This is a genomic window from Streptomyces sp. NPDC079020 (genome assembly GCF_044542225.1).
Taxonomy (GTDB): domain Bacteria; phylum Actinomycetota; class Actinomycetes; order Streptomycetales; family Streptomycetaceae; genus Streptomyces.
The window spans coordinates 57,672-115,342 of the sequence record NZ_JBITUB010000018.1; the positions used below are offsets into that span (position 1 = coordinate 57,672).

The 57,671-nt window shown below is 70.6% G+C and carries 47 protein-coding genes and 1 pseudogene (2 of these 48 cut by a window edge); 26 read left to right on the plus strand and 22 right to left on the minus strand.

What is annotated here, in order from left to right; translation table 11 throughout:
- The 6 genes and pseudogenes from ACIGJO_RS30120 to ACIGJO_RS30145 all read left to right on the plus strand — a co-directional run.
- Positions 1–219, plus strand: the end of a protein-coding gene (locus tag ACIGJO_RS30120) for a radical SAM protein (RefSeq protein ID WP_399963517.1). Its footprint begins 1,038 nt before the window's first position; 219 of the gene's 1,257 nt are visible here — the last part of the coding sequence; its start codon lies off the left edge, out of view; the stop codon is at positions 217–219.
- A gap of 5 nt (positions 220–224) precedes the next feature.
- Positions 225–830 carry a hypothetical protein gene (locus ACIGJO_RS30125; RefSeq protein WP_399963519.1) on the plus strand — a complete coding sequence of 202 codons (606 nt, stop codon included), beginning with the start codon at positions 225–227 and terminating at the stop codon, positions 828–830.
- A gap of 129 nt (positions 831–959) precedes the next feature.
- Positions 960–1,772: a phytanoyl-CoA dioxygenase family protein gene (locus tag ACIGJO_RS30130; protein WP_399963521.1), complete on the plus strand. Its 813-nt coding sequence runs from the start codon at positions 960–962 to the stop codon at positions 1,770–1,772.
- A 252-nt stretch (positions 1,773–2,024) separates the two neighbouring features.
- Positions 2,025–2,669 carry a helix-turn-helix domain-containing protein gene (locus ACIGJO_RS30135; protein ID WP_399963523.1) on the plus strand — a complete coding sequence of 215 codons (645 nt, stop codon included), beginning with the start codon at positions 2,025–2,027 and terminating at the stop codon, positions 2,667–2,669.
- Positions 2,612–3,055 carry a hypothetical protein gene (locus ACIGJO_RS30140; RefSeq protein ID WP_399963526.1) on the plus strand — a complete coding sequence of 148 codons (444 nt, stop codon included), beginning with the start codon at positions 2,612–2,614 and terminating at the stop codon, positions 3,053–3,055. The genes ACIGJO_RS30135 and ACIGJO_RS30140 overlap by 58 nt, the downstream gene beginning before the upstream one ends.
- Before the next feature lie 137 nt (positions 3,056–3,192).
- Positions 3,193–6,532 (plus strand): annotated as a pseudogene (locus ACIGJO_RS30145) (S8 family peptidase).
- Between the two features lie 277 nt (positions 6,533–6,809).
- Here ACIGJO_RS30145 and ACIGJO_RS30150 read toward each other — a convergent pair.
- Genes ACIGJO_RS30150 through ACIGJO_RS30170 form a run of 5 tightly spaced genes read right to left on the minus strand, consistent with a single transcriptional unit; the run spans position 6,810 to position 12,673 of the window.
- On the minus strand, positions 6,810–7,880 hold the full coding sequence (locus ACIGJO_RS30150; protein WP_399963528.1) for an ABC transporter ATP-binding protein: 1,071 nt from the start codon (positions 7,878–7,880) through the stop codon (positions 6,810–6,812).
- Positions 7,877–8,953, minus strand: coding sequence for an ABC transporter ATP-binding protein (locus tag ACIGJO_RS30155; RefSeq protein ID WP_399963531.1), 1,077 nt, complete (start codon positions 8,951–8,953; stop codon positions 7,877–7,879). Before ACIGJO_RS30155 ends, ACIGJO_RS30150 begins: the two co-directional genes overlap by 4 nt.
- Before the next feature lie 2 nt (positions 8,954–8,955).
- Positions 8,956–9,942, minus strand: a complete 987-nt coding sequence (locus tag ACIGJO_RS30160; protein WP_399963533.1) for an ABC transporter permease — start codon at positions 9,940–9,942, stop codon at positions 8,956–8,958.
- Positions 9,939–10,907, minus strand: coding sequence for an ABC transporter permease (locus ACIGJO_RS30165; protein ID WP_399963536.1), 969 nt, complete (start codon positions 10,905–10,907; stop codon positions 9,939–9,941). Before ACIGJO_RS30165 ends, ACIGJO_RS30160 begins: the two co-directional genes overlap by 4 nt.
- A 20-nt stretch (positions 10,908–10,927) precedes the next feature.
- Entirely contained in the window at positions 10,928–12,673 is a 1,746-nt protein-coding gene (locus tag ACIGJO_RS30170) for an ABC transporter substrate-binding protein (protein ID WP_399963539.1), read from the minus strand.
- 378 nt (positions 12,674–13,051) lie between these two features.
- Between ACIGJO_RS30170 and ACIGJO_RS30175 the strand changes: the two genes are divergently transcribed.
- The gene (locus ACIGJO_RS30175; RefSeq protein WP_399963541.1) at positions 13,052–13,762 is read left to right on the plus strand and encodes a GntR family transcriptional regulator; all 711 of its coding nucleotides are present in this window, start codon (positions 13,052–13,054) and stop codon (positions 13,760–13,762) included.
- Between the two features lie 87 nt (positions 13,763–13,849).
- On the opposite strand, the gene ACIGJO_RS30180 is transcribed toward ACIGJO_RS30175, so the two are convergent.
- The 7 genes from ACIGJO_RS30180 to ACIGJO_RS30210 all read right to left on the minus strand — a co-directional run bounded on the left by ACIGJO_RS30180 (position 13,850) and on the right by ACIGJO_RS30210 (position 20,785).
- Complete coding sequence (locus ACIGJO_RS30180) at positions 13,850–14,770, minus strand: ornithine cyclodeaminase family protein (protein ID WP_399963543.1); 921 nt, start codon at positions 14,768–14,770, stop codon at positions 13,850–13,852.
- Positions 14,767–15,831 carry a proline racemase family protein gene (locus tag ACIGJO_RS30185; RefSeq protein ID WP_399963545.1) on the minus strand — a complete coding sequence of 355 codons (1,065 nt, stop codon included), beginning with the start codon at positions 15,829–15,831 and terminating at the stop codon, positions 14,767–14,769. The genes ACIGJO_RS30180 and ACIGJO_RS30185 overlap by 4 nt, the downstream gene beginning before the upstream one ends.
- 204 nt (positions 15,832–16,035) lie before the next feature.
- Positions 16,036–17,037 carry a proline racemase family protein gene (locus ACIGJO_RS30190; RefSeq protein WP_266926945.1) on the minus strand — a complete coding sequence of 334 codons (1,002 nt, stop codon included), beginning with the start codon at positions 17,035–17,037 and terminating at the stop codon, positions 16,036–16,038.
- A gap of 1 nt (position 17,038) precedes the next feature.
- The gene (locus tag ACIGJO_RS30195; RefSeq protein ID WP_399963549.1) at positions 17,039–17,935 is read right to left on the minus strand and encodes a dihydrodipicolinate synthase family protein; all 897 of its coding nucleotides are present in this window, start codon (positions 17,933–17,935) and stop codon (positions 17,039–17,041) included.
- 9 nt (positions 17,936–17,944) lie between these two features.
- Positions 17,945–19,381, minus strand: a complete 1,437-nt coding sequence (locus ACIGJO_RS30200; protein WP_399963551.1) for an NAD(P)/FAD-dependent oxidoreductase — start codon at positions 19,379–19,381, stop codon at positions 17,945–17,947.
- Positions 19,374–19,628 (minus strand): (2Fe-2S)-binding protein, encoded by a 255-nt coding sequence (locus ACIGJO_RS30205; protein WP_399963553.1) that lies wholly within the window; start codon positions 19,626–19,628, stop codon positions 19,374–19,376. The genes ACIGJO_RS30200 and ACIGJO_RS30205 overlap by 8 nt, the downstream gene beginning before the upstream one ends.
- Complete coding sequence (locus ACIGJO_RS30210) at positions 19,625–20,785, minus strand: NAD(P)/FAD-dependent oxidoreductase (RefSeq protein ID WP_399963555.1); 1,161 nt, start codon at positions 20,783–20,785, stop codon at positions 19,625–19,627. The genes ACIGJO_RS30205 and ACIGJO_RS30210 overlap by 4 nt, the downstream gene beginning before the upstream one ends.
- A 144-nt stretch (positions 20,786–20,929) precedes the next feature.
- Between ACIGJO_RS30210 and ACIGJO_RS30215 the strand changes: the two genes are divergently transcribed.
- Positions 20,930–22,501 carry an aldehyde dehydrogenase (NADP(+)) gene (locus ACIGJO_RS30215; protein ID WP_399963557.1) on the plus strand — a complete coding sequence of 524 codons (1,572 nt, stop codon included), beginning with the start codon at positions 20,930–20,932 and terminating at the stop codon, positions 22,499–22,501.
- Here the strand turns inward: ACIGJO_RS30215 and ACIGJO_RS30220 are convergent.
- Positions 22,464–23,678: an MFS transporter gene (locus tag ACIGJO_RS30220; protein ID WP_399963559.1), complete on the minus strand. Its 1,215-nt coding sequence runs from the start codon at positions 23,676–23,678 to the stop codon at positions 22,464–22,466. The two genes, ACIGJO_RS30215 and ACIGJO_RS30220, sit on opposite strands and share 38 nt — an antisense overlap.
- Before the next feature lie 440 nt (positions 23,679–24,118).
- Between ACIGJO_RS30220 and ACIGJO_RS30225 the strand changes: the two genes are divergently transcribed.
- Together ACIGJO_RS30225 and ACIGJO_RS30230 are read left to right on the plus strand one after the other, a co-directional pair.
- Complete coding sequence (locus ACIGJO_RS30225) at positions 24,119–24,631, plus strand: GNAT family N-acetyltransferase (RefSeq protein ID WP_399963561.1); 513 nt, start codon at positions 24,119–24,121, stop codon at positions 24,629–24,631.
- A 251-nt stretch (positions 24,632–24,882) separates the two neighbouring features.
- Positions 24,883–25,671 carry an IclR family transcriptional regulator gene (locus ACIGJO_RS30230; protein ID WP_399963564.1) on the plus strand — a complete coding sequence of 263 codons (789 nt, stop codon included), beginning with the start codon at positions 24,883–24,885 and terminating at the stop codon, positions 25,669–25,671.
- Positions 25,672–25,733: 62 nt separating this feature from the next.
- On the opposite strand, the gene ACIGJO_RS30235 is transcribed toward ACIGJO_RS30230, so the two are convergent.
- Complete coding sequence (locus tag ACIGJO_RS30235; protein ID WP_399963566.1) at positions 25,734–28,022, minus strand: FAD-dependent oxidoreductase; 2,289 nt, start codon at positions 28,020–28,022, stop codon at positions 25,734–25,736.
- A gap of 344 nt (positions 28,023–28,366) precedes the next feature.
- Here ACIGJO_RS30235 and ACIGJO_RS30240 point away from each other — a divergent pair, with 344 nt between their 5' ends.
- The 4 genes from ACIGJO_RS30240 (at position 28,367) to ACIGJO_RS30255 (ending at position 33,039) form a co-directional block, all read left to right on the plus strand.
- Positions 28,367–29,293, plus strand: coding sequence for a carbohydrate ABC transporter permease (locus ACIGJO_RS30240; protein WP_399963568.1), 927 nt, complete (start codon positions 28,367–28,369; stop codon positions 29,291–29,293).
- Entirely contained in the window at positions 29,293–30,213 is a 921-nt protein-coding gene (locus tag ACIGJO_RS30245) for a carbohydrate ABC transporter permease (RefSeq protein ID WP_399963570.1), read from the plus strand. Before ACIGJO_RS30240 ends, ACIGJO_RS30245 begins: the two co-directional genes overlap by 1 nt.
- A gap of 68 nt (positions 30,214–30,281) precedes the next feature.
- Positions 30,282–31,583, plus strand: a complete 1,302-nt coding sequence (locus ACIGJO_RS30250) for an ABC transporter substrate-binding protein (RefSeq protein ID WP_399963572.1) — start codon at positions 30,282–30,284, stop codon at positions 31,581–31,583.
- A 151-nt stretch (positions 31,584–31,734) separates the two neighbouring features.
- Positions 31,735–33,039 carry a BNR-4 repeat-containing protein gene (locus ACIGJO_RS30255; protein ID WP_399963574.1) on the plus strand — a complete coding sequence of 435 codons (1,305 nt, stop codon included), beginning with the start codon at positions 31,735–31,737 and terminating at the stop codon, positions 33,037–33,039.
- 67 nt (positions 33,040–33,106) lie between these two features.
- On the opposite strand, the gene ACIGJO_RS30260 is transcribed toward ACIGJO_RS30255, so the two are convergent.
- Positions 33,107–33,916, minus strand: coding sequence for a ribonuclease activity regulator RraA (locus ACIGJO_RS30260; RefSeq protein ID WP_399963576.1), 810 nt, complete (start codon positions 33,914–33,916; stop codon positions 33,107–33,109).
- A gap of 540 nt (positions 33,917–34,456) precedes the next feature.
- On the opposite strand from ACIGJO_RS30260, the gene ACIGJO_RS30265 reads away from it, so the two are divergent.
- The 4 genes from ACIGJO_RS30265 (at position 34,457) to ACIGJO_RS30280 (ending at position 39,575) form a co-directional block, all read left to right on the plus strand.
- Complete coding sequence (locus tag ACIGJO_RS30265) at positions 34,457–35,695, plus strand: ABC transporter substrate-binding protein (RefSeq protein WP_399963578.1); 1,239 nt, start codon at positions 34,457–34,459, stop codon at positions 35,693–35,695.
- Positions 35,674–36,627, plus strand: a complete 954-nt coding sequence (locus ACIGJO_RS30270; protein ID WP_399963580.1) for a carbohydrate ABC transporter permease — start codon at positions 35,674–35,676, stop codon at positions 36,625–36,627. Before ACIGJO_RS30265 ends, ACIGJO_RS30270 begins: the two co-directional genes overlap by 22 nt.
- An 81-nt stretch (positions 36,628–36,708) precedes the next feature.
- A complete protein-coding gene (locus ACIGJO_RS30275) occupies positions 36,709–37,548 on the plus strand; it encodes a carbohydrate ABC transporter permease (protein WP_399963582.1) in 840 nt (279 codons plus the stop codon).
- A gap of 41 nt (positions 37,549–37,589) precedes the next feature.
- On the plus strand, positions 37,590–39,575 hold the full coding sequence (locus tag ACIGJO_RS30280; RefSeq protein WP_399963585.1) for a right-handed parallel beta-helix repeat-containing protein: 1,986 nt from the start codon (positions 37,590–37,592) through the stop codon (positions 39,573–39,575).
- A 234-nt stretch (positions 39,576–39,809) separates the two neighbouring features.
- On the opposite strand, the gene ACIGJO_RS30285 is transcribed toward ACIGJO_RS30280, so the two are convergent.
- Positions 39,810–40,541: a GntR family transcriptional regulator gene (locus ACIGJO_RS30285; protein ID WP_399963587.1), complete on the minus strand. Its 732-nt coding sequence runs from the start codon at positions 40,539–40,541 to the stop codon at positions 39,810–39,812.
- 206 nt (positions 40,542–40,747) lie between these two features.
- Positions 40,748–41,569, minus strand: a complete 822-nt coding sequence (locus ACIGJO_RS30290) for an amidohydrolase family protein (protein ID WP_399963589.1) — start codon at positions 41,567–41,569, stop codon at positions 40,748–40,750.
- Positions 41,570–41,730: 161 nt separating this feature from the next.
- On the opposite strand from ACIGJO_RS30290, the gene ACIGJO_RS30295 reads away from it, so the two are divergent.
- Positions 41,731–43,629 (plus strand): hypothetical protein, encoded by a 1,899-nt coding sequence (locus tag ACIGJO_RS30295; protein WP_399963591.1) that lies wholly within the window; start codon positions 41,731–41,733, stop codon positions 43,627–43,629.
- Positions 43,626–44,576 carry an aldo/keto reductase gene (locus ACIGJO_RS30300; protein WP_399963593.1) on the plus strand — a complete coding sequence of 317 codons (951 nt, stop codon included), beginning with the start codon at positions 43,626–43,628 and terminating at the stop codon, positions 44,574–44,576. Before ACIGJO_RS30295 ends, ACIGJO_RS30300 begins: the two co-directional genes overlap by 4 nt.
- Positions 44,577–44,776: 200 nt before the next feature.
- Here ACIGJO_RS30300 and ACIGJO_RS30305 read toward each other — a convergent pair whose 3' ends face one another.
- From ACIGJO_RS30305 to ACIGJO_RS30315, 3 genes are read right to left on the minus strand one after another with little or no spacing between them, the layout of a single operon-like run.
- Complete coding sequence (locus ACIGJO_RS30305; RefSeq protein ID WP_399963595.1) at positions 44,777–45,796, minus strand: DUF6801 domain-containing protein; 1,020 nt, start codon at positions 45,794–45,796, stop codon at positions 44,777–44,779.
- 56 nt (positions 45,797–45,852) lie between these two features.
- Complete coding sequence (locus ACIGJO_RS30310) at positions 45,853–48,003, minus strand: NACHT domain-containing protein (RefSeq protein ID WP_399963597.1); 2,151 nt, start codon at positions 48,001–48,003, stop codon at positions 45,853–45,855.
- A complete protein-coding gene (locus ACIGJO_RS30315) occupies positions 48,000–48,425 on the minus strand; it encodes a hypothetical protein (RefSeq protein ID WP_399963599.1) in 426 nt (141 codons plus the stop codon). Before ACIGJO_RS30315 ends, ACIGJO_RS30310 begins: the two co-directional genes overlap by 4 nt.
- A gap of 619 nt (positions 48,426–49,044) precedes the next feature.
- Here ACIGJO_RS30315 and yidD point away from each other — a divergent pair.
- Both yidD and ACIGJO_RS30325 read left to right on the plus strand, forming a co-directional pair.
- Entirely contained in the window at positions 49,045–49,467 is a 423-nt protein-coding gene (gene yidD / locus ACIGJO_RS30320; RefSeq protein ID WP_399963602.1) for a membrane protein insertion efficiency factor YidD, read from the plus strand.
- A gap of 153 nt (positions 49,468–49,620) precedes the next feature.
- Positions 49,621–50,226 (plus strand): hypothetical protein, encoded by a 606-nt coding sequence (locus ACIGJO_RS30325; RefSeq protein WP_399963604.1) that lies wholly within the window; start codon positions 49,621–49,623, stop codon positions 50,224–50,226.
- Positions 50,227–50,264: 38 nt separating this feature from the next.
- Here the strand turns inward: ACIGJO_RS30325 and ACIGJO_RS30330 are convergent, their stop codons facing one another.
- The gene (locus ACIGJO_RS30330) at positions 50,265–51,212 is read right to left on the minus strand and encodes an isopenicillin N synthase family dioxygenase (RefSeq protein WP_399963606.1); all 948 of its coding nucleotides are present in this window, start codon (positions 51,210–51,212) and stop codon (positions 50,265–50,267) included.
- Between the two features lie 204 nt (positions 51,213–51,416).
- The gene (locus ACIGJO_RS30335) at positions 51,417–52,961 is read right to left on the minus strand and encodes an MFS transporter (RefSeq protein ID WP_399963608.1); all 1,545 of its coding nucleotides are present in this window, start codon (positions 52,959–52,961) and stop codon (positions 51,417–51,419) included.
- Positions 52,962–53,081: 120 nt separating this feature from the next.
- Here ACIGJO_RS30335 and ACIGJO_RS30340 point away from each other — a divergent pair, with 120 nt between their 5' ends.
- The 4 genes from ACIGJO_RS30340 to ACIGJO_RS30355 all read left to right on the plus strand — a co-directional run.
- Complete coding sequence (locus ACIGJO_RS30340; RefSeq protein WP_399963610.1) at positions 53,082–54,035, plus strand: Lrp/AsnC family transcriptional regulator; 954 nt, start codon at positions 53,082–53,084, stop codon at positions 54,033–54,035.
- 743 nt (positions 54,036–54,778) lie between these two features.
- Positions 54,779–55,360: a snapalysin family zinc-dependent metalloprotease gene (locus tag ACIGJO_RS30345; protein WP_399963612.1), complete on the plus strand. Its 582-nt coding sequence runs from the start codon at positions 54,779–54,781 to the stop codon at positions 55,358–55,360.
- Positions 55,361–55,878: 518 nt separating this feature from the next.
- Positions 55,879–57,090 (plus strand): NADH:flavin oxidoreductase, encoded by a 1,212-nt coding sequence (locus tag ACIGJO_RS30350; protein WP_399963615.1) that lies wholly within the window; start codon positions 55,879–55,881, stop codon positions 57,088–57,090.
- A 330-nt stretch (positions 57,091–57,420) separates the two neighbouring features.
- On the plus strand, positions 57,421–57,671 hold the 5' portion of the coding sequence (locus tag ACIGJO_RS30355) for a spore-associated protein A (protein WP_399963617.1). 214 nt of this gene lie beyond the right edge of the window; 251 of the gene's 465 nt are visible here — the first part of the coding sequence; its start codon is at positions 57,421–57,423; its stop codon lies off the right edge, out of view.

Here is a 57,671-nt window from a genome sequence, read left to right on the forward strand (position 1 = left end):
GCGAACTGCCTGAACTGCAAGTATTTCGGAGCCTGTTCGGGCGCCCCCATCGCGAGCAATCGGGACAACGTGCACACGGTCGTCGAGGGAATCGCCGTCTGTGACGTCGAGCGGACCGTACTGGAGCACATCGAGAACCGGTTGAGGAGCAGCGATGTGCTGGACCACGACGGGCGGATCAGGGCTGCCGCGGCGCCCGCCGTCGATCCCGTCTCCTGACCCCGGTGGACGCCGGCACGGGGGACGCGCTCCGTCGGCCCCACGCGGGCTTCGAGGTGACGGTCACCGCCGCGGACGGCCCCCGCTCGCCCGTGCCCGACCCCCCGTTCCGCGATGCCGCACCGCTGCTCGGGGTGACTCTGGAGGCCATGCCGGGCGGTGACGGGCAGGTGCGCCTGCCGTTCCTGTACGTCGATCTGGACGGCCTGCCGGGGGCCGCGGCCGTCGTCCGGGGCGACCGCGGGCCGGTAACAGCCCTGAACACGACACTGACGCTCTTCGTTCACAGCTCCGGCAACGGCTACGTCGGTCTCACCGCCACGGAGAAGGACGTGTCGCCCGCCGTAGGCCCGGGCCCCGGCTCCGTACCGCGCGTCCTTCGGGTGGCCGTCGATCCGGTCCGGCACGCGGCGGGACTCGCGGCGGCTGTCCGCGGCGGACGGCTCGTGATGGCGCATCGCTGGACGTCCGCGGTGGGCGACCGCCACCGGTCGCTGCTGCCGGTCGACGTGGACCGCGGGATGCTCGAACGCATCGTGCGGGCGGCACTCACCCATCCGCGCCGCGTCCGCGTCGGTCTCGGGGGCGGGCCGGGGCGGCGCGGAACCTGACCCGGTCGATCGCGGTGACGCGGTGGGGGCCGCTGCTGAGCCACCGCCCGGCCGGGGACCGCTGCACCCGACAAAGGCGGTGCGGAGAATGTCGGGTGACCGGGACGGGTGCCGCCGCACGATGGGGGCATGGATGACACGACCTTGGTTTCCCGCTTCCTCCGCGACGGCTTCGTGAAGCTGGAGGGCGCCGTCGCGCCGCGCGTGGCAGCGGACTGCGCGCGGCTGCTGTGGCGGGAGACGGGCTGCGATCCGGAGGATCCAGCGACATGGACCCAGCCCGTGCACTGGGTGGCCGGAATGGCGCAGGGGCCGTTCGCCGCCGCGCCCAACTCCCCCTCCCTGCACTGCGCGTACGACCTTCTCGTCGGCGCGGGACGCTGGGAGCCGCGCTACTCGCTGGGTACGTTCCCGTTGCGCTTCCCGCACGAGGAGGAGCCGGACGACGCGGGCTGGCACATCGAGGGGAGCTATCTGCCCCAGGACGAGACCTGGTACTTCACGAATCTGCGCTCCCGGGGCCGGGCGCTGCTGATGCTGTTCCTGTTCAGCGAGGTCGGTGAGGAGGACGCCCCGACCCGGATCCGGGTCGGCTCACATCTCGACGTGCCGAAGGTGCTGGAGAAGTACGGGGAGGACGGGGCGAGCGGGCTGACCCTCGCGCCCGATCTGGTGGCGGCGTCCGACCACCGGCCGCTCGCCCTCGCCACCGGGTCCCCGGGCGACGTCTTCCTGTGTCATCCGTTCCTGGTGCACGCGGCGCAACCGCACCATGGGGTGCGGCCGCGCTTCATGGCCCAGCCGCCGCTGATGCCGGCCGCACCGTACGAACTGGAGCGGTCCGACGGCGCGTACTCACCCGTGGAGACCGCGATCCGCCGGGGCCTGGGACAGGACGCCCCCGGGCCGGACGGGGGCAGCACCGACCGCAGCGCCGGGTAGACATACGTCATCCATACCTGGAACGGGGCCGGAGGGCCGGTGCCCGGCGGCGGCAGCCGCGGCTGCCGCCGCTTCAACGTCCCTCACCGCCCGACGCACCATCAGCCGCACGTCGGGGCTGATGGTGCGTCCTCGCCCGGTGAGCGGGGCCCGCACCTCGCCGAACGGCCACGCCTCCGGTGGGAGGGCTGGGAGACGGCGCCTCGTACACCGGGCGGCCGGGATAGGGTCTCCCCCCGAGGGGGGAGCAAGATGTTGCAGGCATTGGGACTGGGCCGGGCCGAAGAGGCCGTCTACACCGCTCTGCTGCCCCGGTCCTCCGCCTCCGCGCAGGACCTTGTCCGGCAGACCGGACTGGAGCAGGCCGAGATCGCCCGCGTGCTGCGTGACCTGGCGGCACGCGGTCTGGTCGCGGTGGTGTCCGATGCGGTCGGCGAGACGCCCGGTTCGGCCGACCGGGTCTCCGACGACGGACCCGCCACCAGGTACCGGCTCACTCCACCGTCCGTGGCTCTCGCCCCGCTCCTGGTCGACCAGCGCAACGCGCTGCAGCGGGCCGAGACCGCCTTCTCGATGCTCACCGAGCAGTACCGGAGTGCCGCCGCGCACCCTGCGGGCAGTGTCGTGGAGGTGGTCGTCGGCGTGGAACAGGTCGCCCACCGGTTCCACCAGCTGCAGCTCGGCGCGCAGCGGGAACTGCTCGTGTTCCTTGTGGGCGCGCCGACCGCGTGCCTCGCGAGGACACCGACCTGGCGGAGAGTTCCGCACTCGACCGCGGGGTCGAATTCCGGGTCGTGGCCACCAGGGACTACCTCGACGGGGATGAGGTGGCGCGGGACATGCGCGCGGCCATCACCGCGGGACTGGAACTCCGTCTCGTCGAGAACCTGCCGCTGAAGATGGTCGTGTCGGACCGGGAGCGCGCCATGGTGCCACTCGATGTGACCGGTCCCTGTGGCGAGCCGAGTGCCATCGTGGTGCACCGCAGTGGTCTGCTCACCGCTCTGGTGCACCTGTTCGAGAAGGAATGGGACCACGCCCGGCCGCTGCACCCCACTCCCACGGGTGTACGGGTGCAGGCGGCAACGGAGCAGCAACCCACCGAGGGCGAACTTGAGCTCCTGGCACTGCTGTTGGCGGGGTTTTCCGACCGGCGAGCGGCTTCGCAGCTCGGCGTTTCCCTGCGGACCGTGGAGCGGCGGACGCGCCGCCTGATGGATCTTGCGGGCGCGGAATCGCGCCTGCAGCTCGGCTGGCACGCCGCCCGTGCCGGCTGGCTGTGATCTGCGCTCCGCCGTGACCACCTGACGGAAACCCGACATGCGGGAAACCCGCCACGCACGGGCACCCCTATGCCATCCGTACCTCTGCCAGGCTGCAGCCGCACCACGGCATCCGATGGCGTCAAGCAGGGAGATTCATGCGCCCCATCACACGTATAGCCATGGCCGCGGCCTCCGCCGCGGCCATGGCTTTCACTGCGGTCACACCGTCCGGAGCAGCGGATACGCCGCATGACGCAGGCTCGGGGAAGAAGCCCCTCGTCGGCAGGCGACAAGGTCCTCGTGACCACGGACAGGTCGGGCCGCAGCTCGGCGGCTGTGCTGCCCCACGAGGACGGCACACGGCCGATGTTCCAGACCTTTCAGTCGGGCAAGGACCTCTACGTCTATCCCGATGGTGTCCCCGCGGCCATCAGCGCGGGCAAGGTCGACGAGCAGCTGTTCAACGTCACCGGGCTCATCCGCCAGGGATACGACGACGGGCACACCGACACGCTCCCGCTGATCGCCGTCTACCGCGACAGCGTCGACGTCGCCAGGAGCGCCCCGAAGGCACCTCGCGGCTCCGAACGCGGCCTGCCGCTTCCCGCCGTGGGCGGCGTAGCGCTCACGGCGGACAAGGACGCCTCCGCCACGTTCTGGCAGGACGTCACCGACCCTCGCTCGCGTACCGGCTCCACGCTGAAGAAGCTGTGGCTGGACGGCAAGGTCGAGGCCACACTGGACCGGTCGACCCGGCAGGTGCACGCACCCGAGGCATGGGCGGCCGGCTACGACGGCAAGAACACCACAGTGGCCGTGCTGGACACCGGCGTGGACGCCGAGCATCCGGACCTCGTGGACCGGGTCACCGGCTCCGAGAACTTCACGGACTCCACCACCACCGGCGACCGGGTGGGCCACGGCACCCACACCGCCTCCACGGTCGGCGGGTCCGGGGTCGCCGGTGCGGGCCGCAAGAAGGGCGTGGCTCCTGGTACCTCCCTGCTCATCGGGAAGGTCCTCAACGACGCGGGGTACGGTCAGGACTCCTGGGTCATCGCAGGTATGCAGTGGGCTGTCGGCCAGAAGGCCGACGTCGTCTCCATGAGCCTGGGCAGCCCGTCGGCCGGGGACTGCACCGACCCGGTGGCACAGGCCGCGAAGCAGCTCGCGCAGAATTCGCGCACCCTGTTCGTCGTCGCCGCGGGCAATGCCGGCTCCGGCACGGAAACCGTTTCCTCGCCCGGGTGCGTACCCGATGTACTGACCGTCGGTGCCGTGGACCGGGACGACAGCACCGCCTGGTTCTCCAGCCGCGGCCCCGTGGCCGTCACGCACACGCTCAAGCCCGAGATCGCTGCCCCGGGTGTCGACATCTCGGCCGCCAACGCGGGCGGGCGCGGCGTCTACGCGTACCAGTCGATGTCCGGCACGTCGATGGCGACACCGCATGTCGCAGGCGCGGCGGCGATCCTTCGCCAGGCCCACCCGGAATGGACCGCACAGCAGATGAAGGCCGGCCTGGTCTCATCCGCCCGCACGGGCGGCAACGTCGCCGGCGCCGACCAGACCGGTGGCGGCGTTCTCGACGTGTTCGCCGCGGTGAACCAGAAGGTGCTCGCCGCACCCGCCGTCCAGGCCGGCAGCTACAACTGGCCTCAGGACGCCTCGGACCGCACCACCGTGAAGGTGCCCTTCACCAACACCGGCCCCAAGGACCTCACCCTTGACCTGAAGGTCAGCGGCGTTCACGGCAACGACGGCAGCACCGTCCGCTCCGGCATCATCAAGACCGGGCAGCGCAAGGTGACGGTCCCCGCGGGAGCCACCGCCCAGGTGCCGGTGCGGATCGACCCCACCGCCCGTCTCAAGGACTCCCAGTACGGTGCGGTCACCGGCCGGATCCTGGCCACCGGCGGTGACGTGCACGTCACCGTGCCGGTCACCCTCTACGTCCAGCCGGAGACGGTCACGCTCCGGGTCAGCGTGCTGGACCGCAACGGCAAGCCCGCGGCCGGGCCCTCCTCCGTGGACCTCATGAGCCTGGACATCGACAAGGGAGAGCGCCGCAGCAACGGCGGAGCGGCCGACCAGACCTACAGCGTCCGCCCCGGCAACTACTCCCTCAGCGGCTTCGTAGCGACACATGGCCTCGACGGCGCGCCCGAATCGATCAGCTACCTCGCGAAGCCGCAGCTCCGGATCACCCGGGACACGACTGTTGTCCTGGACGCCCGCCGTGCCCATCGGCTGAGCGTGCGCACCGACCGGCCCGCGCAGGTGAACAGCACCACGTTCAGCTACACCCGCACCTGGGATGACACCTGGCAGATCTCCGGCTCGCTCACAGCCGACGGAACCGTCCAGAACTACTACGCGGACGTCGACGGACGTGCCGGGAACGGCACCTTCGAGTTCCGGCCCACCTGGCGTGCGACAGGCTCGCAGGACGGAGCGCCCTACGCCTACAACCTGACGTTCCCGACCCCGGGACCGCTGCACAGCGACCAGGTCTACCGGCCCAAGGACTCCCGGCTGGCCAGGGTCACCGAAACGTGGAACGCGATGGGCAAGGAAGGGGACTACCTCGACGCCCTGTTCGTCCGCCCCGCCGGGGGCAGCGGCGGCTATGTGCCGGTGAGCTCCTTCGGCCCGGTGCATGTGCCCGCCATCCGCACCGCTTACTACACGACCGGCGACGACATCTGGTACCACGGCGCGATGACCAGCTTCCCGTTCGCGGCGTTCATGGGCGACCAGGAGCGCACCTACCGGACCGGACAGCGGAGTGCCGAGGAGTGGTATCGCGGCCCTCTGCGGCCGGCGGCCGCGCGTGACCTCGATGGCAAGCCGGTGCTGGCCGCCGAGCGGCAGGGCAGCATGATCGGAATTCAGACCGCGCTCTGGCTCGACGGATCCGGCGACCACTGGTACCCCGGCGGGTCGTTCGGCGACCTCGGCAAGCTCGCGCTGAAGCGCAACGGTGAGCGGATCGCGACCAGCGCCTATCCCTACGGCGCGTTCCCGGTTCCGGACGAGGACTCCGCCTACGAACTCACCCAGATTCTGGAGAAGATCCCGAGCTCGGACCGGAACTGGCTGCGCTCCACCGCGGTCACCACCACCTGGAACTTCCGCTCCCACAGGGAGCCGGATGTCTTCTCGCGCGGCCTGCCGATCCTCTTCCCGGCATACGACCTGTCGGTGGACGGCCTGAATACCCTGCCCGCGCAGAGCGGCACCAGGATCGGTCTGTCGGTCGAGGGACACGCCGGATACGCCCCGGGCGCGATCACCGCGGCCGCGCTGTCCTATTCCTACGACGGCGGCACCACGTGGACCGAGGCGCCGACCGAGCGGCACGACGGCCGCTGGACGGCTGTCGTCGACCACGCCGGTGCCTCCGGCAAGCAGGTCACCCTGAAGGCGTCCTTCACCGACGCCAACGGCAACGCGGTCACCCAGACCGTCACCCGCGCCTACGACGTGCGGTAGCCACCTGGTCCGGGCCGTGGCCTGCGGCTGAAAGGGTGGAACAGCTCGGCAAGAGGGACCCTGGGCATCGCCCGGGGTCCCTCTGTCGGCACCGTCTCCGCCCGCGTACCCTCCCTGTGTTCTCCACGCCGAGGCGCTCAGCTGCCGACTCCCCTCCGTGGCAGAGGACCGGCCACATGCGCCGCCGCACCGGCACCGGAGTGAGGCACCATCACGGCGGCGGAGGTGGTGGCCGGCCCGGGGACTGTCCCGGATGTTCCGGGAAGGCCCGAGCCCGTCAGGCTGTCTCGGGAAAGTGGCAGGCGGCCTTGCGGGCGCCGGGCCCAACTATGTCGAGCAGTGGCCGCTCGGTACGGCAGACGTCCCGCGCCTTCGGGCAGCGCGGATGGAAGCTGCAGCCACTGGGGGGCGCGGCGGGGCTCGGCGGGTCGCCGAGCAGAAGAATCCGTTCCCGGTGCCGCTCCGCCGCCGGGTCCGGCAAGGGGACGGCCGAGAGCAGCGCCCGGGTGTAGGGGTGGGCGGGCGCACCGTACACCTCGCGCTTGTCGCCGATCTCGACGATGCGGCCCAGGTACATCACCGCCACGCGGTCGCACACCCGTTTCACGACGGACAGGTCGTGGGCGATGAAGAGGAAGGAGAGGCCCAGTTCGTGGCGCAGGCGCTCCATCAGGTTGACGACCTGGGCCTGGACGGATACGTCGAGCGCGGAGACCGGTTCGTCGGCGACGATCAGGCGGGGGCCGGTCGCGAGGGCGCGGGCGATACCGATGCGCTGGGCCTGGCCGCCGGAGAACTGGTGCGGATGCCTGTCGAGGTGCTGGGCACCCAGGCCCACCAGTTCCAGCAGTTCGGCGGCCTTGTCCCGGGCGGCGCCGGCTGTGCTTCCCTGCACCAGCAGCGGTTCGGCGATGATCCGGGCGACGGTCTGCCGGGGGTTCAGTGAGGCATAGGGGTCCTGGAAGATGATCTGGAGGTGGCGGCGGGTGGGCCGCAGCCGGCGCGGGGAAAGATGGGTGATGTCCTGGCCGTCGAACTCGACGGTGCCGGCGGTGGGTTCCAGCAGCCGGACCAGCATCCGGCCGGTGGTGGACTTGCCGCAGCCGGACTCTCCGACCAGGCCGAGGGTTTCCCCCGCGGCGAGCTCGAAATCGACGCCGTCCACCGCGCGGACCGGTGCGGCGGGGCGTCCCAGCACCCGGCGGCCGGGAAAGGTCTTCACCAGGTCACGTACGGACAGGAGCGGCGCCGTCCCACCTGCTGCGGCTACCGGGTCCACGACCGGCGCGGTTCCCGCCTCCCGTGAACGTGCCGACGGGTGGGCGGACTTCGGGAGCGTGGGTTTCATCGGGCCTCCTCGGCCGGTACGGGGGCCCCGCCGGGCGAACCGGAACTCGACGGGCCCGGTACGGCCGTCAGGGGCAGATGGCAGGCGACCAGCCGGCCGCCGTCGCCGGGAATCACCCTCGGCAGGGGCCTTTCCTCCGCGCAGCGGGTCCGCTCCGGCTCGGTGGCACCGGCCGCCTGTGGGCAGCGGGGCGCGAAGGGGCAGCCGGGTATCGGATCCGAGGGCGACGGCGGGCTGCCGGGAATGGCGCGCAGCGGCACGTCGTCGGGATCGTCCAGACGGGGCAGGGAGTCGAGGAGCCCTCGGGTATAGGGGTGCGCCGGGCCGCGGAACAGTTCGTCGGCCGTCGCCTGTTCGGCGCCGCGCCCCCCGTACATGACGAGGACGTCATGGGCCACACGCGCCACCACGCCCAGGTCGTGGGTGATCATCAGAACACCCAGTCCCCGTTCCTGCTGGAGACGGGCGATGAGTTCGAGGATCTGCGCCTGGACGGTGACATCGAGCGCGGTGGTCGGTTCGTCGGCGATGAGCAGTTCGGGTTCGCAGGAGAGTGCCATGGCGATCACGGCGCGCTGGCGCATCCCGCCGGAGAACTGGTGCGGGTACTCTCCCGCCCGGCGGGCCGGTTCGGGGATGCCGACCTCGCCGAGCATGTCCACGGCTCGTTTGCGGGCGGCGCGTCGGCCGCTGCCGAAGTGGTGGCGGTGGGCCTCCGCGATCTGCTCGCCGACCGTGTACGCGGGGTGCAGCGCGGACAGCGGGTCCTGGAAGACCATGGCCATCCGGCGGCCGCGGAGCCGGCCGAACCGGCGGTCGGTCAGGTCGAGGAGTTCCTGTCCGGCGAAGGTGATCGACCCGCTCACCCTGGCTCTGCGGTGCAGGCCCATCACGGCCAGGGAGGTGACCGACTTGCCGGAGCCGGACTCGCCGACCAGGCCCAGGGTGCGGCCGGCCTCCACCGTGAAGGAGACTCCGTCGACCGCCTGGACCGCTCCGGTGGGAGTGTCGAAGGCGATCCGCAGATCGCGGACGCGCAGCAGGGGTGGGGCCGGTTCAGTGGTGGTCCGCACGGTCAGTTCCTCACCCTCGGGTCGACGACGGCGTACAGGAGGTCGATGACGACGTTGGCCGCCACGATGAAGAACGCTGCCAGCAGGGTGACGCCGAGCACGACGGGCTGGTCGGAGCGTTGCAGGGCGTCGTAGAACAGTCGTCCCACACCGGGGATTCCGAAGATGGACTCGGTGATGACCGCGCCGGCGAGCAGTGCGCCGAGGTCCATGCCGAAGAGGGTGAGCACCGGCATCATCGCGGCGCGCAGCCCGTGTTTGACCACGACGACATGGGCGGGCATGCCCTTGGCGCGGGCGGTCCTGATGTACGGCTGCGCCATCGTCTCGATCATCGAACTGCGGCTCTGGCGGGCGTACATCGCGGCGTAGAGCAGCGCCAGGGCGGTCCACGGCAGCACCAGGTTGGTCGCCCAGCCCAGTGGGTCGTCACTGAGCGGGACGTAGGTGGGGTAGGGCAGCAGCCCGGTCAGCCTGACCAGGGCGTACAGGAGCATCACCGCGGTGAAGTAGACGGGCAGTGAGGCCGTGGCGACGGCGCCGACCATCAGTGTGCGGTCGAGCAGTCCCCCCTTCCGCAGGGCGGCGGTCACTCCGGCTCCCAGCCCGAGCACCAGCCACAGGCAGGACGCGCCGAAGGCCAGGGACGCGGAGACGGGCAGGCGGTCCATCAGCAGGTCCCACACCGGCAGGGCGTTCTCGTAGGAGTAGCCGAGGCAGGGGAAGCCGCACTGCAGCGCATGGGGGCCGCTGCCGAGCTCCCGGCCGGTGAAGATCCCGACGAGGTAGTCGCCGAACTGTCGCCAGACGGGCTGGTCGAGCCCCATGAAGTGGCGTACCTCGGCCAGACGTTCGGGGCTGCATGTCTTGCCGCACGCCGCCGCCGCGGGGTCGGCGGGCAGCAGGTAGAAGATGACGAAGGTGACGGCGCAGATGGCCAGCAGGACACCGGCCACGCCGAGTCCTCTGCGGACCAGGTAGGTGATCACGGGCGGCCTGCCTGGGGGTCGAGGATGTCGCGCAGGGCGTCGCCGAGCACCGTGAAGGCGAGCACCGCGGCGAAGAGGAAGGCGCTGGGAACGATGAAGTACATCGGGTCCGTCTCGTAGTACGTGACGGCCTCGGCGATCATCTGGCCCCAGGAGGAGGTGGGCGGGCGCACGCCCACTCCCAGGAAGCTGAGCGCCGCCTCCGTACTGATCATTCCGGGGATCAGCAGGGTGGTGTACGCGATGACGGGCCCGGAGATGTTGGGCAGTACCTGCCGGGTGAGGATGCGCCACGGCCCGCAGCCGCAGGCACGGGCGGCCTCGACATACTCGCGGTGGCGCAGGGAAAGGGCCTCGGCACGCACGACCCGGGCGATGCCGGGCCAGCCGAAGACGCCGATGACGACGGTCATCAGTACCACCCGGTTGACGTCCTGGGCCACCGACATCATCGCGATCATGAAGATGAGCGAGGGAAAGGACATGGTCAGGTCCATCAGCCGGCTCAGTACGGTATCGATGCGGCCACCGAAGTAGCCGGCCGCGATGCCCGCGGCGGTGCCGGTGACGACGACGATGGCGGTGGCGGCGAAGGCGATCGTCAGGGAGACCTGGGCGCCGTGGACCACGCGGGCGAACAGGTCGCGGCCGGTGACCGGCTCCACGCCGAGCCAGTGCTCGGCACCGATGCCGCCGAGCGGGCCGCGGGGCAGACCTCCGAGGTAGGGGTCGATGGCGGAGGTGTCGAAGGCGGTCGGCGGCCAGCCTCCCAGCCGGCTGAGCAGGGGCGCGGCAAGGGCGACAAGGATCAGCAGCGCGGCGGTCAGCAGGGCGAACCGGCTGCCGCGGTCGTTCCACAGGCGGCGCCAGGTGGTCCGCCACGGGGCGTCGGGCGGTGCCGGGGAACCGGGTATGTCGGCCGCCGGGGCGTCGCCCGGTGCGGCGGTCTGCGCGGTGGGGCTCATGATGATGTGTCCTCGCCCTCTCAGCCCTTGCTCCGGGACGGGTCCTTCAGACCGATCACGGCGAAGTCGAACTGGCCTGTCCAGGAGGGGTGTCCGAAGGCTCCGGCGATGTTGTCGCCGACGAGCAGCGGCTTGCGCTCCCAGAGCAGGGGGACGGCCGGGGACTTGCGCTGGATCGCCGTGTCCAGTTCGGTCCAGGCCTCGTTGGCGGCGGCCGCGTCGGGCATCCCGGCGATCTCGTCCATGCGCTGCTCGACGGCCTTGTCCCGGAACTGGGAGACGTTGCCCTGGTTGCCCTTGGCCCTGATGGTGCGGCCGTCGAAGACGAACGGCAGGAAGGTGGCGGCGGACGGGTAGTCCGGGCACCAGCCGCTGATGGCCATGTCCGGGGCGTTGGCGGTGTCGCCGATGGTGTCGTAGTAGACCGAGGGGTCGACGGTCTCGATCCGCAGCCGTACGCCGACCCTGGACAGGCTCTGCTGGAGAGCCTCGGCGCGGTTCTTGTCGCCCGTGGACACGGTGATCGTCGTGTCGAAGCCGTCGGGCTTGCCCGCCTCGGCGAGGAGCTTTTCGGCCTTCTTCACGTCACCGGTGGCCGACCGGCCGTGGACCGGCTCGACGGCCTGGCCGCCCGTGAGGGAAGGCGGCAGATAGCCGGTGGCGATGTCGTTGAGGGCGGGTCCGCCGTTGGCGGTCACCTGCGCCTCCTTGTCGACGGCGTACTGCATCGCCTGACGGAGCTTCAGGTTGTCGAAGGGCGGCCGGGAGGTGTTCAGCGCGAGCATGTCGGTGCAGCCGGTGCGCTCGGCGGACAGCCGCTTCCTGACCTCGGGCCGCGGAAGCACCTTGGCGACGCTGGAGGGCTGCAGGTCGGACCACTCGACCGCGGAGGCGTCGGCGCCCGCCCCCTCGATGATCCGGTCGTCGATCTGTCCGCCCTTGAGGCCCTGGATGACGACGATCCGGTCGGGGTACGCCTTGCGCACCGAGTCGGTCGCCGCGTCCCAGTGGGGATTGCGGACCAGCACCAGCTTCTTGCCGCGGGCGTAGCTGTCGATGCGGTACGGCCCGGAGGAGAAGGGCCGGAGGTCGTACTGGACCCCCTTCTCCCGGGACGCGGGCACGGGCGAGAAGGTGGGCAGCGTGACCGTGTAGGAGAACTCGGCGACGGGTCTGCGCAGCGAGAAGACGATGGTGCGGTCGTCCGGGGTGCTGATCGAGTCGAGGTGCTTGCCGCCCAGTGGGCCGTCGTAGCCCTCGGCACCGGCCAGATAGCGCTGGGCGTAGTCGGGGCCGCCGGCGAGGTCCGGGGCGAAGGAGCGTTCCACGTTGTACTTGATGTCACGCGCACGGATGGGGGTGCCGTCCTCGTAGACGAGGCCGGGCTTGAGGGTGAAGGTCCAGGTACGGCCGCCGTCGGAGGGCGTACCGAGGTCCGTCGCGAGGTCGGGCACTATGCCGGCGCCCTTCTCGCCGGGGGCGGCCCGGAAGGTGGTCAGGGTGCGGTAGAGCAGCCGGGTGCCGAAGTCCATGGTCGGCATGACCCAGTTACGGGCCGGGTCCAGGTGGGCGAAGTCCTGGTTGGACAGCACCGTCAGGGTGCCGCCCTTCTTCGGGGTGCCTCCGATGACGGTGCCGGTGGCCACGCCGGGCTGTCCCTTCTCCGAGCCGCCGTCGTCACCTCCCTGAGCGGTGCAGGCCCCCAGCAGGGCCAGGGAGAGCGTGGCGCTCAGGGATGCGGACAGCGCACGGGTGCGACGGGACATGGGGGCACTCCTCGGTACAGGTACGGGGAAGACACGGCAGACGCGGAACAGGCCGGGTGGAAGGGATGGTCCGGAGGGATCTCGTGATCCGGGGTGGCCGGACGGCCCGGGGCAGGCGCTGCGGACCGTCCGGCCCGGGGCAACCGCTGGGGCGTGTGGTGTGTGACCTGTAAAATAGTAATGTGACATTGCACAGCCAAGGAGTAGGTCACCCTGTTATCGAACCGTGTCCCAAAGCCCCGGCCCCTGAGGGCCCCGGGAGCTCCGCACCCCGGCGCGCACGGCCGGAGACACCCCGCGTCGGCCTGCGGCGGACGATGCGGATTCTGCGCAACGTGACATTGTATAGTGCGGGGACAAACCGCTGAAAGGGAATGCATGAGTGGGCTAACGTCCCGCAAACTCCTCTCGGTGCAGGAGCACCTGCGCGACCGGGTGGCCAACGCCCTGCGCGCCGCGCTGATCTCGGGAGATCTCCAGCCCGGCGTGATCTACTCGGCGCCCACGCTGGCCGCCGAGTACGGCGTCTCCGCCACGCCCGTGCGCGAGGCGATGCTGGATCTGGCCCGCGAGGGCCTGGTCGAGGCGGTGCGCAACAAGGGGTTCCGGGTCACCGAGCTCTCCGACCGCGACCTGGACGAGTACACCGAGATCCGCGCGCTCATCGAGATCCCCACCATCGGCCGCGTGGCCCGGTCCGCCACACGCGAGCAGTTGGAGGCGCTGCGCCCGGTGGCCGAGGAGATCGTGGCCGCCGCCGACCGGGGCGACCTGATCGCCTACCTGGAGTCGGACCGCCGCTTCCATCTCGACCTGCTCGCCCTCGCGGGCAACGCCCGTCTCGTGGAGACGGTGGCCGAACTGCGCAAGCGCTCCCGGCTCTACGGACTCGCCGATCTGTCCCAGGAAGGGTCGCTGGCGGGTTCGGCGCAGGAGCACACAGCACTTCTGGACATCATGATCGCCGGGGATGCGGCGGGCGCCGAGGAGCACATGCGCAGCCATCTCGCGCATGTGCGGACCCTGTGGTCGGCGCGGAAGCGGGAAGCCGGGCACGTGTCCCCGGCCCTCGGGCGCGGAACCCGCTGACACCGGGACACGTGCGGTACGACCGGTGGTCCCGACCGGATCATCGGGCGCCTACGGACCGGACGGTCAGGTCCGCTCCCCCGGAGTTCACCCCTTCCGCCCGTAGGCCGCGACGGCGACCACCAGGTCCTGCCAGGCCATCCCGCACGTCTTCACGACCAGCGGGCGGTCGGCCGGGGCAACGGCCCGCGAGGAGATCAGGTCCGCCATGCTCACCAGCGAGTCCGGGGTGAGCGAGCCCTCGCGCATCGCCATCACGACATCGCCCGCCTCGCGGAGGGCGGTCTCCCGGCTCTCCACGACGACCGTCGCACGGCCCATCAGCGCGCCGTCGAGTTCCCGTACATCCGGTTCGTGCGAGCCGACCGCCAGCACCACCGCCCCGTCACGCACCAGACGTCCGTCGACCACCGGTTCGCGGGCGGAGGTCGCGGTGACGACGACGTCCGCGCGGGACACCGGAGCAGCCGTTTCCGCGCCGTCCGCCGTCGTATGCCGGTCCGCCCAGCCGGGAACGGGTCCCCCGCGCCGGGTGACGACCGTGACATCGGCCACCGGGACGTGGGCCCGGACAGTGGCGACGTGCCCCTCGCCCTGGGGGCCCGCGCCGAAGACCACCAGACGCAGGCCCCCGCGGGCGTCCGCGAGCGCGCGCAGCCGGTCCAGGCAGGCCGCGACCGAGACGGCCGGGGTCCGCAGGGTCGTCAGCGCCACCCCGTCCAGGATCGCCACCGGGGTCAGGGTCTCGCTGTCGTGCAGCAGATACGTGGCGTTGATGCGCCGCAGCCCGCGCGCGGCGTTGCCCGGCGCGACGGTCGCGATCTTCACACCGAACCAGCCGCCGGATTCCGAGGGCATGAGCAGTCCCTGACCATGTGCCAGCGGAATGATCGCCCGCGGCACGCCGCCGTCCGGGTCGAGTCCCCCGGCCAGCGCTTCCCGGACCGCGGCGACCGCGCCGACCGGACCGAGCGCGAGCACGTCCTTCTCGTCGAGCATCGTCGTCATCGCAGCACGAACCCCGGCAGGAGGGTGTCGTCGGGGTCGACGGTGAAGCGGCAGGTCCCGGTGGCGTACGCCGTGCCCGTCACGGCCGGTACGACCGCGGGGAGGCCGTGGGCGGTGGTCGGGCGGGCGATCCTGGCGTGGAAGACCGATCCCACCACCGACTCGTGCAGCAGTTCGTCGCCGGGGTGCAGTTCCCCGGCATCGGCGAGCAGCGCGACCCGGGCCGCGGTGCCCGAGCCGCACGGGGAGCGGTCGACCTCACCGTCCGCGAACACGGTGACATTGCGGTGGTGCAACCGCCGGGTGCCGTCGGACCGGTGGGCCGGTGGGCCGGCCTCCTCGGTGAACACCGTCCCGTAGACACCGGACAGCCGGGGGTCCTCCGGGTGTTCGGCCGCGCCGGCCGCGTTCAGCGCGTCGCGGATCTCGCGGCCCGCCGCGATGAGCAGGGGAATGTCCTCCGGCCGGACCCCCAGTCCGAACCGCTCGGCCGGAAGCACCGCGTACATGGCGCCGCCGAAGGCGATGTCGACGGCGACGGTTCCGCGCGAGGTCGCCACCTCGACGCCGCGCGCGTGGACGTAGCCGGGGACGTTGATGAACGTCACGTCCGCGACCCGGCCGCCGACGGTGCGCACGCTCGCCGTGACACGGCCGGAGGGTACGTCGATCACGACGTCCGTCGTTCCGTCGGCGGACGCCGGGACCAGGCCCGAGGCGACCGCCCATGCGCCGAGGGCGATCGTGCCGTGGCCGCAGGCCGTGGAGAAGCCGTCCTTGTGCCAGAAGAGGGCACCGAGGTGGGCGCCGGCATCGTCCGGCGGCACCAGGAAGGCCCCATACATGTCGGCGTGGCCCCGCGGTTCGCCGCACAGCAGGGCCCGCGTCCACTGGACCTCGTCGTCGGCCATCGCGGCCGTGCGCCGCTCGGCGACGGTGAGCCCGGCCCGGGTCAGGGCCGGTGGGGCCTGCGGCACGATCCGGAACGGTTCGCCCCCGGTGTGCCAGTCCACCGTCTCGATCGGTTCGGTGCGCAGCGGCCCGCGCGTCTCCGGCGTCACGGTCGCCGTCGGATGTTCCGCCCTCCTGTTCACTTGCGGTGTGTCAGCCACCGTCGGACTCTCCCGTGTCACTCGATCACGCTCCCTGATGTGTCTCTGTCTGCGTGTTTGTGGGCCGTTCCGCCGTGCGGCGTCCGGGCGGACCTGCACGGCGGGCCGGCCGCCGATCGGCGGCCGGCCCGTCGCACACGCCCCTCGGCCGGTTCACATGGTGAACCCGGCCGGGAAGGGGTCCGTGGGATCGAGCAGGTACTGCGCGGTCCCGGTGATCCAGGCGCGGCCGGTGACGGAGGGCAGTACGGCGGGCCGGCCGCCGACCGTGGTCTCTCCCAGGATCCGGCCGGTGAAGCGGGAGCCGATGAAGGACTCGTTGACGACGTCCCGCCCGGTCGTCAGCAGCCCCCGCGCGTGCAGTTGCGCCAGCCGGGCGCTGGTTCCCGTCCCGCACGGTGAGCGGTCGAACCACCCGGGGTGGACCACCATGGCGTGCCGCGAGTGCCCGGCGGTCGAGTCGGGCGCCTCCAGATAGACGTGATGACAGACGTCTATCGCGGGGTCCTCCGGATGAGCCACGGGGTTCTGCGTGTTGATCGCGTCCATGACGGCCACGCCCGCGTCGAGCAGTCGCTGCTTCTCCACCCGGGCGAAGGGGATGCCGAGGTCCTCGGTGCGCACGAAGGCGCAGAAGTTGCCGCCGTAGGCGATGTCGTAGCGGACCGGGCCGAAGCCCTCGACCTCGACCACCTGGTCCAGCGCGTGGCTGAAGGACGCGACGTTCTCCAGGGTGACCGACTCGGCGCGGCCGTCCCGCACGGCGACCCGAGCCGTGACCAGCCCTGCGGGTGTGTCGAGGCGGATGAGGGTCTCCGGCTCGACCACCTCGACCATGCCCGTCTCCACGAGCACCGTCGCCACGCCGATGGTGCCGTGCCCGCACATGGGCAGGCAGCCGGAGACCTCGATGTACAGGACGCCGAAGTCGGCGTCCGGCCGGGTCGGGGGCTGGAGTATCGCCCCGGACATCGACGCGTGCCCGCGCGGCTCGCACATGAGCAGGGTGCGCAGCCGGTCGCGTTGCTCGACGAACAGCTGCCGCCGCTCGGCCATCGTCGCGCCCGGCAGGACGCCGACCCCGCCGGTGATGACCCGGGTCGGCATCCCCTCGGTGTGCGAGTCGACGGCGTGGTAACAGGCGACCGAACGCATCTCAGTTCACTCCGGCGTCGATGAGGGCCTGGGTGGCGGCGCGCACGAAGGCCTCGGTCTCGGGGGCCAGCGCCTGCCGGGGCGGACGGCAGGCGCCGCCGGTCCGGCCGATCATGTCCTGGCCGAGCTTGATGGCCTGTACGAACTCGGTGTTGCTGTCCCAGCGCAGCACGGAGTGAAGCCGGCGGTAGAGCGGGAGCGCGGTGTCGAGATCGCCTGCCAGCGAGGCGTTGTAGAGGTCGAGGCACGCGCGCGGGAAGATCTGGGGGTAGCCCGCGACCCAGCCCTTGGCGCCGGCGAGACCGACTTCCACAAGGGTGTCGTCGGTGCCGACCAGGAGGTCGAGCCCCGGGGCCAGCTCACTGATGGCGTAGCAGCGCCGGACGTCGCCGGAGAACTCCTTCACGCCTACGATGTACCCCTCGGCGTGCAGCTTGGCCAGCAGCTCCGGGCGCAGGTCGACCTTGGTGTCGATGGGGTTGTTGTAGGCGGTGACGGGGAGTCCGGCCGAGGCCACCATCCGGTAGTGCTCCAGAACGGCGCGGTCATCGGCTCTGTAGGCGTTGGGCGGCAGGCACATGACGGCCTGGCAGCCGGCGTCCTTGGCGAACTGTGCGTGCCGCTTCGCCTCGACCGCGCCGTAGGCTCCCACACCCGGCATGACGGTGAAGCCCTCGGGAGCGTTCGCGACGGCGGTCTCCACGACGCGGTCGCGTTCCTCGTACGTCAGGGTCTGGTACTCGCCCAGCGAGCCGTTGGGCGCGACGCCGTGCAGGCCCTGTTCGGCGAGCCAGGCGACGTTGTCGCCGAAGGCACCGTGGTCGACGGCGAGGTCTTGGTCGAACGGAAGGCTCGTCGCGACGATGACGCCGTGCCAGGGCATGCGGTTCTGGTTCATGTGAACTCCTCAGGTGTGATCGGTGGTGGACTCGTCAAGACCGGCGAGCCCGCCGAGGGTGATGGGGGTCGCGATCAGCCGTTCCGCGGATGCGTACGGCTGATCGCGGGCCACGAGACAGTGCACGGCGGGCCCGCACATCCGGCCCTGGCACCACCCCATGCCGGCCCTGGTCAGCTGTTTGACCTGCCGGTGGTCGGACGCCGGTCCGTCGGCGTGGGCGGCTCGGACCGCCCCTGCGGTGACCTCTTCGCACCGGCAGACCAGCGTGTCGTCGGTCAGCCACGCGGACCAGGCAGGTGGCAGGGGGTGCGCCTGTGCCATCGCGCGGGCGAAGACTCGGTGCCTGGCCACCGCGGCACGCTTCGCGGCCAGGCGCCGGACGTTCGGCAGGCCGGACGCCCGCAGGTCGGTGAGCACCGACACAGCGGCGATCGCCCCCTCGTTCACCGCGAGCGCGGCACCGCCGACGCCGCAGGTCTCGCCCGCCGCGTAGAGGCCGGGCACACCGGTGCGCTGTCCGTCATCGACGGCGGCGGCCATGGTGCCGTCGCCCGCGTCGGCGAGGGTGCAGCCGAGAGGGACGAGGAGGTCGAGCTGGGGTGCGAAGCCCCAGCCGACTCCCACCGTGTCCGCCTCGATCCGGCGCTCGGTACCCGGGAGCGGGGTGCCGTCGGCGTCCAGGGAGGCGACACGCACCACGGCGACCCTCCCGTCGCCTTCGGCGCCGACGATCGCGGTGCGGGTACGGACCGGCACGCGGTGCCGGGCGAGTGTGCCCGCGTACCGTGCGGCCTCGGCCCACCTGGCGGGGTTGCGCAGCAGCGGTCCGGGGTGTCGCAGCCAGGCCGAGGGCGCGGCCGCCTCGCACACCGCGGCGACCTCGGCCCCCCGCGAGGCGAGGGCCGCGGCGACCGGCAGCAGGAACGGTCCCGTACCGCCGAGCACCACCCGGCGGCCGGCGGCGACTCCCCCGCCCTTGAGCAGCGCTTGAAGACCCCCGATGGTGAGCACGCCGGGCAGATCCCAGCCCGGGAAGGGAAGTTGACGATCATAGGCGCCGGTCGCCACCAGCAGTGCCGGCGCGCGCAGCACTACGGCGGTCTCCTCGGGTGCCCGGCTCCGGTCCACGGCGTGAACGGCGAACCCGTCGTCCTCACGGGCCGTGGTCCACACATGGTGGTGCAACAGCAGGGTGAGCCGGCCGGTGCGCGCGTGGGCGGACAGGGTCGCGCACAGCGCCCGGTACTCGCGCAGTCCGTGGTGGAGATCCGCGGTCGGGATGGCCCGACGCGCCTGTTGCGGGGGGTGACGCCAGAACTGGCCGCCCAGGGCGGCCCCCGAGTCGACGAGAACGACACGCAGTCCACCGTCCAGGGCGGTGGCGGCAGCCGCCATGCCGGCCGGGCCCGCGCCCACGACCACGAGGTCACCGGATTCAGTCATCGTCACCCTCGCCGGTCGTGATGGCCATGCCCGTGCGGGCCTGTACGAGGCAGGCGCGTTGCCCGCCCTTTCCGTCGATGGTCACCAGACAGTCGAAACAGACACCGATCCCGCAGAAGACTCCGCGGGGCCGCTGTCCGAGCCTGGTGACCCTCCAGGAGACCCGGCCCGAGGCGACGAGCGCGGCGGCCAGGGTCTGTCCCGGTACGAACGGCAGCGGTTCGCCGTCCACGGTGAACTCGCTCACTTCGGCACACCTCCGGTGGTGAGGAATCGGTCGGGCAGGAGGGCGGTATGGGCGGCCGGATCGGCGCCCCTCCAGGGGCGGCCGAGCAGATGGGCGGTGACCAGTGCGCCGGTACCCGGTGCGAGGCCGACGCCGGCACCCTCGTGGCCGCAGGCGTGAACGACGCCCGGCACACGCAAGTCGGGACCGATGACGGGCAGATGGTCCGGGCAGTACGGCCGGAAGCCCCGGTAGGCGCGGATCAGATGGGTGCCGCGCAGGAACGGGAACAGACGGCACGCCTGGGCGGCGAGCGCGGCGACCACGGCGGGGTTCATTGCGGTGTCGAAGCCGACGCGCTCGCGGCTGGCGCCGATCAGAATGGTGCCCGCCCGGGTGCCCTCGACGACGCACGAGGTCTCCAGCCCCTCATCGCAGGAGGCGACGTTGGCGACGTAGTCGGCGGAGTAGACCTTGTGCCGGATCATCGGCGCCAGCGGCTCGGTGACGAGGACGAAGCCCCGGCGCGGCAGGATCTCGATGGGGGCGCCGAGCCGGCGGCCGACCTCACCGCCCCAGGTGCCCGCAGCGTTCACCACGGCGTCGGCGGCCAGCACGGTGCCGTCGGTGGTGCGGACTCCGGCGATCCGGCCGCCCGGTCCGATGACCGCGGCGGCGGCTTCGCCGGTGCGCGTCCGCGCGCCGCGCCGGACCGCGGCGCGCAGCAGTGCGGCTGCCGCGAGGACGGGCTGCACCTGGGCGTCCTGCGGGTAGTGGACGCCGCCGGGAAGTCCGGGCGCGATCTGCGGTTCGAGATCCAGGACACGTTCGACGGGTTCGGTGCGGACGCCGGCCGCTGCCTGGCCCGCGGCGAACGCGTGCAGGGCGGTGAGGGCGTCGGGTGTGCTCGCGACGACCAGGCCGCCCTTGGCCTCCAGTTCGAGGGTGTCCGGCCCGAGTTCCTCGCCCGCCTCGTCCCACAGATCACGGCTGAGCCGCGCCAGTTCCAGCTCAGGTCCCGGTTCCTTGTCGGAGAGGAGAATGTTGCCCTCCCCCCGGCTGGTCGTGCCGGCGGCGACGGGCCCCCGGTCGAGAACCGTGACGTCGAGGCCCGCCGCGGCGGCGTGGAACGCGCACGCGGCGCCCACAATGCCCGCACCCACGACAACGACTTTCATAGCCACCCCCTCAGTGCAATGTCACATTCCACAGCTAGGCTATACATCGGAATGATCCGAAGACAACGCCGTCGGCAGGGTGATCTTCACCGGACGCCCGATGACGGCACGTTGCGCACCGTGCGCACAGGGAGATGAATCGTTGTGAACCTGACCGGACACTCGATCCTGGCCGGCCGTGACGCCCCTGGTACGGGGGACGCCTGGCGGGCGGTCGCCGCCGCGACCGGCGAGCCGACCGGCCCTCGGTTCCGGGACGCGTCGGCGGAGCAGATCGCCGAGGCGGCCCGGCTCGCCGGGGCTGACGCCCGCGCCTTCCGCGCCCTGTCCACCGAGCGCCGGGCGGCCTTCCTCGATGCCTGCGCGGAGGAGATCGAAGCACTCGGCGACGCCCTGGTGGAACTCGCGGCCCACGAGACCGGGCTCTCCTCGGCCCGGCTGACCGGTGAACGGGGGCGGACCTGCGGGCAACTGCGCCTGTTCGCCGAGCTGGTCAGAAGCGGAACCGCGCTCGGCGTGCGGATCGACTCCGGCGCGTCGCGGACCGATGTACGGCTGCGCCGGATTCCCGTCGGTCCGGTAGCGGTGTTCGGTGCGGGCAACTTCCCGCTGGCGTTCTCGGTCGCGGGCGGAGACACCGTGTCCGCGTTGGCCGCCGGCTGCCCGGTGGTGGCCAAGGCACACCCGTCCCACCCGGGCACCTGTGAGGCGGTGGCCCGCGCCGTTACCGCGGCCGCCGCGCGGACAGGTGTGCCTGCCGGTGTGTTCTCGCTGCTGGTGGGCCGGGGCAACGAGGTCGGTCTCGCCCTGGTGGGCGATCCACGGATCGCCGCAGTGGGCTTCACCGGGTCCCGGGCCGGCGGACTGGCGCTGGTCGCCGCCGCGCAGTCCCGCCCGGTGCCCGTGCCGGTCCACGCCGAGATGTCCGCGACCAATCCCGTGATCATGCTCGACGGGGCCCTCGCCGAGCCGGGACCGGCGGCCGGCGGATATGTGGCTTCGCTGACCAACGGCGCGGGGCAGTTCTGCACGAACCCCGGTCTTCTGCTGCTGCCGGCCGGACCCGCGGGCGACGTCTTCCTCACCGCGGTGGCACAGGCCGTGACGTGCGCGAAGGGCCAGGTCATGCTCACTCCCGGGATCTCCCGGGCGTACACCGAGGGCGTACAGCGGTGGGCGGCCGTCGAGGGAGTGCGGGAGGTGGCCCGGGGCACGGCCGGGGACGGCCCGTACGCGCCCGCCCCCGTGGTCCTCGAATGCGACGCGGCCACGTACGCCGCGCACGAGGATCTCACCGGCGAGGTCTTCGGCGCCGCGGGGCTCGTCGTGCGCTGGTCCGGGACGGAGGAACTTCTCTCCCTCCTCGAGAATCTGGAGGGCCAGCTGACAACCACCCTGCAGGGAACGGACGCCGATACGGCCACGGCCCTGCGGCTGCTGCCCGTGCTGGAGGAGCGGGCGGGCCGCATCCTGTGGGGCGGCTGGCCCACCGGGGTCGAGGTCTGCCACGCGATGGTGCACGGGGGGCCGTGGCCCGCGACGAGTTCACCCGCGACGACGAGCGTCGGCACCCTCGCCGTCGAGCGCTGGCTGCGCCCGGTCTGCTACCAGTCCTTCCCCGGCTCCCTCCTGCCCCCCGAACTCCGCGACGACAGCCCCCTGCGGGCCCCCCGCCTCGTCAATGGCGCCCACCACCTCCCCCACTCGTCCCGGTAGGCCGGCGGAGCAGATACAGGCCGACGCTCAGGGCCAGGGCCGTCACCACGGCCGTGAAGATCAGGCTCGCGGTCCGCAGCCCCAGCCCGAGCGTCAGCGCTCCCACACCCACCACGGGTACGGCGATTCCGATGTAGGCGACGACGAAGTACGCCGAAAGGGTGCCGCCGCGGTGCTCGCGCGGGGTGGCATCACCGACCGCCGTCAGCCCCGCCCGGAAGGCCAGCCCCTGACCGAAACCGCCGACGAACGCACCGGCCAGCAGCAGGGGCAGCGACTCCACCAGGACGGACGCACCCACGAGCAGCAGTCCCGCCACGAGCGTCAGGCATCCGGCGGGCAGCGCTCGGCGCGCACCCAGTCGTCCGGTCAGCAACTGCCCCAGAGTGGAGGCGAGGAAGGCGGAGAACGCCACCGCCCCGGACAGGGCCAGATCATTGATCCCCAGCACCTCGGACACGAAGCTCGGTGCGACAGCGGTGAACAGCCCGAGCAGCGCGAAGCCCGCGAAGGCGGCGATCGCCGCCGAGGGGAAGACCCCCCGCGCCTGAGGCGCCACGGCCATCCCCTGGGGCCGTCCATGAGGCAGCCGCCGGGGACGGGCCACGGTCTCGGGCAGCAGCCGGGCCGGAACACAGGCCGCCACCACCAGGGCCAGATGCACCGCGAACGGCAGCCGCAACGGCGCCGGAGCGTACTGCGCGAGCACACCGGCCAGCAGCGTGCCGCAGCCCAGGCCGCCCATGTTCGCCGCGGTGGCCGCGAACCCGGCACGGGCCGCGCGGTCCGGCGGGGCGAGTTCCATGACGGCGGCGGTCGCCGCTCCGGTGAGCAGTCCGGCCGAGAGCCCCGACAGCAGGCGGCCCGCGAAGAGCAGGGGCAGACCGCCCTCGAACAGGAAGCACAGATCGGCGGCCGCCGCGAAGCCCAGGGCGCACAGGACAACAGGACGACGGCCCACCTGGTCGGAGTAGTCGCCCGCGAGCAGGAGGGAGGTGATGACGCCGACCGCGTACACGGCGAACACCACCGTCACCATCAGCTCGGAGAACCCGATCTGGGCGCGGTAGAGCCCGTACAGCGGCGTGGGCAGGGTAGTGCCCGCCATGCCCACGGCGAACACCGCCGCCGCCACGAGGTACCCGGGGCGGCGGCTCCTGCGGTGACGTGCGGTCATGCGAGCACGGTACGAGCCACTCCGCCGGAATCCTCCGCACCGGCTGGTTCCGCGGTCGGCGACCAGCCATCCGGCCCCGCGACTACCGCCCGGAAGAGGAGTCCGCCCACGGCTTCGGCCGCCGGCCGGGCTTCCACCGGAGCACCGCCGGCAGCCGGGACAGCGAACGCGGAGGCCGCGGCGCCGAATTCGCCGCCGGGACCGGACGACGAAGGTCCCCGGCCAGGCCGCGACCCCACGGGACGGGCACATCGGGCGCCCTGATAGTTTGTTGTCAGTACTCAAGCCTTCCCGGCCGGGCCCCGCCTCCGCCAGGGAGGCTTTTTTCATGCCCGGGCTCGCCCCGTACGCGACGGGGCCACCACCGTGATCCCGCCGCGCCGCGCGCGCCCGCCCGGGAGCCCCGGACACCACGGTTTCACGCAGCCCGAAGGAGATTGATGAACGACGTATCCGTACGCCTCGCCGAAGCATCCGACCAACCGACGCTGGAGCGACTCTGGTTGCTGTTCGGACACGACATGTCCGAGTTCAGCGGTGCTCTGCCCAACCCCGACGGAACCTTCCGGAACGACCGGCTCCACGCCGCTTTCACGCAAGCCGACTGGGCGGCCTACCTCCTGACCAGCGGCACATCGCCTGTCGGCCTCGCGTTCGTCCGCAGCCTGACTGCTCCGACACGCGTGCTGAACAGCTTCTTCGTCGTCCGTGGGGCGCGCAGAGCGGGGATCGGGCTGCAGGCCGTTCAACAGGTCGTGGCGAAACACCCGGGGCCCTGGGACATCGCCTTCCAGCAGAGCAACACCGCCGCAGTCGCGTTCTGGCGTCGCGTTGCCACCGAGATCGCCGGCGGCGAATGGACCGAGGAACGCAGGCCGGTACCGGGGCGCCCCGACCTGGCACCCGATACCTGGATCACGTTCGACGCCCCGGCTGCCGGGCCAGGCGCATGACGTCGTAGCCGGCATCACCGACGATCACGATGTCCGGGTCCCCGGCCCGGCCGGGCAGCGCACCGGCCGCACCCACGCGGCAGATCACGCCGGCCTGCCCGGTGCCGGGGGCGCCCCCGGACAGGCCCGCGGATCGGCGGGCGCGGGCGGCCATCGCCGCGCCCCGCTGTCGCCGATATCAGGTACAGGCCCCGATCATGCGCGATATGCTGATGCAGATTGTGCAAGCGATTTGCAAAATGAGGAGGGTCATGGCTACGCGGGCGACCGATGTCGGGACGAACCAGAGCGTCGAACGAGCGGTCTCGGTGCTGCGCGCACTCGACTCCGGTCGGGCCGAACTGCGCGTCTCCGACGTCGCCGAGCTCACCGGACTGGGCTCTTCGACCACCTCTCGCCTGCTGTCCACCCTGGAACGCCTCGACATGGTCGAACGCGATCCGGTCAGCAACCTCTACCGGCTCAGCCTCGGAATCCTCACCCTCGCCGCCACCGCCACCAACCGCCACCCGGTACACCGGGCCGCCCGCATGGTGCTCCAGGACCTCGCCACCCGCACCGGACTCGGGGCCAATGTGGCCGTCCGCCGCGGCACCGAGCTGATGTTCCTGTGCAATTTCGAGGGAACGCGCGCCCCCAAGTCGTATACGCAGGCCGGACATACCGCCCCGCTGCACGCCACGAGCATCGGCAAGTGCCTTCTCACCGGACTCACTCCCAAAGAGCGTCGCAAGCTGCTGACCGAACCGCTCGACGCGCACACCGAGTACACGACCACCAGTCACGACCTCCTCGACACCGAGATCGACGGCGTGCGGCGCACCGGTTACGCCGTCGAGGCCGAGGAGCGTGCCCTGGGCCGCGCGTCCCTGGCCGCTCCCGTCCGCGACGCTTCGGGGGACGTCGTCGCCGCCATCTCCCTGTGGGGTCCCACCTCGCTGCTCGGGGACCGCGCCGACGCGGAGGGCCAGCGCCTCGCCCTCGTACGAGAGGTCATCGAGGCCGCCGATGCCATCAGTCAGGCGCTCGGCGCACTTTGACGTACACGGCGAAGGGGTCCGGTGGAGGCTGATCACCTTCACCGGACCCCTTCGCCGTGCGGCTACGCGCCGTACGCCTTGAAGGCGATCACGTGCGCGTGCCGTGCCCCGTGCGTCGCGTCGACCACGAGCCGTAGCGCGTCGGTGCGTACGGGGCGGCCGTCCGCGGCCTTCAGTTCGTGTACGCGGTGGCGGCGACGGTTGTCCGTCACCGTCAGGAGTGTGTGCCAGGTGCCGTCGGGGCCGCGGCTCTGGACGCGGTAGTCGCGTACGAGTTCCGGCATGACCTCGTACGGGGTGCGGTGCCGGTGCAGGTTGTTGAGGTACTCGTCGACGTCGTCGTCGAACACCAGGCGTGTCTGGGTGAGTTCCCGCTCCTCTTCCCAGTCGAGACGGAGCCACTCAGGGGCGCTCCCCGGCCCGGAGGACCACATGTGCGGGCCGCCGTAGGGGCGTTGGTACCCGCCTACGGCCCGTTCCGGGTGGAACGCGGCGGTGTCGGGAGTCGCGCGGAAGGCGAAGGTCTGGCGGCGCAGACCGCGGGCCTGCCACTCCAGGACCCGTTGTCCGTCCTCCTCCGGGATGTCGTGGTCCACGGCCGCGTCTCCCTCGGCCTTGCTGCGCAGGGCGAGGACACCGTCGGTGCGTTCGGGGAGGAGGACCAGGGCCGTTCCCGGGCAGGCGCGGACGATGAGGATCACGTTGCGGGGAGTGTCCGGGTGGTGGTCCAGACGGGCCGTGACCCAGTGGGGGCCGTCGGACGGGACGGTGAGGGTGGTCGTGAGGAGGTGGTCGGTGGGGACCGCGTTCTCGGGGTGGCCCGTACCCCACAGTTCCACGGTGAGCTCGCGGGACCGGCCGTCCGGGGCACCCTGGACGAGGAGGTCCACCGTGTCCAGCGCGGGGTCGACCGGGAGCAGGAGGGCGAGGTCCCGGGTGAGGGGGTACGGGGCGCCGGGCGCGGTCGCGGTGGGTTCGGCGGCCAGGCGGGTCAGGTGGGAGGAGGCGGTGACGCGGGCCGCACGCGCCAGGTTTCCGGGGTCTTCGTCGGCGAGGCCGATCACGGAGGCGTCCTGGCGCAGCAGGGTGTGGCGTACCAGTTCCGGTCGCCCGGTGGCGAGTTCGCGTGGGGTGAGGCCTTCGGCGACACAGAGGGCGGCAGCGGTGCCCGCGGCCTCGCCGAGTGTCGCGCAGGTGGCCATGACGCGGGTGGCCCCGAAGGCGATGTGGGTGGCGGAGATGTTGCGCCCGGCGAAGTGGAGGTTCGTGACGTTCGCCGAGTACAGGGAGCGCAGCGGGATGTGGAAGATGCCGTCCGCGTAGCGCTGGCGGGCACCGGGCTCGTCGGCGTACATGCCCTGTACGGGGTGGAGGTCGACGGACCAGCCGCCGAAGGCGATCCGGTCGGCGAACTGGCGCTGTTCGAGGATGTCCTGCTGGGTCAGGATGTAGTCACCGACGAAACGGCGGTACTCGCGCTTGCCGGGGAGACTGCCGACCCATTCCAGGGTGAGGTTCGCCGCGTCGGGGTACTCGCCGGAGTTCTTGATGTGGTCCCAGATGCCCATGATCACGGACTGGAGCTCGTCGCGGATGCGCTCGTTGTCGTGAACGGTGTCGAGTTCGCCGCCCCACTCGATCCACCAGTAGTCGCAGCCGTTGTCCCCGGTGCGCAGGATGCGGTTGCGCAGGATGGGCGTGGTCGACAGGTCCTTGGCACTGGCGGGTGGTACGAACTTCGCCGGCCGGCCCGTGTCCCTGGTGTGGAAGAGGATCGTCGAGCCGAGCAGCTCCCGGTCCGCCTCGGCCGGTGCCCAGGGCTCGTCGAACTCCGCCTGTGCCTCGCGGCCTATGCGGTAGCGGGCGCCGGCGAGGTGGCCGAGCAGGCCGTCCCCGGTGCAGTCGAGGAACTGGCGCGCGTGGAAGGTGATCCTGCGTTCCGAGCCCATCATCCAGCCGGTGCAGGAGTGAACCTCCCGGCTGTCGTCGGGGCCGCTCGCGTCGACCTCGCGCACGTCGGTGTTGAGGTAGAGGTCGATGTTCGGTTCGGCGCGGACGGCGTCGAGGACGACCTGGTCCCAGTAGTACGGGTTGCCCTCGGGGTTGCGGTACTGGTTCTCGGTGTAGAGCTCGCCCATGATCCCGGTCTCGCGGGCCCAGCGGTGCACACCGTGTGCGGTGGCGCCGCAGACCCAGACGCGGATCTCGCTGCTGGCGTTGCCGCCCAGGACGGGCCGGTTGTTGACCAGGGCGACGCGTCGGCCGAGCCGGGCCGCGGCGATGGCCGCACAGGTCCCTGCCAATCCGCCACCGATCACGGCGATGTCGTAATGGACCTCTTCTTCCCGCACGGTGCGGCCTCCTTGGTGGTGAAGCTCGGATACTCCCCGCCATCGCGGAGCCGCCTTGAACGTACATCACATCCATATTGTGCAACCACTGTTCAGCTAGTGGGATCCGTTGTAAGTTTCGGTCACGGCCATCGACCTGGCTGTCGCGAGCCGATTTTCACGTTCAGAGCAGGTGGGGCGAGTTCGCCGGTCCTGCGCAGAACCGGCGATTCACTGCCCAAAAGGGTTGACGCCATCGCACGATATGGAGAACGATCCCGCATGCTGCAACTTGCATTCAATGGAGCATGGATGGCGTTCACGCAGGGCCCCGGCGCTCCCGCCCCGTTCGAGAGGACACACCCATGAGTACGGCCGCACCTCCCCAGAAGGCGCCCCCGCCCCGTGAGCGGACCGGCGGACGGCTCTCCAACGGTGCGTTCGCCCTGCTGCTGACCGCACCGGGACTGGCCCTGTTCGCGGCGATCATCTTCTACCCGCTGCTGTCCGCGCTGTTCACCGGCTTCTTCAAGCAGGATCTGCGGCTGCCGGGCCGGGAGTTCGTGGGCCTGGAGAACTTCACGTACTGGCTGGACGGCGACTTCCTCACGATCCTCAAGCAGACGCTGGTCTTCACCGTCGGCGCGACGCTCGTCCCCTTCGTGTTCGGCTTCGCGCTCGCGCTCGCGCTGAACACCGGCCTCAAGGGCAGCGGCTTCCTGCGCGGCCTGTTCCTGTTTCCCTGGGTGATCCCGGGCGTGGTGGTCTCCTTCCTGTGGATGTGGATCTTCAACGCGAACTACGGGGTGCTGAACGGCGTCCTCATGAAGACCGGAATCATCGACGAGTCCGTCGCCTGGCTCGGCCAGCCCGGCACCGCGATGATCGCCGTCATCGTCACCAAGACCTGGGCGAGCTTCCCGTGGATGATGGTGATGCTCCTGGCCGGTCTGCAGACCGTGCCCAGGGAGCTGCACGAGGCGGCCTCGATGGACGGGGCGGGCTCGATCCGGCGCTTCTTCGCCGTCACCTGGCCGCAGGTCCGCGGTGTCGCCTCCATCGTTCTGCTGCTGGAGTTCATCTGGAACTTCCAGCACTTCGACACCATCTACGTCCTCACCGGCGGTGGACCGGCCGGCACCACCGAGACATTCGCGACCGCCGTCTACCAGACCGCGTTCAAGGGCTTCGACATCGGCCGGGCGACCGCGCTGGGCGGACTGTGGATGCTGCTGCTGCTCCTCCTCGTCGCCATCCACCTCAGGATCACCGAGCGGAAGGGCGACGCCTGATGACCTCCACCACCTCCACCCCGCTGTCCGTCGCGGACCGTCCGCGGCCGTCCGCCACGCGGGCCGGGCGCACCACGCGGCGCCGGATACGCAAGGACCTGCTGCGCTCTCGGATCGCCGCCTGGAGCGCTGTCGTCGTCATCGGCGCCTTCGGTCTGCTGCCGGTCTACTGGCTGCTCGTCACCGCGCTGAGCACCCCCGAGTCGACCTTCCAGTTCCCGCCGAAGCTGATCCCCACCGATCTCACCCTCAGCAACTTCACGGCCCTCGCCGAGAACGAGCAGCTGATCAAGTACATGGTCAACTCGCTCATCGTGGCCTCGATCACCGCCGTGCTGAGCGTGGTCGTCGCCACGTACATGGGCTACTCGTTCTCCAAGTTCCGCTACCGCGGGCGCCGGTCGCTGATGCACCTGGTGCTGGCCTCCCAGATGTTCCCCCAGGCCCTCCTGCTGGTGACGCTGTACACCGTGTTCTCCAGCTTCGGCATGCTCAACACGTACACGGCCCTGGTGCTCTCCTTCACCACGTTCACCATGCCGCTGTGCGTCTGGATGCTGAAGGGCATCTTCGACACCATCCCGGACGCCCTGCTGGAGGCGGCGTCCATCGACGGTGCGTCCCGGTGGCGCATGCTGCACTCCATCGTGGCCCCGCTGGCCGCGCCCGGGATGATCGCGGCCGGGCTGTTCGCCTTCGTCCGCGGCTGGAACGACTTCATCTTCGCGCTGACCCTGGCCGACAAGGAGAAGCAGACCCTGCCTCCCGGCCTCGTCTCCACCTACATCGGCGAGTTCCAGACCGCCTGGCCCCAGTTGATGGCGGCCTCGCTCATCGTGTCCATCCCCGTGGTCGTCGCCTTCATGTTCCTCCAGCGCTACCTCGTCGGCGGCATGACCGCCGGCTCGGTCAAGAGCTGAACCCGGGGCATCGGCCCGCACCCCTCCCCCACGCACTTCCCTTCCGCCCACTCCCTCATGGAGAGATCATGACCACCTCTGGCATCAGCCGCCGCGGCGCGCTGCGCATGTTCGGCATCGGCGCGCTCGGTGTGGCCGGCGCCGGTGTGCTCGGCGCCTGCGCACCGTCCGGCGCCGGCAGCACCTCCAACGGCGGCGACCCGAAGTCCAAGAACTTCGACTTCACCTCCTGGTCGCTCAACGAGGAGGCGGCCAAGCCCTCGATCGAGAAGATCATCGCGGCGTGGGAGAAGGCCGAGAAGTCAAAGATCCGCGCGGTCTCGTACCCGTACAACGAGTACCTGAGCCAGCTCACCCTCAAGCTCGGCGGCGGCGAGACGACGGGTGCGGTGCACCTCGACCTCGCATGGCTGGCCGCGGTGGCGCAGATGGGCAAGCTCGCCGACCTGGGATCGGTGGCCGGCAAGGGCGGCTACACGGATGTGGCGCTGAACAGCGGAAAGTACGACGGCAAGCAGTTCGGCCTGCCGTGGAACACCGGATCGATCGGTGTGATCGCCAACTCCCAGCTTCTGGAGAAGGCCGGGATCAAGAAGCACCCCACCACGATCGAGGAGTTCGAGGCCGCGCTGCGGGAGCTGAAGGGGCTCCGCGGCGGTGTCGTACCGTATGCCGCGGCCACCAAGGTCGCGCAGCTCAAGGACATCTTCCCGTGGATGCAGACCTTCGGCTGCAAGCTGCTCGACGGCGGGAAGGTCACGATAGGCGACGACGCCTCGGTCGACGCGGTCACCTGGTACAAGAAGCTGCACGACGAGAAGCTGATCGCCGCCGACGTGGACCGTTTCGACGCGCGCGCCCTGTTCGGGCAGGGCAAGGCGGCCTTCTACGACGACGCCATCATCGGCAAGGGCGTGACCTCCGCCCAGTCCAAGGACAAGACGCTGGCCGACGCCATGCAGCCCATGGAGCGTCCGGTGCTGAAGGCCGGGGACACCCCGCAGGCGCTTCTCTGGGGCGGCGTGATCGCGATCGTGAAGGGCAAGGGGCAGGACGCGGCGACCGAGTTCGCGCTGCACACCACCAGCGACCGGGCCACCACCTCCGACTACTTCGCCGCGCGGGCACTGCCGCCGTCCACCACCGCGGGTCTGGCCGACCCGAAGGTCGCCAAGGACACCTTCACGACGGAGTGGACCGAGAAGATCACCAGGACGGCGACCGGCAACCCGTTCTGGCAGTTCGCGCAGAACGCCCAGATCGAGGAGGCCGTCGCCAAGCAGGTGCAGGCCGTCCTCGTGGGCAAGTCGAAGCCGAAGGACGCGATGAAGCAGGCGGGCGAGGAGGCCGCCGCGCTCATCAAGCGCTGAGACCGAGCGCCGTTGTCCGGGCCCGGTGAATGTCGAACGACCTCGCCGGGCCCTGCTCCGTACCGGTACCACGACCGCGCCGGCCGGCCCCCGGGCCGCTGCCGTCCGCGTCATCTCCACGCCCGAGCACGCACCCGCGAAGGAGCTCACCTTGCGACGTTCCACGGCACGCACGTACACCGCCTCGGCCGCGGCCCTGGCCGCCCTGCTCTCACCCGTCACAGCCGCCTCGGCCGACACCGCGCAGAGCACGGCAGCCGCGGCGACGGTGCTGGAGAAGGTCCCGTACGCGATGGACTCGTCGAACCAGGCCGCCTGGTGGACGCCGGTCGCCACGTACAAGGGCCGGGGGCAGTACACGTACTTCGCCTTCAACGAGCCGGGCTCGACGGCCGCCACGCACCGGCCCGCCATCGCGCGGCGCGACCCGGACGGGGTCTGGAGCCTGCTGCCGCTGCGCGACCGGAGCGGGGCGCGGGCCGAGTTCGCCGACGACAACGGCCACAACCAGCCGTCCGTGGCGCGGGACGGCAGTGGCCGTCTGCACGTGTTCGCCTCCATGCACGCCGACGCCTGGCGCTACTTCCGTACCGAGGCCCCGGGCGGGGACGTCACCGACCACGCGGCCGAACTGCCCGACCAGGGCCAGGGCATCACTTATCCGATCGTCGCCACGGCACCCAACGGCGATCTGTATCTGGCCGCCCGTGTCGGCGCCGGATCCGACCAGCGCCCCGGCAAGCTCTATCGCTGGGACAACGCGGCGGCGCGCTGGAGCGTGGTCGCCACCTTCGCCGGCGCGCTGAACCGCTCCGTGTATCCCGACGACCTGACAGTGGACAGCGAGGGGCGTGTGCACCTGCTGTACGAGTGGGCCAAGGCGCCGGCGACCGGGTTCCGCCACAAGCTGTCCTACCTGCGCTACGACCCGGCGACCGGCGGCTTCGCCGACAGTGCGGGCGCGGCGCTCACCGTCCCGGTGACGCCCGACACCTCCGATGTGATCCAGCAGCTCACCGCGGGCGAGGAGTGGAGCATCGACAACGCGTACACCGGTCCCGCGGTGCAGAGCGCCAAGCTCACCCTCGACGGCTCCGTCCCGAAGGTCGCCTACCGCTACCGCTCGGCCGACAGCGGCGGCAACTTCCGCGTGTACTACTCCTATCCGAGCGGCAGCGACTGGGTCGGCAAGACCGTGTACGCCGGCGGCCAGACCGCGGCCGCCCTCGGCATCACGTGGGACGAGACGGACACCAAGCGGATCTACTACGTGACCGCCTCGGGCACCGACCGGGTCTTCGCCGCGACGCAGTCGGCGGACGGGGCCTGGAGCGCGCAGTCCGCCGCGCCGGGAGTGAGCGCGGACCGGCTCGCGGTGCGGCGTGACTCGGACGGCAACGATGTGCTCTATCTTCCGGACACCGCGCACAACTCCCTCTACTACAGCGTTCGTTGAAGCAGGAGCAGCGCCCGCGCGGCCTGTACGGGGACGAAGCCGTCCCCGTACGGTGCCCGCGGGGCGGTCAGGTCGCGGGCCTGCTCGCCAGGTACTCGTCCAGCCCGTCGCCGGTGAGCGGATAGTAGTCGGAGAGCAGGCCGCCCTCGTCGAGGCGGCGGCGTGCGAACGCCTCACGGTCCTGGTGCAGGAGCGCGTCCTCGGCCAGCGGGACCGCGCGGTCCTGCGGTACGACCACGGCTCCGTCCTCGTCGGCCACGATCAGGTCCCCCGGCGTCACCAGGGTGCCGCCGACACCCACCGGCACATTGAACGCGGAGGGGAACAGCTCCGTCTGCGAGGCGTAGTGCGGGGTGACCCCGGTGCACCAGATCGGGACGCCGAGGGCCCGGATCCGCGCCGCGTCCCGTACCCGCCCGTCCACGACGATCCCGGCGCCGCCGCGCAGCTTGAAGTAGCGCACCAGCATGTCGCCGAGACAGCCGGTGAAGTGGCTCGCCTGCGCCGAGATCACCAGTACGTCGCCGGGTGTGATCGACTCCAGCACCCCCCACAGCGGGGTCCTGCGCTCGATGTCCTCCTGTGCGGCGCCGTTGAAGACGTCCTCGCGCTGGGGCAGGAACTGCAGGGTGACCGCACCGCCGGTGACCTTGACGTCCGGTTCCCGGTGCAGCGGCACCGGCCCGTCGATGAAGGTCCGGGTGATGCCCATCTGGTGCAGCTTCGCGCAGGCCGTCGCCGCGCTCACGTCCTCGAGCGCCTCCACCATCCGCCGTGTCGGCCGCCGGAAGGACGAGGTGTGGACCGGCGACAGCATCGACTCGTAGACCGGGGTCTCCCCCGCCGACGACGTTCCTTGATCCCTGTTCGGGTTCATTCACGTGCCTCTCCGCGCGCTCCCCGCACGCAACACCAGTGACATCATCGTCTATCGATGGTAGATAACAGCCAATCGATTAGTGCTGTCAATCCGTCAGGAGTCTTCCGTGCCCCCTGCACCGCCGCCGCTCCTCCGCCGTGCGCGCGGGCGTTCCGCGACGCGGAACGTGGCGCCCACGAGATCCCGGGCCGGGAACGGCAGGACCGCGAACACCGGCTGCCACGACCGCAGTCGGGGGCACCCGACCCGTCCGGCCCCGGCGGCTTTCCGGCCCCTGACCAGCGGTCCGTGTCGCCGCCGACAGGCAGCGGGCGAACGGGAGCAAGCGGTTTCGGCAGCACCCTTGAACATGCGGGGGTGCCGCCCATAGCATCAGCAATCGATAGGCGATTGCGATGGGCGCCCACCCGGCCCCGACCGCACCGTTCGGACCGCGGCGCCCCTCCCCTTCCTGCCGAAACTCGCACGAACACCTGCAACTGTTCCTCAGCTATCGATTATTCACGACTAAGCAATGGAGCGTGTCCGATGAGAACCATGTGGCACCGAGCCTCCGCAGTCGCTCTGGCTCCGCTCGTGATGGCCTCCGCGGTCGGCTGCGGGGGAAGCGGGTCCGACGGGGCTGCGGGGGGCACGACTCTCCGCATCATCGTCAACATCTCGCCGAACCTGACAGAGCAGTACTGGAAAGGCCTCTTCGCGAAGTACGAGAAGAGCCGTCCCGGCGTGAAGGTGAAGCTGGAGCTGACCGGGACGGTCTCCGCCAACGCCAAGCTCACCCAGGACCTCGCCGCCGGCGACCCGCCCGACATCGCCCAGCAGATCATCCCGGCACCCGACACGGTCAAACTCTTCACGGACCTGTCCGACCAGGCCTGGACGAAGGACACACCGCTGGCCGGCCAGTACGCCATCGGCGGCAGGACGTACATGGTCGGCGTGGGCGAGCAGATCCAGTCGCTGGTCTTCTACAACAAGGCGGCCTTCGCGAAGGCCGGAGTGAACGCGTCGGAGATCCGGACGCTCGATCAGTTCACCGCCGCCATGGGCAGCCTGAAGTCCGCGGGCTACAAGCCGCTGCAGACCGCCGGCCAGTGGGTGACGGGCGGACAGTTCTCGATGATGGCCGACGCCGGTGTGCTCACCGGGAACCCGCAGTGGATCAAGCAGCGCAACGACGGCAAGGTCTCCTTCGCCGACAGCGGCTATGTGCCGTACCTGAAGCGCTACGAGCAGTGGATCGACAAGGGCTACCTCGACAAGAGCGCACTGGGTCTGACGTACGCAGACGGGCAGACCGCCTTCCTCAACGGCAAGTCGGCGATGTACATGATGGGTTCCTTCTTCGTGCCCGCGGCGGACGCGGCGAAGAAGAGCGAGGAGATCGGTGTCTTCACGATGCCGACCGACAGCGCCTACCCGTCCGGCCAGTTCGGCAACATCTCCAACCCCTACACCGTCGTCAAACAGTCGCGCCACAAGGCCGAGGCCATCGACCTCGTGAAGTGGCTGGTCACCGACGAGGAAGCGATCAAGAGCCAGCTCGCCGCCGACGGCAATCTGCGCACGGGCTTCAGCTACCCGATGTCCAGCCTCGGCACCTCGGTGCAGAAGATCCTCGACGGCACGCCGTCGGTGCTCGTGAAGTCCGGTGACAACCAGCCGGTCGCCGGATTCAGCGACGAGCTCAACAAGCAGATCCAGTCCCTGTACACCGGCACCTCCGCGAAGGATGCCGCGGGCGGATTGGACAAGTGGTGGAACTCGCAGAACTGACGCGGCGGGCGCGCCGCTCCGGCGCCGCTCCCGCGGCCCCCGGCCCCGGCCGCAGGCGGGCCCGTGCCCGCGAGGCGGCCGTCACGTTCGGCATGATGGGCCCGGCCGTGCTCCTGTACACCGTGCTGACGGTCGTGCCCGTGGGCGTGGCGGTCTACCTCAGCTTCACGGACTGGGACGGCTTCTCCACGGCCCAGGTCATCGGGTGGGAGAACTACAAGCACCTCTTCGACGACCCGAGCTCGACGGACGCCTGGTACGTGACCGCGATGATCACCATGATCGGCACCGCCCTGATGGTCGGCGCGGGCCTGGTGTACGCGCTGATCCTCAAGGGCCGGTCGCGGACGAACTCGTTCTTCCGTGCCGTCGCCTATTTCCCGCACGTGATCAGCGCGCTGATCCTCGGCTATCTGTGGGCGGCGATCCTCGGCACGAACGGGGCGGTCAACAACACCCTCGCCACGTTCGGCATGGAGCCGGTCGGCTTTCTCTTCGACGAGAAGTTCGCGCTGTACTCGCTGATCGGTGTCATCGTGTGGGCCGGATTCGGCTTCAACGTCGTGCTGTTCGTGGCCGCCCTGCAGACCGTCCCGGCCGCACTCCTGGAGGCCGCGGCGATCGACGGCGCCAGCAGGCGGCAGATCAACCTGCGCATCGTGGTCCCGATGATCGCGCCCGTGATCACCGTGGCGACCGTGCTGAACCTGGTCGGTCTGCTGAGGGCGTACGACATCGTGGTCAGCCTCACCGGCGGAGGTCCGGCCGGCTCCACACAGACCTTCACCTATCTCATCCTCGCCCGGTCCTTCGAGGGCACCAAGGTCGGTTACGCAACGGCTCAGGCGGTGTTCCTGATGGTCGTCTCCGCCGTGCTCGCCCTCGCCGTGACCGCGCTGCGCAACCGCCAAGACCAAGCTGCGACCGGTTAGGAGCCGATGGTGGTCGTCACTGAACCGAAGGTCCGCGACAGACCGCGGACCGCGCCGGCTCCCGCCCCGGAAATCTTGCCGATGGAACAGCGGGAGTCCCGCTCCCCCCTGCGCCGGGTGCTCCTGAGCCTGCTGTTCATCGTCATGATCGTGCCGGTGTACCTGCTGATCGTGAATGCCTTCAAGTCGCAGCAGGACATCCTCGACAGCCCGTTCTCGATCCCCTTGAGCGGCATGACCTTCGAGCACATGTCCGCCGCCATCAGCAATCCGCAGTACAACGTCATCGGCGGCTACGGATTCACGCTGTTCCTCGTCGTCACGGTGGACGTGCTCTGCATCGCGCTCGCGGGACCGGCGGCGTACGCGATCGCCCGCAGCCTCAAGAGGCGGACGCAGCTGGTGATGCTGTACTTCCTGGCCGGCACGTTCATCCCCGGCGCCGCCGTGATCATCCCGGTGATCTACGTACTGCGCGAGGTCGGTCTCGCCAACACCGTGACCGGTCTGGTCGCACACGATGTGGCATCCACGCTGCCGGTCAGCATCTTCCTGTTCGTGGGCTTCATCCGCACGATCCCGGTGGACATCGACCATGCGGCGACGATCGACGGCGCGGGCCGCTACCGGACGTTCTGGACCATCATCTTCCCGCTGATGCGTCCGGCGGTCGTCACCGTCCTGATCCTCAATTCCATCGGCATATGGAACGACTTCATCTCGCCGCAGATCCTGCTCAGCCCCTCGTCCGGGCACTACACGGTGACGACGGCGATCTACGCCGGCATCAGCCAGTACTCCACCGATCTGACGAAGGTGTTCCCCAACCTGCTGCTCGCCATCGCGCCCGTGATCATCTTCTTCATCTACATGCAGCGCCACATCATCAGCGGTCTGACGGTGGGCGCGGTGAAGGGATGAACGGGCGGATCGCATCCCTCCAGAGAAGAGAGGACCATCCAGTGTCGAGGAATTGGTGGCCACGCCCCGGTAAGGGGTCGTGGTCCGCGGCCGCCCTGCTCGCTTCGCTGTCCGTGGTGGCGGCCGCCGTACCGGCAGCCGCGCACCCGTCCCGGACCGGAGAGGTCTATTACGTCGCCCCCTCGGGCCGGGACTCCGACAAGGGCACCCACACGGGCCGGGCGTTCCGCCACATCCAGCGGTGTGCCGACGTCATGGAGCCCGGGGACACCTGTCTCATCCAGTCCGGTACGTACGCCGAGACGGTCGTGCCGGCCCGGTCGGGCACCGCCGGGCTGCCGATCACCTACCGGGCGGCGCCCGGGGCGAAGGTGACACTGAGCGGGACCGCGCCGGTGCGCGGCTTCGCACCCGTCACCGGCGCGGACGTCGCGGAGATCGCCGAGCGGGATCCGTACGCCCTTGACTCGGCGTTCAGCGACGCCGTGGCCGCCGGACACGTCTACAGCACGTCCGTCGACCTGGGCCCCGACGTGAGCGCCGTGCAGGTCTTCACCGACAAGAGGGCGAACGTCGAGGCGCAGTGGCCCTACCCGGGGCTCGACCTGCTCGACCCCACGCCGCAGTACGCGGGTGCGGGCAGCGCGGAGGCGACGATCAGGGATGAGGCGCTGACCCGGCCCGCCGGGTACTGGGACGGCGCACGGGCCCTGACCGGCTACTGGTACGTCTCGGCGACCGGCACGGTGAAGAGTTCCACCGCCGGCTCGGTGACGCTGGACGCGGCGCCGCCGTGCGTGCACAAGGTCGTACCGAAGGAGACGCGGTACGCCCTCGCGGGGAAGATCGGCGAACTCGCCCGCCCCGGGGAGTGGTTCTACGACACGGCCGCGAAGCGGCTGTACCTCTACAGCGAGGACAGCCCCGCCGCGCACACCATCGAGGCGAAGACGCGGTCCCTGGCCTTCGACCTGACGGCCGCGAGCCACACCACGGTGGCGGGCGTCGGACTGTTCGCCTCCACCATCAGGACGGGCCCGGCCAGCACGGGTGTGACGCTGGACGGGATCACCGGTAGGTATCTGTCGCACTACACCGACATCACGCGCGGCACGACGGACTGCGGCAGCACGGTGACGCGGGGGGTCGGCGACACGGGCATCGTCCTCGACGGCACGTACAACAGAATCGTGAACAGCGATCTGTCGCTGAGCGCGGGCAACGGTGTCGCGCTGCGCGGGCAGAACAACACCGCCACGAACAACGTGATCCACGACGTCGACTACATGGGGACGTACGCGGCGGGCATCGCCGTCCAGGGCAACAGCCAGACGGTCACCCACAACACGATCAGCCGGGTCGGCCGCAGCGGCATCAACCTCCAGTGGAACACCGTGGAGGGCCGCACCCCGGGCAAGGACCTGATCGCGTACAACGACATCTCGGGGTACGCCCGCCTCAGTCTCGACGTCGCGGCGATCTACACCTGCTGCAGCGCCTGGATGATGGGGACGTCCATCGATCACAACGTGCTGCACGATCCGGAGCCGGCCACGACTCTCACCACGTTCGGGATCTCGGGTGTCTACGCCGACAACGGTCAGAGCGATCTGGTGATCGCGAACAACGTGGGCTGGGGCAACCGGGAAGGCACGGTGATGCTCAACGGTCTGGGCACCGGATCGCACAACAACGGTGTGTACAACAACACGGGTGGAATGACGCTGTTCTACGTCAAGGAGCCGTGGCAGTCGACCGGCACGAAGATCTACAACAACATCGGCACCATCCGCGGTCTGACCGGTGCCACCGACGGCGGGCTCGTGCTCTCGAACAACCTGCCCGGCGAGACCGACCCGCTCTTCGCCGATGCGGCCGGGCACGACTACCGGCTGACCGCCGATTCCCCCGCGCGCAGTCGGGCGATCCCGCTGCCGGGCATCAACGACGGCTCGACGGACGCGACGCCCAGTCTCGGCGCGTACCAGTACGGGGCGCCGAAGTGGACGGCGGGCGCGCACCGCTGAAGGGTGTGCCGTTGACCCGGGTGGATCGGCGCGCGGCGTCGGACGCGCTGCGTCGCGCGACGGAGGGACGTCCGCTTACCGGGTGTACGCGGACGTCCCGGCCACGCCACGAGGTGCCGCAGCTGTCGTCGCGCGCCCGCCGGGGAGCACGGGACAGCCTTCGGCCACGGCGGCTGCCCCCGCGAGAAGGCCCGAGCCGGATGTCCGGCTCGGGCCTGTGGTGCGGGGCGGTACTCATTTCTTGACTGCGGCCTTGCGCGGCTTCCTCTTCACCTCGCGCGCGTCCGGCACGGGCCCGCGGCCGGCCGCGTGGTCGGCGAACGCCGCGGCCGCCGTCTCGGCGTCCCCGGAGCGCAGCAGGCCGACGAGCCGGCCGTGCTCCTCGGCCATGGCACTCCAGTCGCCCTCGAAGAGGGGGTCGGAGATGGCCCGCAGGGTCCGCAGGCTCGGCTCGATGACCTCCCACATCCGGGCGAGGAACGGATTGCCCGCGATCCGGCTGACCACCGTGTGGAACTCGATGTCGGCGTCACGGAATCGGCTCACATCATGCGCGGCGACGGCGTCCCGCATCCGCTCGACCAGCGCGTCGAGCTCGCGGAGGTGGTCGTCGGTGATGTGTTCGGTGGCGAGCTGCGCGGCGAGCCGCTCCAGTGGTTCGCGTACCTGCCGGGCGTACTCGGCGTCCTGCGCGGAGATCTCGACGACGAAGTGGCCGCGGCGCGGGACGTGCATGAGCAGGCCCTCGCGGGCCAGCCGCTTGACCGCCTCGCGCACCGGGGCCTGGCTCACCCCCAGGCGTCGGGCGATTTCCGACTCGACCACGCGCTCGTTCGGTGCGAGGTCACCCCCGACGACGGCCTGGCGGAGCAGGTCGTAGACCTGGTCGGAGATCAGAGTCTTGCGGAACCGGTCCTTGTTGGTGGCCAGCGTGGAGACGAATCCAGCCGACGCATTCGATGCCATGAATTCCCAATCCTGCGATGAGGCGAGCCAGTTGCGCCATGGTACGCGCTCATCGCCTATCGATGGAATCCCGGTGGGACGCAGGGGTCATGAATCCCGAGGATTGTCAGGTTTCGCACCGTCCGGACACTTGGCCGGCCCTTCCGTTCCGACGACCTCGCCGAGAGACGTCACATCGGATGAGAATCAGGGTGATTCGACGACTGTCAACCACGCAGCCCGTACACCCGGACGGCGTTCGTGTGCAGTACCAGCTCGCGCTCGTCGTCCGACAGCCGGTCGAGACCGCGCACGGAGAGCCCAAGCGAATCGGCGCGGCTGCCGCGGGGCAGGCAGATCGGCCAGTCGGAGCCGATGAGACAGCGGTCGGGGCCGAGCGCGTCCACCGCGCGCCGGACCAGTTCGGCGGTCCGTTCGGGCGGCACGCCGTGCTGCTGGGTGAGCAGACCGGAGAGCTTGACGACCACGTTCGGCTCCGCTGCGGCCCGCTCCAGGTCCCGGTACCACTCCCCCGGGTCCGCACGGAGGTTCGGCGGGTTCCCGAGGTGGTCGACGACCACGGTGAGACCGGGGTGCCGGGTGGCCGTTTCGGCCGCGGTGCGCAGCGCCCCGGCACCCAGATCGAGCTCCAGCACCATCCCGGCCGCAGCCAGTTCCGGGACGAGCGCACGGGCGGATGCCGGGGTGTCCGCCCAGCTCGCACCGCCCAGGCGCATGCCGTTCGGCCGGGTGTCGCCGAGATCGTTCAGCAGCGCGCGGAAGCGGTGGGGGCCACCGTCGCCGTGGACGTGCAGGTTCGCCACGTACCCCGCGACGAGGTCGGGGCGGCGAAGGCTCCACTCGCGCAGGGCGAGCGTCTCGCCGGCGTCGCCGCGGGACGCCTCGACGAGGATCGCGCCGGTCACGGCCGGGGCGGGCCCCGAGGCCGCCAGGTCCTCGATGCCGAACGCCCGGTGGTGCGCGCTTCCGGGGCGGATCCAGGGGAACCCCGCCGACGGGTCCCACAGGTGCACATGGCAGTCGATCATGGTCGGGATCCTCCTGTGGTGCCGTTCCCGAGTATTGACACACTGGCTCGCTCCGGTGAGTCTAACCATCGGCTATCGATGGGCGATTGCGAGGGGCGGACGTTCTTGATGTTCAGCAACCAATGGACCAGCGGCTCGAACACCGGGGAAGGGGCGGGCCGATGACGGCCGTCACCGTGCCCGGCCCCCGGCTCCGGGCGACCCGCAGCATCGGCGCGGCACCCCGATGGGCCATGCTCCAGCGCGAGTTGCTCGCCCATCAGGACAAGGCCTGGCGGCTCTTCGCCGACCGCTACACCGAGGGCGACGGCCGCCTCGTCTTCCGGGACAGGCTCGGCGTGGGCCCGGACGGCCGCGACGGCGTGGACGACTTCTACGAGCCGTTCTTCAACTGGCCGACGCTGTACATCCTCGGTGGCAGCGCGGATCTCCTGCCGGCGGCGCGCCGTCACTGGAGCGGCGTAACCGCGCAGCTCACCGAGATGGGCATGCTCCAGGACGGTCTGGAGCGCGGCTACGACTGGTTCCACCAGGGCGAGGGCCTGCTGCTCTTCTACGGTCTGTGCCTGGCCGACCCCGACGATCCCCAACTGCGCCAACTGGCCGCCCGTTTCGCCAACTTCTATCTGCCCGGCGGGCCGAACTACGACCCCGAGCACCGGGTTCTGCGCGCACCGCACAACGGATCGGCGGGACCGCGCCCGGGATTCAGCGACGAGGAACCGTACTTCCCGTGGAGCCTCGCCCTGCACCCGTACGGTCTGCCGCTCGACGGGATGGACGACGTCACGTCCTTCGGTCAGCTGGCCGCCGACCCCGAGCGCGCCCGCTCCTACGGCCGCGCGATGTGGGACCGGATGGGCCGCGGTGACACGATCGTCAGCCTGGCCGCGACCGGGCTGGCCACCAACGCCTTTCTCCTCAGTGGTGAGCAGCGCTACGCGGACTGGGTGGCCGAGTACGTCGGCGCCTGGCGCGAACGGCTGGACGGACGCGACGTGGTCCCCGACAACGCGGGCCTGAGCGGTGCGGTCGGCGAGTATCTGGGCGGCCGGTGGTACGGCGCGCACTATGGCTGGTCGTGGCCGCACGGCCTCTCCTCCGTCGGCAGCGCCACCCTCGTCGGGGCCTCGAACGCGGCCCTGCTCACCGGCGACGCGGCTTTCCTCGACCTGGCCCGTAACCCGCTCGACGCCGTACTGCGCCAGGGCGAGCAGCGCGGCGCCGAGGGCCGGGGCACCCTGGGCAAACGCTGGGATCCGCACCTGCGCGCGATGGACGCCGACCGGACACTGATGGTTCCGCAACGGCACAACGACTCCGGCTGGTTCGACTTCACCGTGATGCCGGGTCAACTTCCGGTGTCCCTTTGGCACTTCAGCCGCGAGTCGCAGGACCAGGAGCGCATCGAGCGGCTGCGGGCGGGCGCGGGGTGGGACTGGACGACGGTGCACACCCAGCGGATCAAGGACGAGGCCGGGCACGAGGAGCCGTGGTACGAGTTCCTGCAGGGCCGCAACCCAGGTTTCCCCGAGCGCATGCTGCGCAGCGCTCTCGACTCCTGTGCCGAACGCGTCGAGGCCATCGAGAACGACCCGGTGGACCCGGCCGTCGGCCCGGACATTCTTGGCATCCACCACTGGCAGAACCTCAACCCCGTCGTCACCGAGGCACTGCTGCAACTGACCACCGGCTCCCCTCAGGTCCTCTACAACGGGGGTCTCGCCCATATGCATCTGCGCTACCACGACGTGGGCGGGCGGCGGCCCGGACTCCCGCCGGACGTCGCGGCACTCGTCCGCGACATCCGCCCCGACCGCACCGTCGTGGAACTGGTCAACCTCGGTAGCACCGCCCGCTCGCTGGTGGTGCAGGCGGGCTCGTTCGCCGAGCACGTCATGCACACCGCGCAGGCCGACGACGGTCCCGCACAGGACGTCGGTGGTCCGTACTGCTGTGTGGAGCTGCCCGGAGGGACGCAGGTCCGGCTGACACTGACAATGACCCTGCGCGGTGGCCGGCCCACCTGCGAGGCCCCGGTCCGGGAGGTGGCCCGATGACCGGCCGGCTGCCCTTCGAACTGCCCCGTCTGGGGATCGGCACCGCACCGCTGGGCGGCCTCTTCGAGGAGGTGACGGAGGCGGACGCCGCGGCCACGCTGGAGGCCGCGGCCCGCGAAGGGATCACGTACTTCGACACGGCGCCGCGCTACGGGCACGGCCAGGCCGAGGACCGGCTCGGCCGCCTGCTGGCACCGGCAGGCGTCACCGCGCCGCTGATCTCCACGAAGACGGGCTGGCTGCTGCGGCCGCGGCCCGACGGCTCGCCCGGTGAGGTGGTCACGGACTGGACGGAGGCCGGTATCCGCAGGTCCTTGGAGTCGAGCCTGGACCGCCTGGGGCGGTCGTCCGTCGACATCCTCTATCTGCACGACGCGGACAACTTCCCGGACGAGGTCCGGCGCACGGCCTACCCGGCGCTGCGCCGGCTTCGGGACGAAGGACTGGTACGGGCGATCGGGTTCGGCATGAACCACAGCGCGCCGCTCGCCGCGTACGTGGCGGAGTTCGACGTGGACATCGTCCTCATCGCGGGGCGGTTCTCGCTCCTCGATCACGACGCGCTCGGCACGCTGCTGCCCCTGTGCGCGAAGACCGGTACCTCGGTCGTCGTCGGTGGGGTCTTCAACACCGGTCTGCTCGCGGCCCCCTCCCCCGGTGCGATGTTCAACTACCGGCCGGTTCCCGAGCGGGAACTGGTCCGCGCGCGGCAATGCAGGCGGCTGTGTGCGGAGTTCGGCGTTCCGCTCGCTGCGGCGGCCATCCAGTTCCCGTCGCTGCATCCGGCTGTCGGGTCGGTGATCGTGGGCTGCCGGTCGGCCGCGGAGGTCACGGCGAACGCGGCGGGGGCCCGCTTCCCCGTCCCGCCCGCGCTGTGGCGACGCCTGGCCGAAGAGGGTTTCGTCCCGCCGGAGTTGGTTCCTGCCCAAGGGTCCGCAGAACAGTAGGCCGCGCACTTTTTCGCGGGGACCGGTGCGTGCGATCGCACGCCGGAGGATCGTCCTCGTACGGGGTGTACGAGCACGGCTCCGGGCCGTGGCGGGAGGAGGACGCCGCCCAGAACGCGCGATGCGCGCTGTTCCGGGGCTCCGGCCGGCGTCGGGGGCGCGCCGGCATCCCCGTGGGCAGTGAATCTGGCCGGCCCTGCTCAGCTGTCCCGGTCGCCGGAGTGCCGCTTCCTGAGCCATGGGCCGAACGCGACGAGCGCGGCGGCGCCCCCCACGGCGAGGACGCCCGTTGCCAGCACGATCGGATTCTTGGGGTTCAGGTCATCGGCCGCGCTGTCGGTGGCGTCGTCGGTCGCGTCGTCCTGTGGCGGATCAATGGTCGGTGCTCCTCGCGACGCGGTCGGAGTGCGAGGTGCGGACCCGGTCGGGGTGGGTGCCGGTGCCGTCCGCGTGGCCGAGGTGTCCGACGAAGCCGACGCCGAACGACCGGACCCTGTTCCGGGCCGCGGCCCCGTGGCCGTACCGTCAGTGGTTCCGGGACCCGCGCCGGAGCCGGCTCCACCTCCGGACGCTCCGGAGCCGCTCCCGCCCCCGGTCGTTCCGGAGGAGGGCCCGCCGGTCTTCGTCGGGGTTGCCTGCACCGGCTCGGTGATGGTGAGCGACTGCAGGACCGTGTTCTGCCCGGGGACCACTGTGCAGGATGCCTGGAGCCGGCCCACGGGGGTCGTGCTGCCGTTGGCACGTTTCGGGGTGAGGCTCAGGGTGAGGCTGCCGATGCTGACCTCCGCCCTGCCCCGTCGGGTGAAGGTGAGCGAGGGCGCGGTGCCCTTGGCGGTGATGTCGAACGAACCGGAGGCCGGGACAGCGGTCCGGGGGATCGTCATGGGCACGGCCAGGGGGATATTGCCCTGCGGTGCGTTCACGGTGGCGGTCCCGTCCAGCGAGCCTTCGACGGTCTTCGCACCGACCGCCGCGGCCAGCCGCGTGATGCCCGCACTCACGGTCGCCACTCCGTTCAGGGCGGACCGCGGGCTGGCCTTGCCGACCCGGATCGAATCCGGGATATCCGTATCGAGCCGCATCGTCACGGGCTGGTTGCCGAGTCCTGAAAACGCGCAGGCGTAGCGCAGTGTGAGCCCGACCGGTTCCGCGGAAGCGGTCGGGGAGCCCGGCAGCCCCACGATTCCGGCAGCGGCCACCAGGGCCGCCGCGATTCCCATCGCGGCACCGGCCCCGGACCTCCTCGTGCCGCGTACTGTTCGCTGCCCGTCGTTCATCAGCGGTCTCCTGTCGCTGTCGTCGGCATTTCGCGTCGCCCGTGGGCCTCGGCCAGGTGATCCCGGAGCCGCGCGTGGCGGAACTGGTAGACCGCGCCGGCCCGACGCAGCACACCCCGCTCGTAGGCGTCGTCCAGAAAGGCGTTCACTGCCCGCGGAAGCCGCCCGGTCAGGGGCAGCCAGACACGGACCAGGACGACCCACCGGCCCCAGGCGGTCAACGTGCAGGCTCCGAGGGCGACCATGACCCCCGTCGCGAACCCGTTCGCCACCCCAAGGGCGGGATTGTTGATGACCGCGACGACGGTGCCGTACCCGAGCCCGACCGTCAGACCCATCGCGAGGACCTGGGCGAGCACGGTCGCACGGTTCGTGTTCAGCAGGTCGGACGGGCTGACCGAGGATTTCGTCTCGATGAGGGCCTCGACCCCGGTCATGAGCCCGAGTGTGAGCCCGGCTCCCAGCCCGATTGTGAGCCCGACCAGGGACCATTCCCCGAATACCAGGAGGGCCACGAGCCAGGGATAGCCCAGAGAGGTGAAGTAGACGGCCAGCCCGAGGCCGTACACGACCCCGAATACCAGGCCACCCGCGAATCCGCCCAGGATTCTGGGGAGAAGATTCTCCTTCACCCTCTTCGAGCCGCCGCGGATACGGATGTGCATGCGCGACGGTTCGAATGCGCCGCCGACCCTGAGTTTCGACATGATTCCATGCAAAAGGCCGAAAGCCAGACCGATTCCCAGCACATGCAGCAGCAGATTGAGGGCTGTTTCCCAACGTGTCTCGAACCCGGGGGCGAACCCGAGCACGGTGCCTGTCGCGAGCCCGGTCACGACCCCGGAGACGAGCATGCGCGAAGGCAGACTCATCGCCGTCCCCAGTCGCCACCATTCGATGTCGTGGGTGTCGAGTTGCTTCAGGTGTGTGGCGAGGTATCCGAGCCAGTGCTCTGCGCGTTCGGAGCGCCAGGGCCGACGTTTCGTGACAGGCCGGTGGCTGAGGAAACGGGCGTACGCGGTGGTAACGAAGTTGTCCAGGAGATGGCCCTCAAGGGCTTCGCGGGTGCCGAGCTCCGTGTCCGTCAGCAGCCGCACCGGATCGCGGCCGGACGAGTAGACGGTGCGGGCGAGTGTGACCATCAGAGGGGTGGTCAGCACAGCGGTGAGGTTGGCGCAGGCCGGTTCGTCGGGGTGGTGGCGCAGCCTGTTCAGTACGTACTCCCACCCGGTCGGGGAGGTGGCGCCCGCATCGGTGCCGAGGCCTGTGACGGACCCGGGCAGCAGGTAGTTGACGGAGTCGTCGAGGGTGAGGTCGGTCAGTTCGATACCGGCGAAGAACATGGGTGTCTTCACCGCCTCTTCGAGTTCGGGGCGGCGGCTCGTCATCAGCAGCGGCACGGTGGTGGTCGTGAGATCCCGCAGCGCGTCCTTGTGCAGGCCGTCGGCGATCTCGTCGAATCCGTCCAGGATCGCCAGAACACGGTCGGCGCCGATCAGCGCTTCGGCCCACGTCGTCGCACCGTCGGGGCCGGCCCCTGCCAGAAAGGGATAGTCCCGCTCCAGTCGGGCGATCAGCCAGTCCCGCAAGGGGGTGGTGGTCGGATTCCACGACCCCAGGCTGAAGATCACCGGTACCGGAGCCTCACCGGTCGGTGTGCGGGCTTCCAGCCGGGCCCTGGCGAAACGCCGGATCAGAATGGTCTTCCCCGAACCCGCCCGTCCCAGCACCAGAAGCCTGCCGGGTCTTGTCCCCTCGTAGACAACCGCGAGTTCCTCCAGCGGGCCCTCCAGGTCCAGCGGAAGAACAGCCTCCGCCCCGGCCCAGAGGCCAGGACCGCTGCTCTGGCTGTCGGCGAGAGTCGGAGGCGCCGGCCGGCAGCGCAACGGCAGCGGAACCGGATCCCACAGCCGCAGTTGCTCCTCCTCACGCTTCAGGAAGTCGCTGACCCTGTCCGCGAGCAGATTGGCCTTCCCGGCCACCGAGTTCTCGGCAGGGGGAGCCAGGGGCTGGATGACCACGTTGTGCGCGTTGTCGCCGTTGCTGATGATGCCGTAGTTGTCGCGCACGTGGACCAGGCTGTCGCCGTACGACCGGACGGGCCCGCGATCGGTGCGGTCGGGCTGCTGCGGGTCGGTACCGCCGTTCACCGGTGCTGCGTGTTGTGCGCGCCGTCGCCGGTGGAAATGATCCCGGAGTTGTTTCCGGCCACAGCGACACCGCGCTCACCCCCGGCCTGGGCGGCGGGACCTTCCGGCAGCAGCGCCGAAAGCTCCTCGGCGAGGCCCGGATGCTCTCTGAGTGCCTCCCGCAGTGCGATCCTCAACTCCAAGCGCCGCAGCCCGCGCATGTCCTGGTCCTCGCCCGCCTCCGCCAGGCCGGTGACGGAGGCTTCAACGGCGTCGGCGTCTCCACCGCGGTTCATGACCCTGGCGAGCAGCCGTTGCCCCAGCCGTACGGTCGCCCCGGCCGTCTCGTCCCGCGCCGCCGTGAGCACACCCACTCCGTAGGCGACGACCGCCGCTTCGGCCGCCGGCACGATCTGGTCGAGCAGCCCATCGATCTCAAGCACAGCATTCCCCCCGTCGCGCAATCCAATACGGAGCCAAATGCTACTGAATTGGCTGGGCACTATCAGCCCAATCGCCCAGCACGGGACTCCGTCCCCGAAGGATGCACACCTTTCACACATTCATGCGACGAATACAAAGTCTGCTGACCGCTGCTCGCCGGCACAGTCAGGATGATCAGCCTCGGGGGCTTCACGGCAGTCCGGCACCTCCTGGCCATATACGGACGGACCTGTGCAGCTCCGGGCCGCCGTGGCGGGGCACCTTGGAAGCTACGGCCCGGCGTCGGGGTGGCCCTGCCGGCCGGGACCGGGACGCCCGGGTTCGGGATACCCCCTCGAAGCCCTGGTGGGATGTGCAGGTCCATGCCCGCCGTCCGACGCGACGGCGGCCTCGGACGCGCACCGGCCGGGTCGGCGCCACCCCGGCGGCTACCGCCATCGGCGCACCGAGCCGCGTAGCCGCGGTCAGGGCCAAACGTCCTCGCACTGGAGTGACCCGGGCGCCGCGGCGGGCCCCGCCGACTTCCGAGCGAAGGGCCACCGGGATCGTCGGGGGCCCTTCGGACGCGTCCTCATACGTCCGTAGGATCATGGCGAAGCCGGCGGAGGGGGAGTTCAGGTGGCGGAGCGACGCAGGAGAACCAGGGAGAGCAGACGCAAGGAGAACTGCGCCGACGCGTGCGGCGACAGCTGCTTCTGGAGCCGTACGTGCTGCCCCGACGCATGGGTCGCCCTCTTCCTCTTCGCTGTCCTGGGCCGGGGAGCCGGATTCCCGAAATCCGCCGGCGCGGACCCGGCGGCGCCCCGTCCGGGCGGCCGGGCGGCAGGTGCGCTGTACGAGGTGGTCCGCCGCTACCGGGCGACGGTCAGCCCGCGACTGCCGGCCTGCTGTCCCTACACGCCGAGTTGCTCCACCTACGCAGTCAAGGCGCTGCACCGGCATGGGGCGCTGCGCGGGGGCCGGCTGGTGCTGGGGCGTCTGCTGCGGTGCCGGCCGGGAGCCGCCCGGAGGCGGGGCTTCCACGACCCGGTGCCGGGCTGACGGGCCGGAAGACGAAGAAGGGGCCCGGCGCGGTCGATGCCGGGCCCCTTCTCTTCCCGCAGCGGGGCAGAGGGCCCCTACGGAACACATTCCAGGGTCCGGTGGGGGCCACCCCCGATGGGCCGGTGGCCGGCGGACTGTGAGTCTGCCGGTATGACCTCCAAACTCGTGGGCCTGCGTGGCCCCGTGCTCATCGCTCCGCTCATGCTGGTGCTCTACGGCCTGCTGCGACTCGTCGACGGGTTGGACGGGGAGCACGGACCCGGGCTCGCCTGGAACCTCGGACACACGCTGTTCTTCATCGGCTTCGCGCTCTTCGGCGTGGTGACGCTCAGGCTGCGGCAACTCGTTCCCGCCACCACCCTGCGCAGGCGTCTCGTCGCGAACACGGCTGCGGCGGTCGGCCTGTTCGGCGTCGTCTGTTTCCTCTGGGTGATTCTCGGTGATCTGTTCCCGCGCCTGGACTCCGCCGCACCCCTGCCCGAACCCCTGGAGATGGTCGGCCCACTCGCGTTCCAGCTGGGCTGGCTCACCCTGCTGGTCATGCCGGCGGCCGCCACACCGCGTCTGCTGCCCGCCTGGAGTCCCTTGCTGGTGCTCGTGGGCTTCCTTCTGTTCGCGGCCAACCTGGACCTGCTGCCGATCGGCGCGTTGCTCCTCATGGCCGGACTGGCTCCGGTGGCCCGCGGATCCGGGCCACCGTCCGCCACCGCGCCGCAGGGCGCCTGCCTGCCGGAACAGAATCCGTCCTCCCGTTGAGGGTCCGTCGACGACCGCTCACGGGGAGGAACCCGTCGTCAGCCGAGGATGGCCTGCATCTTGTCGTGGAGGTAATCCCCGGCACGTACCGGGCTGTAGGGCCTGAGACCGAGGGGTGCCGGGAGCGAAGTGATGCGGGTGTGGGGTGCGCAGGCGTGAAAGTACACCAGTGAGGTGAGTTCTTCCTGCGGGGCCTCGGGGGGCGGCGGCAGAACGCGGTGACGGCCGGAGCGCCAGCGGTCTCCGCTCCAGCGGGCCATGAGATCACCGATGTTGAGCGTGTAGGCGCCGGGCTCGTAGGGGGCGTCCTGCCAGCCGGACTCCTCGTCGTGGATCTGAAGGCCGCCCTTGCCGGGCTGCCGGTTCAGGAGGGTGATGAGGCCGAAGTCGGTGTGCGGTCCGACACGGAACTGGCCCGGTGCGGCGGCGCCGGTTTCGTGGGCCGCCGGATACCAGTTGATGGTGAAGTCCCAGTGCGGGCGGGTGGTGTGGCGGGTGAAGAAGTCGACCTGCTGACGCAGGGCGGTCGCCATGACTTCGAGGAGCGTGTCGGCGAGGGTGCGCATCCGGTCGGTGTACGCGGTGACGAGCGGGCGCAGGGCGGGGACTTCGCCGGGCCACTCGCGGGGTATCCGGTGTGCGTCGCCGGGCCGTACGGAGGAATCGACGGCGCATGACCAGACCTCCAGCAGATCCGGCGGGGTGTGGATGCCTTCGGAACGGGCGGTGGTCACCCGTTCCCGGCCGATCCAGCCACGGCGGTTCTGGTCGTAGTGCTGCTTGGCCGCTTGGGGCATGTGAAAGAAGTCGTGTGCCGCGGCGCGTACACGGCCGGGCATCTCCGGTTCGATGCCGTGTCCGGTCACCAGGAGGAAACCGGTGGACCGCAGGGAGAGATCGACCTGGGCTGCGAGCCGCTCCTGGTCCGCGCTGTGACCCGATGTCCAGCGACTGAGGTCGATGAGGGGAATCGGGGTGGTGGTCATGTTGGGTCCTTCTTTGGGGTCGGTGGTCGGGCCGGGATACGAACCGGGATACGAATGAGGCTGAAGAGGGCCGGTGAGAAGGCGACGTTCTCGGCGTGAGTCAGGGCGTCCGCTGCGTGCATCGTGTCTCGGACCGCCTGGCGTGACGCCGTTGCTGCCGGGCTCAGCCTCGGATCGCCTGGCGTGACGCGGTTGCCGCCGGGCTCAATCGATGGCGGATGTGGCCGGCTGGGCGTCAGAGGTGGTTTCACCTGCGGCTGTTGGGCGTACTTCCCGTGGCCCTCGGGACAGCCACAGCACGAGAGCGGCTCCGGCCAGGGCCACGGCACCGGCCGTGAGCGCGAGGGTGTTGTGCCCGGTGGCGAACACGGCGTGGAGCGTGTGCTCCAGGGAGGCGCGCTGCGCAGCCGGGGCCTGGGCCAGGAGACTGTCGGCACCACCGCCGGAGAGGCTCTGCGCGGTGACGACGGGATCGGTGACCTTGCCGCGGAGGGACGTGGTCATGGTGGAGACGGCCAGGGCGCCGAAGACAGCCACTCCGAAGGCGTAGCCGAGCTGTTCGAAGGTGCTGTAGGTGCCGCTGGCGGTACCCGCGTGCCCGGCCGGGACGGAGCCCAGCGCGAGAGCTGCGGCGACCTGGAAGATCAGTCCCATGCCGACCCCGCTCAGAGCCAGGCCCCCCACCAGGACGGGCCAGCCCGACCCGGGTCCCAGGAAGCCCTGGGCGCCGACCCCCAGACCGGCGAGAGCGAGCCCGAGGGCAGCGCCCGAACGGGGAGACGGCTTCCGCTTCCGGAGTCCGCCCAGCACCGCCACCGATGCTGCGGCCAGCGCGTGCGGCAGCACGACCAGACCGGCGGCCAGCGGGGAGAGGTGCTGCACCGACTGCAGCCACAGCGAGGTGTACGGCATGATTCCGTAGACGGTGCCCTCACCGACCGCGATCGTGAGCATCGCAGCGGTGAACGCGGGCCGGCGGAACAGCGACAGGTCCAGCAACGGGTGCCGACTGCGCTGTTGCACTCGCACGAACGCGACGAAGGCGCCCAGTGCCGCTCCCAGTGGCACCAGTGTCCCTGCCGACACCCATCCCTGGACGTGCGCCTCGGTCAGTGCGTAGACGGATCCGCCCGCACCGATCGCGAACAGCACGACGCCGGGGACATCCAGCCGCCGTGAGGCGTCCCGCACCGGTGGTGGGGTGCGGGGGATGTATCGGAAGGTCATGACCAGGGCGATCACGGTAACGGGGATGTTCACGTAGAAGATCCATCGCCAGTCCAGGGTCTGGGTGAGCAGGCCTCCCAGGATCGGTCCCAGGGCGGAAGCACTGGCGGCCACGGCAGCCCAGCTGCCGAAGGCCAGGGCCAGACGGCGACCGGAGTACAGGGTGCTGATCAGGGACAGCGTGGCCGTGAACATCGCCGCGGCCCCCAGTCCCTGCACGATGCGGGCGGCGATCAGTACGGCCATGTCGGGCGACAGCGCACAGGCGACCGACGCGAGGGCGAAGACGACCAGTCCGCCCGCGTACATCCGGCGCCGGCCGTGAAGGTCTGCCAGCATTCCGGCGCCCAGCAGGGCAGCCGCCACCGCGAGCGCGTAGCCGTCGGCGACCCATTGCAGTTGGGACAGCGACGAGCCCAGCGACTCGGACATGGCGGGTAACGCCACCAGCACGATCGTGACGTCGACGAGCAACATGAACGTGCCCAGGCAGACGGCGGCCAACGGCCCCCAGATACGCATGGATTCTCACTCCCCACACCGGGATGGACAACGACCCGGTCACCATCCAGGCCCCTCCCGCTCCGGCCCAAGCCGTACGCTTGAGAGCGGGATCATCCGGCGAAAGAATGAGGAATACCGGTGGATCACGGCACCATGGACGACCTCGACCAGCACCTGCTCCGGGGCCTTCAGCTCGACGGCCGCACTCCTTTCAGCCGCATCGCGCGAGACCTCGGTGTCTCCGAGCGCACCGTTGCCCGCCGATACCAACGGCTGCGGATCCTCGGCCTGCGCATCATCGGACTGCCCGTCTCCTCCCGTCTGGGCCTGACCCGGTGGCTGCTGCGCCTGCACTGCACTCCGGACGCCGCCGGAACCATCGCCGAAGCCCTCGCCCGCCGCCCGGACACCACCTGGGTCACCCTCGCCTCCGGCGGAACCGAGCTCTACTGCGCGCTCAACGCCCGTACGGTCGAGGAACGCAACGTACTGCTGCTGGAGAAACTCCCCCGCACCCCTCAGGTGCTCTCCGTCAGCGCGCACTGCATGATGCGCATCTTCGTCGGCGCGACCAGCACCTGGCACTCCACGCGGTTCGAGCCGCAGGGCACCGCGGCCACGGTGGATTCCGGCTCATTCACCGCCGGCCCGCTCAGCTTGGACGCAACCGACCGGATCCTGTTCACCGAGCTGGCCCGGGACGGCCGTGCGACACTGCCCGAACTCGCCGCGGCCTCCGGCCGCTCCCCCTCCAGCGTCCAGCGCCACCTCGACCGCCTCCGCGGCGAAGGTGCCCTGAATCTCTCCGTCGACTTCGATCCGCAGCTCCTCGGCTACCACATGGCCACCCGGATCTGGCTGAACGTCACCCCCGCGCACCTGCGGATCGTGGGGGAAGCCCTCGCCACCCACCCGCAGATCGCTTTCGCCGCCGCCGTCACCGGCACGTCCAACCTGGTCGCCAACGGCATCTTCCGCGACCCGTCCGACCTGTACGACTACATCGACCAGCGGATCGGCCCGCTCCCCGGCATCCAGAGCATCGAAACCGCCCCTACTCTGCGGGAAGTCAAGCGTCTCGTCCCTGCGTGACATGAGCACGGGTGCCCTCTTGCCCGATCGCACCCACCTTCGAGACCTCCCCCTTCACCACCGGCTCCTTCCGCCCTCACCCCGCCAGGCCGGAACCCCAGTCGCCGGCCCAGTCGTGTCCGAAGGCCCTGCCGTACGTCGACGGGCTCGCGTCGTTGGCGGCGCAGTGCCATGGCGAAGGTGGAGGCCGGCGCTGTGCCCGCGCGATCCGGGGCGGCGCCAGGCCGCTCCGCAGGCTTCCCCAGCGGCCTGGAGCCGTAACTCCTCGCGTAACTACCGCCGTTCCGCGAACAGTCCGCCACCCTGTGGACACCGCAGGCACTGGTGACAGCGCAGGGAACGGAGACCGTCACCCTCTACGGCACCCCTGAGTTCGGCCTCCGTACTCGGCGTGGCTGAGACACCTTCATATGCGGGCCGACAGCCGCAGTCGACCGGACCTGGCGGCACAACACCACCGGAGCGGCTACCGACTCCGCCCCTGCCCCTCCCGGGTCATCCTCCAACTCCGCCGGTTCCCGCAGATCCGCCCGAGTGCCGACTGCGACACGCACATCCACGGATGTTATGACCGACCGACATTGGCGGAAGCCGGTGCTGCGCCCGCATACTCCCCCCACGACGCATTGACAGTGCATCGACAATAGGAATGCTTGTCCCGCTCCCGGGAGGGGCGGTGCCCACCGTCCGTACCACCGGCTCCGGCGCCCTCTCACGGAGACCAGCCCAGCGAAAGGACAGCCATGCGCCACTCGAAGTGGTTCGCGTTAGCCGGCACCACCGCGGCCATCACCATGATCACGATGCCCGCGGCGTACGCCGCTCCTACGCCCGCGACGGCCGCACCGATCAGCGTTTCCGCAGCCACGACCCTCTACTACGACGCCACCCGGGCCCCCGGCTGGGAAGCCGCCATCACGGCCGGAGTGGCCTCCTGGAACGCGAACACCAGCAACGTCAAGCTGGCGAAGGCCCAGCCGGGCACCCGCGCCGAGATACAGATCGTCGCCACCAGCGGCTGGCCGCAGGCCACGCTGGGCCCGGTCCGCCCGGGCGGCCTCGCCCGGGTTGAACTCGGCAGCCAGGCGGTCACCGAGGGCCACGACAAGACCCGCATCGCCGCCCACGAGATCGGTCACAACCTCGGCCTGCCGGACACCAAGCCCGGGCCGTGCTCCCAGCTGATGTCAGGCTCCAGCGCCGGTATCAGCTGCAAGAACTCCGTCCCCAACGCCGCCGAACGTGCCCGCGTCGAGTCCGCCTACGCGGCCCGTGCCGCCACGCGCACCCCGTCCGAAGGCCGCCTGCTGGTCGACGCACCCTGACCGAACGGGACTGGACACCGCTGCCCGAGCCCGGACCGCGGTGCTCCGCACTCCGGCCCCCGCCCCGTCTCCACCCCGGTGTCCAGTCTCCTCACCCATGACACGGTCATGGGGTACCGGCTCCGCCTCGAACGCCGCACTTCGTACCAGGCATCCTGGAAGCGGCGGGATCGCCCTCGCGGGCACGGACTCGTCGTGACGCGGATGAAGGCCGGACGGGCCCCGAGCAGCATCCGGATCACCCACCATCGGATGCACCGAGCGCGGAACTCCGCGGGCGCCGCCGTACTGCGAGCACGGCGGCGCGTGGTGGAGCAGCAGCGCGTAGGGGCTCGGCGGGGGCGATCAGTGGTGTCCGTTCGATCGAGCACCGGCCGGGGCGTTCCGGAAGACCCTCTTTGCCGAGGCCCTGACAAACATGTCGTCGCTTCCAAGTTGACCCGGCGCGTGGTACCCCTTGCCGTCGCAGGACGGCCGTCGGCGTCCGGTCGATGGCACGTGGGCGAGGGGAGAGCGTGTTGTCGGACCGAGCAGCAACACCACCGGGGCCGGATCTCCTCGCCCCGGCCCGACTGGGGCCGCTGCGACTGCGCAACCGGATCATCAAGGCCGCGACGTTCGAGGGGCGCACCCCGCACGGTCTGGTGACCGACGAACTGATCGAGTTCCACCGGCAGGTGGCTGCCGGTGGGGTCGGCATGACCACCGTGGCCTACTGTGCCGTGTCCCGCGACGGCCGCACCGAACGACGCCAGCTGCACCTGCGGCCGGAGGCGCTGCCCGGACTGCGCAGACTCACGGGCGCCGTACATGAGGCGGGGGCGGCCGCCTGTGCGCAGCTGGGGCATGCCGGCCCGGTGGCCGACGCCGCCTCCAACGGCGTCGCGGCCCTGGGCCCGGGCCGCTTCTTCAACCCCCTCGGGATGCGGCGTACCCGGGCGGCCACCGCCGCCGACCTGGAACGCGTCACCCGGGCACACGCCACGGCCGCCCGCCTTGCCGTGGAAGCCGGCTTCGACGCGGTGGAGATCCACCTCGGCCACAACTACCTGGCCAGTTCCTTCCTCAGCCCCCGCCTCAACCGTCGTACCGATGCCTACGGCGGCAGCCTGGAGAACCGGGCCCGGCTGGCCCGCGGCATCGCGCGCGCGGTGCGGGAGGAGGTCGGCACCGAGATCGCCGTCACGGCGAAGTTCGGCATGAAGGACGGCGTTCGCGGCGGCCTGGACGTGGACGACAGCCTGCAGGTCGCCCGTTGGCTGCAGGAGGACGGCTCGGTCGACGCCCTGCAGCTCACCGCGGGCAGTTCGCTGCTCAATCCCATGTACCTCTTCCGCGGCGACGCCCCGGTCCGCGACTTCGCCGGCGCCTTCCCTCCGCCGCTGCGCTGGGGCATCCGGCTGACGGGCCACCGGTTCCTGCGGGACTACCCGTACGAGGATGCCTACCTCCTGAAGTACGCCCGGCGCTTCCGCGCCGAACTGGACCTGCCGCTCATACTGCTCGGCGGCATCACCCGGCGGGAGACCATGGACCTCGCCATGGCCGAGGGCTTCGACTTCGTGGCGATGGCCCGCGCGCTGCTCAGCGACCCCGACCTGGTCGGACGTATCACCGCGGACTCCGCGGCCGCCTCGTGCTGCATTCACTGCAACCGCTGCATGCCCACCATCTACTCGGGCACGCGATGCCCCGTGGTCGAACCCGGTGTGCCCGCGCCCCGGCCGTAGGCCGTCCGGCGGGCGGGGTGGTAGCGGTGCCGACCACCTCCATGCGCGGGCCTCGGTGGCCGCCCGGCTCCGGGGCAGCGACGGCCGGTCCGACCTCGACGGCACCGGGACGGCCGTACGGTGCCGCGGGCCGGTTCGGGGGCCGATGTCCGGTCCAACGCCGGCCGGAGCTCGGCCTTTACCGGGCCCACCGATTGGACCGATCGGTTCGCCCCGGACACGGGCGGGAACCGCTGGGGCGGCTGACGCCTTCTTGTCACCGGCCCCTGGCTCTCGCATAGTGAAGCCGCTCCGCCGGGGTGCATTGCACGGGGACGGATCCGCGTTGCCGTGAACCGCTTCATCAGGAGGGTTCGTCAAATGCTGTCACGAAGAATGCTCGCTGGAATGTCCGCTCCTCTTCTGACGCTCGCCATGCTTGTAGGGCTCCCGGGTACGGCAAGCGCAAGTGCCGCCGCTTCTCCCAACGTTGGCTACAACGGGAAATGCGGCTCGGGCTACAACGTGGTGAACTGGAAGGACACCCAGTTCGGCCGGGGAACTGTGTACGTGACGTGGAGTTCCGCCGCGCAGAAGAACTG

Coding starts and splice junctions, on each gene's coding strand:
- ACIGJO_RS30250 (WP_399963572.1), top strand. CDS start 30,282: ATGACCACCTCTGGCATCAGCCGCCGCGGCGCGCTGCGCATGTTCGGC.
- ACIGJO_RS30245 (WP_399963570.1), top strand. CDS start 29,293: ATGACCTCCACCACCTCCACCCCGCTGTCCGTCGCGGACCGTCCGCGG.
- ACIGJO_RS30170 (WP_399963539.1), bottom strand. CDS start 12,673: ATGTCCCGTCGCACCCGTGCGCTGTCCGCATCCCTGAGCGCCACGCTC.
- ACIGJO_RS30225 (WP_399963561.1), top strand. CDS start 24,119: ATGAACGACGTATCCGTACGCCTCGCCGAAGCATCCGACCAACCGACG.
- ACIGJO_RS30260 (WP_399963576.1), bottom strand. CDS start 33,916: ATGAACCCGAACAGGGATCAAGGAACGTCGTCGGCGGGGGAGACCCCG.
- ACIGJO_RS30330 (WP_399963606.1), bottom strand. CDS start 51,212: ATGACCACCACCCCGATTCCCCTCATCGACCTCAGTCGCTGGACATCG.
- ACIGJO_RS30345 (WP_399963612.1), top strand. CDS start 54,779: ATGCGCCACTCGAAGTGGTTCGCGTTAGCCGGCACCACCGCGGCCATC.
- ACIGJO_RS30190 (WP_266926945.1), bottom strand. CDS start 17,037: ATGCGTTCGGTCGCCTGTTACCACGCCGTCGACTCGCACACCGAGGGG.
- ACIGJO_RS30220 (WP_399963559.1), bottom strand. CDS start 23,678: ATGACCGCACGTCACCGCAGGAGCCGCCGCCCCGGGTACCTCGTGGCG.
- ACIGJO_RS30150 (WP_399963528.1), bottom strand. CDS start 7,880: ATGAAACCCACGCTCCCGAAGTCCGCCCACCCGTCGGCACGTTCACGG.
- ACIGJO_RS30135 (WP_399963523.1), top strand. CDS start 2,025: ATGTTGCAGGCATTGGGACTGGGCCGGGCCGAAGAGGCCGTCTACACC.
- ACIGJO_RS30195 (WP_399963549.1), bottom strand. CDS start 17,935: ATGAACCAGAACCGCATGCCCTGGCACGGCGTCATCGTCGCGACGAGC.
- ACIGJO_RS30210 (WP_399963555.1), bottom strand. CDS start 20,785: ATGAAAGTCGTTGTCGTGGGTGCGGGCATTGTGGGCGCCGCGTGCGCG.
- ACIGJO_RS30240 (WP_399963568.1), top strand. CDS start 28,367: ATGAGTACGGCCGCACCTCCCCAGAAGGCGCCCCCGCCCCGTGAGCGG.
- ACIGJO_RS30305 (WP_399963595.1), bottom strand. CDS start 45,796: ATGGGAATCGCGGCGGCCCTGGTGGCCGCTGCCGGAATCGTGGGGCTG.
- ACIGJO_RS30335 (WP_399963608.1), bottom strand. CDS start 52,961: ATGCGTATCTGGGGGCCGTTGGCCGCCGTCTGCCTGGGCACGTTCATG.
- ACIGJO_RS30140 (WP_399963526.1), top strand. CDS start 2,612: ATGCGCGCGGCCATCACCGCGGGACTGGAACTCCGTCTCGTCGAGAAC.
- ACIGJO_RS30265 (WP_399963578.1), top strand. CDS start 34,457: ATGTGGCACCGAGCCTCCGCAGTCGCTCTGGCTCCGCTCGTGATGGCC.
- ACIGJO_RS30175 (WP_399963541.1), top strand. CDS start 13,052: ATGAGTGGGCTAACGTCCCGCAAACTCCTCTCGGTGCAGGAGCACCTG.
- ACIGJO_RS30325 (WP_399963604.1), top strand. CDS start 49,621: ATGACCTCCAAACTCGTGGGCCTGCGTGGCCCCGTGCTCATCGCTCCG.
- ACIGJO_RS30275 (WP_399963582.1), top strand. CDS start 36,709: ATGGAACAGCGGGAGTCCCGCTCCCCCCTGCGCCGGGTGCTCCTGAGC.
- ACIGJO_RS30180 (WP_399963543.1), bottom strand. CDS start 14,770: ATGACGACGATGCTCGACGAGAAGGACGTGCTCGCGCTCGGTCCGGTC.
- ACIGJO_RS30165 (WP_399963536.1), bottom strand. CDS start 10,907: ATGAGCCCCACCGCGCAGACCGCCGCACCGGGCGACGCCCCGGCGGCC.
- ACIGJO_RS30130 (WP_399963521.1), top strand. CDS start 960: ATGGATGACACGACCTTGGTTTCCCGCTTCCTCCGCGACGGCTTCGTG.
- ACIGJO_RS30200 (WP_399963551.1), bottom strand. CDS start 19,381: ATGACTGAATCCGGTGACCTCGTGGTCGTGGGCGCGGGCCCGGCCGGC.
- ACIGJO_RS30290 (WP_399963589.1), bottom strand. CDS start 41,569: ATGATCGACTGCCATGTGCACCTGTGGGACCCGTCGGCGGGGTTCCCC.
- ACIGJO_RS30285 (WP_399963587.1), bottom strand. CDS start 40,541: ATGGCATCGAATGCGTCGGCTGGATTCGTCTCCACGCTGGCCACCAAC.
- ACIGJO_RS30295 (WP_399963591.1), top strand. CDS start 41,731: ATGACGGCCGTCACCGTGCCCGGCCCCCGGCTCCGGGCGACCCGCAGC.
- ACIGJO_RS30230 (WP_399963564.1), top strand. CDS start 24,883: ATGGCTACGCGGGCGACCGATGTCGGGACGAACCAGAGCGTCGAACGA.
- ACIGJO_RS30300 (WP_399963593.1), top strand. CDS start 43,626: ATGACCGGCCGGCTGCCCTTCGAACTGCCCCGTCTGGGGATCGGCACC.